49 protein-coding genes and 1 tRNA gene (2 of these 50 running past the window's edge) are annotated in these 56,107 nt (G+C 63.4%); 21 read left to right on the top strand and 29 right to left on the bottom strand.

Translation table 11 applies throughout. The features are described 5' to 3' along the window. Window positions 1-405 carry the 3' portion of a TetR/AcrR family transcriptional regulator gene (locus V6L75_RS13685; protein ID WP_334252051.1) on the top strand. 222 nt of this gene lie to the left of the window's left edge, so the window shows 405 of its 627 coding nt (coding positions 223-627); the start codon falls outside the window, past its left edge; it ends in the stop codon at window positions 403-405. Window positions 406-496: 91 nt separating this feature from the next. On the opposite strand, the gene V6L75_RS13680 is transcribed toward V6L75_RS13685, so the two are convergent. After that, window positions 497-2,053 carry an OpgD/OpgG family glucan biosynthesis protein gene (locus V6L75_RS13680; RefSeq protein ID WP_334252050.1) on the bottom strand — a complete coding sequence of 519 codons (1,557 nt, stop codon included), beginning with the start codon at window positions 2,051-2,053 and terminating at the stop codon, window positions 497-499. A gap of 285 nt (window positions 2,054-2,338) precedes the next feature. Here V6L75_RS13680 and V6L75_RS13675 point away from each other — a divergent pair, with 285 nt between their 5' ends. Continuing rightward, window positions 2,339-3,559, top strand: coding sequence for an argininosuccinate synthase (locus V6L75_RS13675; protein ID WP_334252049.1), 1,221 nt, complete (start codon window positions 2,339-2,341; stop codon window positions 3,557-3,559). Between the two features lie 114 nt (window positions 3,560-3,673). Here the strand turns inward: V6L75_RS13675 and V6L75_RS13670 are convergent, their stop codons facing one another. The 11 genes from V6L75_RS13670 to tsaD all read right to left on the bottom strand — a co-directional run bounded on the left by V6L75_RS13670 (window position 3,674) and on the right by tsaD (window position 12,591). Then, a complete protein-coding gene (locus V6L75_RS13670; RefSeq protein ID WP_334252048.1) occupies window positions 3,674-3,886 on the bottom strand; it encodes a hypothetical protein in 213 nt (70 codons plus the stop codon). A 323-nt stretch (window positions 3,887-4,209) separates the two neighbouring features. Beyond that, window positions 4,210-4,623 carry a hypothetical protein gene (locus V6L75_RS13665; protein ID WP_334252047.1) on the bottom strand — a complete coding sequence of 138 codons (414 nt, stop codon included), beginning with the start codon at window positions 4,621-4,623 and terminating at the stop codon, window positions 4,210-4,212. Window positions 4,624-4,725: 102 nt separating this feature from the next. Continuing rightward, the gene (gene leuB, locus V6L75_RS13660; protein WP_334252046.1) at window positions 4,726-5,838 is read right to left on the bottom strand and encodes a 3-isopropylmalate dehydrogenase; all 1,113 of its coding nucleotides are present in this window, start codon (window positions 5,836-5,838) and stop codon (window positions 4,726-4,728) included. 136 nt (window positions 5,839-5,974) lie between these two features. Continuing rightward, entirely contained in the window at window positions 5,975-6,910 is a 936-nt protein-coding gene (locus tag V6L75_RS13655) for a threonine/serine dehydratase (protein WP_334252045.1), read from the bottom strand. 162 nt (window positions 6,911-7,072) lie between these two features. After that, the gene (locus V6L75_RS13650; protein WP_334252044.1) at window positions 7,073-8,239 is read right to left on the bottom strand and encodes a M20 aminoacylase family protein; all 1,167 of its coding nucleotides are present in this window, start codon (window positions 8,237-8,239) and stop codon (window positions 7,073-7,075) included. Between the two features lie 166 nt (window positions 8,240-8,405). Continuing rightward, window positions 8,406-9,074, bottom strand: coding sequence for a class I SAM-dependent methyltransferase (locus V6L75_RS13645; RefSeq protein WP_334252043.1), 669 nt, complete (start codon window positions 9,072-9,074; stop codon window positions 8,406-8,408). Window positions 9,075-9,104: 30 nt separating this feature from the next. Next, window positions 9,105-9,530: an EVE domain-containing protein gene (locus V6L75_RS13640; protein WP_334252160.1), complete on the bottom strand. Its 426-nt coding sequence runs from the start codon at window positions 9,528-9,530 to the stop codon at window positions 9,105-9,107. A gap of 2 nt (window positions 9,531-9,532) precedes the next feature. After that, complete coding sequence (locus V6L75_RS13635; protein WP_019965987.1) at window positions 9,533-9,823, bottom strand: YciI family protein; 291 nt, start codon at window positions 9,821-9,823, stop codon at window positions 9,533-9,535. A gap of 95 nt (window positions 9,824-9,918) precedes the next feature. Then, the gene (locus tag V6L75_RS13630; protein ID WP_334252042.1) at window positions 9,919-10,923 is read right to left on the bottom strand and encodes an NAD(P)H-dependent glycerol-3-phosphate dehydrogenase; all 1,005 of its coding nucleotides are present in this window, start codon (window positions 10,921-10,923) and stop codon (window positions 9,919-9,921) included. Between the two features lie 3 nt (window positions 10,924-10,926). Then, window positions 10,927-11,376 (bottom strand): NUDIX hydrolase, encoded by a 450-nt coding sequence (locus V6L75_RS13625; protein WP_334252041.1) that lies wholly within the window; start codon window positions 11,374-11,376, stop codon window positions 10,927-10,929. Window positions 11,377-11,502: 126 nt separating this feature from the next. Then, window positions 11,503-12,591: a tRNA (adenosine(37)-N6)-threonylcarbamoyltransferase complex transferase subunit TsaD gene (tsaD, locus tag V6L75_RS13620; RefSeq protein ID WP_334252040.1), complete on the bottom strand. Its 1,089-nt coding sequence runs from the start codon at window positions 12,589-12,591 to the stop codon at window positions 11,503-11,505. A gap of 186 nt (window positions 12,592-12,777) precedes the next feature. On the opposite strand from tsaD, the gene hemC reads away from it, so the two are divergent. From hemC to V6L75_RS13595, 5 genes are all read left to right on the top strand, one after another. Beyond that, window positions 12,778-13,701 (top strand): hydroxymethylbilane synthase, encoded by a 924-nt coding sequence (hemC, locus tag V6L75_RS13615; RefSeq protein WP_050473949.1) that lies wholly within the window; start codon window positions 12,778-12,780, stop codon window positions 13,699-13,701. 8 nt (window positions 13,702-13,709) lie between these two features. Then, entirely contained in the window at window positions 13,710-14,408 is a 699-nt protein-coding gene (locus V6L75_RS13610) for a uroporphyrinogen-III synthase (protein WP_334252039.1), read from the top strand. Between the two features lie 124 nt (window positions 14,409-14,532). Continuing rightward, window positions 14,533-16,359, top strand: a complete 1,827-nt coding sequence (locus V6L75_RS13605; RefSeq protein WP_334252038.1) for a COG4223 family protein — start codon at window positions 14,533-14,535, stop codon at window positions 16,357-16,359. 26 nt (window positions 16,360-16,385) lie between these two features. Continuing rightward, on the top strand, window positions 16,386-18,185 hold the full coding sequence (locus V6L75_RS13600) for a heme biosynthesis HemY N-terminal domain-containing protein (RefSeq protein WP_334252037.1): 1,800 nt from the start codon (window positions 16,386-16,388) through the stop codon (window positions 18,183-18,185). A gap of 458 nt (window positions 18,186-18,643) precedes the next feature. Beyond that, window positions 18,644-18,719: transfer RNA gene (locus tag V6L75_RS13595), tRNA-Thr, on the top strand. Between the two features lie 19 nt (window positions 18,720-18,738). Here the strand turns inward: V6L75_RS13595 and V6L75_RS13590 are convergent. Then, window positions 18,739-20,097, bottom strand: coding sequence for an AlbA family DNA-binding domain-containing protein (locus V6L75_RS13590; protein WP_334252036.1), 1,359 nt, complete (start codon window positions 20,095-20,097; stop codon window positions 18,739-18,741). Window positions 20,098-20,830: 733 nt separating this feature from the next. Between V6L75_RS13590 and V6L75_RS13585 the strand changes: the two genes are divergently transcribed. Both V6L75_RS13585 and V6L75_RS13580 read left to right on the top strand, forming a co-directional pair. Continuing rightward, window positions 20,831-21,721 carry a hypothetical protein gene (locus V6L75_RS13585; protein WP_334252035.1) on the top strand — a complete coding sequence of 297 codons (891 nt, stop codon included), beginning with the start codon at window positions 20,831-20,833 and terminating at the stop codon, window positions 21,719-21,721. Between the two features lie 175 nt (window positions 21,722-21,896). Continuing rightward, entirely contained in the window at window positions 21,897-23,672 is a 1,776-nt protein-coding gene (locus V6L75_RS13580; protein WP_334252034.1) for an SLC13 family permease, read from the top strand. Window positions 23,673-23,694: 22 nt separating this feature from the next. Here V6L75_RS13580 and V6L75_RS13575 read toward each other — a convergent pair whose 3' ends face one another. From V6L75_RS13575 to V6L75_RS13550, 6 genes are read right to left on the bottom strand one after another with little or no spacing between them, the layout of a single operon-like run. After that, window positions 23,695-24,483, bottom strand: coding sequence for a crotonase/enoyl-CoA hydratase family protein (locus tag V6L75_RS13575; protein ID WP_334252033.1), 789 nt, complete (start codon window positions 24,481-24,483; stop codon window positions 23,695-23,697). A gap of 1 nt (window position 24,484) precedes the next feature. After that, window positions 24,485-25,342, bottom strand: a complete 858-nt coding sequence (locus tag V6L75_RS13570; RefSeq protein ID WP_334252032.1) for a hydroxymethylglutaryl-CoA lyase — start codon at window positions 25,340-25,342, stop codon at window positions 24,485-24,487. Next, window positions 25,339-26,982 carry an acyl-CoA synthetase gene (locus tag V6L75_RS13565; protein ID WP_334252031.1) on the bottom strand — a complete coding sequence of 548 codons (1,644 nt, stop codon included), beginning with the start codon at window positions 26,980-26,982 and terminating at the stop codon, window positions 25,339-25,341. Before V6L75_RS13565 ends, V6L75_RS13570 begins: the two co-directional genes overlap by 4 nt. Beyond that, window positions 26,972-28,966 (bottom strand): acetyl/propionyl/methylcrotonyl-CoA carboxylase subunit alpha, encoded by a 1,995-nt coding sequence (locus V6L75_RS13560; protein WP_334252030.1) that lies wholly within the window; start codon window positions 28,964-28,966, stop codon window positions 26,972-26,974. Before V6L75_RS13560 ends, V6L75_RS13565 begins: the two co-directional genes overlap by 11 nt. Window positions 28,967-28,977: 11 nt before the next feature. After that, window positions 28,978-30,585, bottom strand: a complete 1,608-nt coding sequence (locus V6L75_RS13555; RefSeq protein WP_334252029.1) for a carboxyl transferase domain-containing protein — start codon at window positions 30,583-30,585, stop codon at window positions 28,978-28,980. After that, window positions 30,573-31,202: a TetR/AcrR family transcriptional regulator gene (locus tag V6L75_RS13550; protein ID WP_334252028.1), complete on the bottom strand. Its 630-nt coding sequence runs from the start codon at window positions 31,200-31,202 to the stop codon at window positions 30,573-30,575. The genes V6L75_RS13555 and V6L75_RS13550 overlap by 13 nt, the downstream gene beginning before the upstream one ends. A 332-nt stretch (window positions 31,203-31,534) precedes the next feature. Between V6L75_RS13550 and V6L75_RS13545 the strand changes: the two genes are divergently transcribed. Next, entirely contained in the window at window positions 31,535-31,918 is a 384-nt protein-coding gene (locus tag V6L75_RS13545; protein ID WP_334252027.1) for a hypothetical protein, read from the top strand. 255 nt (window positions 31,919-32,173) lie between these two features. On the opposite strand, the gene V6L75_RS13540 is transcribed toward V6L75_RS13545, so the two are convergent. Continuing rightward, window positions 32,174-33,001 (bottom strand): lytic murein transglycosylase, encoded by an 828-nt coding sequence (locus V6L75_RS13540; protein ID WP_334252026.1) that lies wholly within the window; start codon window positions 32,999-33,001, stop codon window positions 32,174-32,176. Window positions 33,002-33,361: 360 nt separating this feature from the next. On the opposite strand from V6L75_RS13540, the gene V6L75_RS13535 reads away from it, so the two are divergent. The 4 genes from V6L75_RS13535 (at window position 33,362) to V6L75_RS13520 (ending at window position 35,768) form a co-directional block, all read left to right on the top strand. Beyond that, on the top strand, window positions 33,362-33,748 hold the full coding sequence (locus V6L75_RS13535; RefSeq protein ID WP_334252025.1) for a hypothetical protein: 387 nt from the start codon (window positions 33,362-33,364) through the stop codon (window positions 33,746-33,748). A gap of 216 nt (window positions 33,749-33,964) precedes the next feature. Continuing rightward, window positions 33,965-34,969: a signal peptide peptidase SppA gene (sppA, locus tag V6L75_RS13530; RefSeq protein ID WP_334252024.1), complete on the top strand. Its 1,005-nt coding sequence runs from the start codon at window positions 33,965-33,967 to the stop codon at window positions 34,967-34,969. Further along, entirely contained in the window at window positions 34,966-35,280 is a 315-nt protein-coding gene (locus V6L75_RS13525) for an integration host factor subunit beta (protein WP_334252023.1), read from the top strand. Before sppA ends, V6L75_RS13525 begins: the two co-directional genes overlap by 4 nt. Window positions 35,281-35,414: 134 nt before the next feature. Continuing rightward, complete coding sequence (locus tag V6L75_RS13520; RefSeq protein ID WP_334252022.1) at window positions 35,415-35,768, top strand: LapA family protein; 354 nt, start codon at window positions 35,415-35,417, stop codon at window positions 35,766-35,768. Window positions 35,769-35,781: 13 nt separating this feature from the next. Here the strand turns inward: V6L75_RS13520 and V6L75_RS13515 are convergent, their stop codons facing one another. The 3 genes from V6L75_RS13515 to V6L75_RS13505 all read right to left on the bottom strand — a co-directional run bounded on the left by V6L75_RS13515 (window position 35,782) and on the right by V6L75_RS13505 (window position 40,903). Continuing rightward, on the bottom strand, window positions 35,782-36,423 hold the full coding sequence (locus V6L75_RS13515) for a trimeric intracellular cation channel family protein (RefSeq protein WP_334252021.1): 642 nt from the start codon (window positions 36,421-36,423) through the stop codon (window positions 35,782-35,784). Window positions 36,424-36,513: 90 nt separating this feature from the next. Further along, window positions 36,514-37,449 carry a response regulator gene (locus V6L75_RS13510; RefSeq protein WP_425498795.1) on the bottom strand — a complete coding sequence of 312 codons (936 nt, stop codon included), beginning with the start codon at window positions 37,447-37,449 and terminating at the stop codon, window positions 36,514-36,516. 16 nt (window positions 37,450-37,465) lie between these two features. Next, entirely contained in the window at window positions 37,466-40,903 is a 3,438-nt protein-coding gene (locus tag V6L75_RS13505) for a hybrid sensor histidine kinase/response regulator (protein WP_334252020.1), read from the bottom strand. Window positions 40,904-41,278: 375 nt separating this feature from the next. Between V6L75_RS13505 and urtA the strand changes: the two genes are divergently transcribed. From urtA to V6L75_RS13475, 6 genes are all read left to right on the top strand, one after another. Next, window positions 41,279-42,562, top strand: a complete 1,284-nt coding sequence (gene urtA, locus V6L75_RS13500; protein ID WP_425498796.1) for an urea ABC transporter substrate-binding protein — start codon at window positions 41,279-41,281, stop codon at window positions 42,560-42,562. 401 nt (window positions 42,563-42,963) lie between these two features. Continuing rightward, on the top strand, window positions 42,964-44,592 hold the full coding sequence (gene urtB / locus V6L75_RS13495) for an urea ABC transporter permease subunit UrtB (protein ID WP_334252019.1): 1,629 nt from the start codon (window positions 42,964-42,966) through the stop codon (window positions 44,590-44,592). Beyond that, window positions 44,589-45,770 carry an urea ABC transporter permease subunit UrtC gene (gene urtC / locus V6L75_RS13490; protein ID WP_425498792.1) on the top strand — a complete coding sequence of 394 codons (1,182 nt, stop codon included), beginning with the start codon at window positions 44,589-44,591 and terminating at the stop codon, window positions 45,768-45,770. Before urtB ends, urtC begins: the two co-directional genes overlap by 4 nt. 4 nt (window positions 45,771-45,774) lie before the next feature. Next, entirely contained in the window at window positions 45,775-46,521 is a 747-nt protein-coding gene (urtD, locus tag V6L75_RS13485; protein ID WP_334252018.1) for an urea ABC transporter ATP-binding protein UrtD, read from the top strand. A 103-nt stretch (window positions 46,522-46,624) separates the two neighbouring features. Next, window positions 46,625-47,320 carry an urea ABC transporter ATP-binding subunit UrtE gene (gene urtE, locus V6L75_RS13480; RefSeq protein WP_334252017.1) on the top strand — a complete coding sequence of 232 codons (696 nt, stop codon included), beginning with the start codon at window positions 46,625-46,627 and terminating at the stop codon, window positions 47,318-47,320. A 108-nt stretch (window positions 47,321-47,428) separates the two neighbouring features. Beyond that, window positions 47,429-50,350 (top strand): AsmA family protein, encoded by a 2,922-nt coding sequence (locus V6L75_RS13475; protein WP_334252016.1) that lies wholly within the window; start codon window positions 47,429-47,431, stop codon window positions 50,348-50,350. A 12-nt stretch (window positions 50,351-50,362) separates the two neighbouring features. Here the strand turns inward: V6L75_RS13475 and phnN are convergent, their stop codons facing one another. From phnN to fosX, 4 genes are all read right to left on the bottom strand, one after another. Continuing rightward, window positions 50,363-50,971, bottom strand: coding sequence for a phosphonate metabolism protein/1,5-bisphosphokinase (PRPP-forming) PhnN (phnN, locus tag V6L75_RS13470; RefSeq protein WP_334252015.1), 609 nt, complete (start codon window positions 50,969-50,971; stop codon window positions 50,363-50,365). Between the two features lie 44 nt (window positions 50,972-51,015). Further along, entirely contained in the window at window positions 51,016-52,161 is a 1,146-nt protein-coding gene (locus V6L75_RS13465) for an alpha-D-ribose 1-methylphosphonate 5-triphosphate diphosphatase (protein WP_334252014.1), read from the bottom strand. Further along, complete coding sequence (locus V6L75_RS13460) at window positions 52,158-52,910, bottom strand: DUF1045 domain-containing protein (protein WP_334252013.1); 753 nt, start codon at window positions 52,908-52,910, stop codon at window positions 52,158-52,160. The genes V6L75_RS13465 and V6L75_RS13460 overlap by 4 nt, the downstream gene beginning before the upstream one ends. 80 nt (window positions 52,911-52,990) lie before the next feature. Next, window positions 52,991-53,431 carry a FosX/FosE/FosI family fosfomycin resistance hydrolase gene (gene fosX, locus V6L75_RS13455; protein ID WP_334252012.1) on the bottom strand — a complete coding sequence of 147 codons (441 nt, stop codon included), beginning with the start codon at window positions 53,429-53,431 and terminating at the stop codon, window positions 52,991-52,993. A 217-nt stretch (window positions 53,432-53,648) separates the two neighbouring features. Between fosX and phnF the strand changes: the two genes are divergently transcribed. Further along, the gene (gene phnF, locus V6L75_RS13450) at window positions 53,649-54,383 is read left to right on the top strand and encodes a phosphonate metabolism transcriptional regulator PhnF (RefSeq protein WP_334252011.1); all 735 of its coding nucleotides are present in this window, start codon (window positions 53,649-53,651) and stop codon (window positions 54,381-54,383) included. Here phnF and V6L75_RS13445 read toward each other — a convergent pair whose 3' ends face one another. Beyond that, window positions 54,384-55,964 carry a CYTH and CHAD domain-containing protein gene (locus V6L75_RS13445; RefSeq protein WP_334252010.1) on the bottom strand — a complete coding sequence of 527 codons (1,581 nt, stop codon included), beginning with the start codon at window positions 55,962-55,964 and terminating at the stop codon, window positions 54,384-54,386. 59 nt (window positions 55,965-56,023) lie between these two features. After that, window positions 56,024-56,107 carry the 3' portion of a cupin domain-containing protein gene (locus V6L75_RS13440; RefSeq protein WP_334252009.1) on the bottom strand. The gene runs 414 nt beyond the window's last position, so the window shows 84 of its 498 coding nt (coding positions 415-498); its start codon lies beyond the right edge, outside the window; the stop codon is at window positions 56,024-56,026.

Raw genomic sequence — 56,107 nt, 5'->3', positions numbered from 1 at the left:
CTCAACGTGACGTTCCGCCCGGATCTGCCGGTTGCCGGGCAGCTCGAAGCCCTTGGCTGGGCCGAGGGCGAGCTTCTGGTCAATCCCTGCTTCCTGCGGATGGCGCGCATGATCTTCGGTGAGGCGTTTCGTGACCCGGCTTTGTCTGCCGAAGTTGCCGCACGCATGGACAAGTTCCGTGTTTTCGAGAGCTTCATGCAGGATGCTTTCGCAGCAGGGGCCCTTCAAAGGGGGACGCCGGAAGTGGCAGCTGCCCAGTTCCTGGGGCTGCTGAAATCGCGCGGTTTCTATCCCTACTTCTTTTCGGGCAACGCGGTGGGCCGGGAGGAGATGGGAACGATCATTTCCGAAACCGTGGAGTTGCTGCTGCGGGCCTACGGCCCTGTTTCCGGACTTCGCGCCTGAAGGATATCTGAAAGGCGGGCTGGCCCGGGCAGAGTAAAAAAAGGCCCGGACGGTCTCCCGTCCGGGCCTTTTCTGTTGGAATCACCGTGCCTTACTGCGGGCGGGCGACCAGTTCGTGGCTGATCTGGCCGAGCCAGGTTTCGGTCAGCACATCGTCACCGCGCTTCAGGAAGGCGCGGGCTTCGATCGGGTCGTGATCTTCCACCTTGGCATCGAAGATCAGGCGCCAGCGGTCCGTGCCGACGACCGGCAGGACGTAAGGATTGATCGCCTGGCCGCGCGAAAGTTCCACCACCGCCGTCACGCCATCCTGCTGGCCGAGACCCTTGAGGGCAGGGCCTTCGAAGTCGATGGACAGCTTGATCTGGTCAGCCGGGCGCGGCTGGCCGGGGACGCCGCCCTGACCGGCGCGGGTTGCCACGGTGCGGGCGCCAACGCCGGGCAGCGGATGGGCGTCCTTCCAGTGCATCCGGTAGGAGAAGCTGCGCTCCTCACCGGCAGCCGGCAGGTTCCGGGGGATGAAATAGGCGACGATGTTGTCATAGATCTCGTCGTCGGTCGGGATCTCGATCAGCTGCACCGCGCCTTCGCCGAAGGGCGTCAGCGGCTCCAGCCAGACCGATGGGCGCTTTTCATAGAATACGCCGTCATCTTCGTAGTTCTCGAAGCTGCGGTCACGCTGGGCAAGGCCAAAGCCCTTCAGGTTGGAGGCCTGGAAGGTGGAGGTGCGCACGCTCTTCGGGTTGTTCAGCGGGCGCCAGACCTGCTCGCCGTTCTCCATGACGATGGCAAGGCCGTCGGTGTCATGCACTTCCGGGCGCCAGTCGAGGCCCATGGAGCGGTTGGTTTCCGAGTACCAGAACATGCTGGTCAATGGGGCGATGCCGAGGCGTTCCACCGGCTTGCGGAAGAACAGGCGGCTTTCCACGTCAATGGTCTGGCCTGCGCCATCCTTGTTGCGCATGGTCATCTTGTAGGCGCCCGCAACGCTGGGGCTGTCCATCAGCGCGTAAAGCACCATCGTCTCGCCTTCGGCTTCGCCCGGCGCCAGCCAGAAGGACGTGAAGCGCGGGAACTCTTCCGGTTCCGACATGCCGGAGTTGATCGCAAGGCCGCGGGCCGACTGGCCATACTGATGCGACTGGCCATCTGTGCGGAAATAGGAAGCACCGAGGAAGGAGATCCAGTCCGTCTTCAGGTCCGGACGCATGATGCGGAAGCCGGCAAACCCGATGTCCGCCGGCAGCTTGCGGGCCGGGCTGTCATTGGGGCTGTCGAAATAGCCCGCATCATAGAGGATCTCGCGGCTGACGCCGCTTTCCACCTGATAGATCTTCACCGGGTTCTTGAAATACCGGCCGAGATGGAAGAACTGCACCGGTGCATCCGGGCTGATCGAAACCGTCTCCTCCGGGTCGAACCGGATCTTCCAGTGGGCGTCGAAATCGATCTTTTCGAGCGTGTCGGCAGAGCGGGTCTTGGGCTCTGCATAGGGTTTGGCAGCCAGAGCCTTGGCCTGGCCAATGACGGTGTCGAAGCTGAAGGGCGATGCGGGACCGCGCCGGGCGGACAGGTCGCCGGCAAGCGCTGATCCGGCGGAGGCCGCAGTCAGTCCGAGAAGAAGCAGACAGGAAGCGAAGAAACGCATGAGTCATCCCTGATGGAAAAACCGCCAGCTGGGAACAGGCCCGGCAATTCTGCCCATTTCAGGGCGGCGGCGGAAAATACATCTGCAGCGATATACCTGCAAGCGGCGTATTTGCTTGGCTTGCGGCCTTTTGGGGCGTGAGGCGCCTGGCGCAGAAAAAGGCTTTGCAGTCCGCTTTGCCGCAACTAGAGTGCGCGCGGTTTTCCAAGGCATCCGGCGGCGCAGCCGGGATGCCTTACACGCCAAACGTGACGTCAAAAAAGAACAGCGAACGGACATATCTCCATGGCCCATGGCGACATCAAGAAGGTCGTGCTTGCCTATTCCGGCGGCCTCGACACCTCCATCATCCTGAAGTGGCTCCAGACCGAACTGGGCGCCGAAGTGGTGACCTTCACCGCTGACCTCGGCCAGGGCGAGGAGCTGGAGCCGGCCCGCAAGAAGGCCGAGATGCTGGGCATCAAGGAAATCTTCATCGAAGACGTGCGTGAGGAATTCGTCCGCGATTTCGTCTTCCCGATGTTCCGCGCCAATGCCGTCTACGAAGGCGTCTATCTGCTGGGCACTTCCATCGCCCGCCCGCTGATCTCCAAGCACCTCATCGAAATTGCGAAGAAGACCGGCGCCGACGCCATCGCCCACGGCGCCACCGGCAAGGGCAACGATCAGGTCCGTTTCGAGCTGTCCGCCTATGCGCTGAACCCGGACATCAAGATCATCGCTCCCTGGCGCGACTGGACCTTCAAGAGCCGTACCGACCTCCTGGACTTCGCCGAGAAGCACCAGATCCCGGTTGCCAAGGACAAGAAGGGCGAGGCTCCGTTCTCCGTCGACGCCAACCTGCTGCACTCCTCCTCCGAGGGCAAGGTGCTGGAAGATCCGGCGGTCGAGGCTCCCGAATATGTGCATATGCGCACCATTTCCCCGGAGACGGCCCCCGACACCCCGACGGTCATCAAGATCGGCTTCGAGCGTGGTGACGCGGTTTCCATCAACGGCGAGCGCCTGTCCCCGGCAACCCTGCTCGCGAAGCTGAACGACTACGGCCGCGACAACGGCATCGGGCGTCTGGACCTCGTCGAGAACCGCTTCGTTGGCATGAAGAGCCGCGGTGTCTACGAGACGCCGGGTGGCACCATCCTGCTCACCGCGCACCGTGCGATGGAATCCATCACGCTGGACCGCGGCGCTGCGCACCTGAAGGACGAGATCATGCCGCGCTATGCGGAGCTGATCTACTACGGCTTCTGGTTCTCGCCCGAGCGTGAAATGCTGCAGGCCCTGATCGACAAGAGCCAGGAGCATGTGGAAGGCGAAGTGACGCTGAAGCTCTACAAGGGTAACGTCATGGTCATTGGCCGCGAGAGCCCGAAGTCGCTCTATTCCGACAAGCTGGTCACCTTCGAGGACGACCAGGGCGCCTACGACCAGAAGGACGCTGCCGGCTTCATCAAGCTCAACGCCCTGCGCCTGCGCACCCTCGCCAAGCGCAACCAGAGCCGCTGAGTCATTTCAGGGCTGGTAAGTTCAGACCGGGGCGCCGCGCAATCGGCGCCCCGATTGTCTTGGGTGCTGGCTTTAGGGCGAGGCCCCTGCAGCCAGCACCAGCAGGCGCCGTTATCACTGGACCATGCCGCTGGTGAAACGCTTGCACAGGCTGACCGCCGCCTGCCCACGGCACATGCGTTCATAGCGAATTTCTGAAATGCCCGGCCGCCCGCCTTTCCGGCCCGAGGCGCTGGGCGGAAAGGCGGAGCAGAAGGCGAGCGGCATGGCACCCGGGGCGAGGGTGCGGGCGCTGTTGCCTGCTGCGTCTGCGGGCAGGTGCTGCATGGCTCGCGGCACTCGTGCAGGCGGGGATCCTGCCAGAATGCCTGACTGTGTCCGGCTATGTGCCGGGCGTAGACCATGTGCGGATAGGGAGCCTCCCTCCAGACTGGCGTTGATTGTGCCGGTTGGCGTTCCGGCTTGTTGCCTGGATTTTGTTCTTCCTATGTTCCTATTGATTCCAGAAGACTCTGGCCCCGTCAAGCGAAGCTTGGGGCATGTACTCACTTTTTGTTCTAATTCTGCTCGAGCCCGCAGCGTTCCCGGCGAGATTGGCTCACCGGGTGGACGAACACCTGTCAATGAGCAAGGCTCATCGAGAGGCGGCCTTACTGCGAACGGCGGTAGACGGAGATGTTGCGGCTGGTGACGGCGCCAGGCAGCAGCACGGTCTGGGTGACCGTCAGGGTGCGGCCATCTTCCGAGAGTTCGCGCTCGGCTTTCATCAGAGTGACGCCGTCGCGTTTGGCTTCGGAAACGAGATTGCGCTCGGTCGCAAAGCCGAGGCGCATGGAATCGACCAGCCCGCTCTTGCCAAGGCGGATCGGCGGGCCGTCCGGCATGGCGGTGAAGCTGTCGTTGGTGACTTCGCCATTGGCCGACACGGTGTTCATCGTGAAGGTCAATACGCCGAAATCGTCTTCGATGCGCAAGGTGGCCGAGCGCGGCGGCTCGCCCTGCTCGAAGTCGCTTTCCTCCACATCGAGGATCCAGGTGCCGAGAAACGGTTTTTCCTTGGCCATGTTGCTGTGCCTTTCGACTGGAGTGTGCGTCCGGATGGGCGGCAATGCATAAGGCCGCCGCCTGCGCATGGCAAGCGGCGGCCTTATGATGGGGTATTCGGATCAGGCGCTGAGCGCGTTCAGCTCGGCCACGATGGCATCGCCCATGGCGGAGGTGCCGATGACGGTGGTGCCTTCCGAGGCGATGTCGCGGGTGCGCAGGCCCTTGTCCAGTGCGTTGGCGATGGCCTTGTCCAGCATGTCTGCTTCCGCAACCTTCTCGAAGGAGTAGCGCAGGGCCATGGCGAAGGAGGCGATCATCGCGATCGGATTGGCAGCGCCTGTGCCGGCGATGTCCGGGGCCGAACCGTGCACCGGCTCATACAGCGCCTTGCGCTTGCCGGTTGTTGCATCAGGTGCGCCCAGCGAGGCGGACGGGAGCATGCCGAGCGAGCCGGTCAGCATGGCGGCCACGTCGGACAGCATGTCGCCGAACAGGTTGTCGGTGACGATCACGTCGAACTGCTTCGGCCAGCGGACGAGCTGCATGCCGCCTGCGTCTGCCAGCATGTGCTCCAGCTGCACGTCTTCATAGCCGTTCTTGTGGGTCGCGGTGACCACTTCGTTCCAGAGCACGCCCGATTTCATGACGTTGCGCTTTTCCATCGAGGTGACCTTGCCCTTGCGGGTGCGGGCCAGCTCGAAGGCCGCCTTGGCGATGCGTTCGATCTCGTAGGTGTCATAGACCTGCGTGTCGATGGCGCGCTTCTGGCCGTTGCCAAGGTCGGTGATGGTCTTTGGCTCGCCGAAGTAGACGCCGCCCGTCAGCTCGCGCAGGATCAGGATGTCGAGGCCCTCGATCACTTCACGCTTCAGAGAGGAGGCGCCGGCCAGCGCCGGATAGCAGATGGCCGGACGCAGGTTGGCGAAAAGCTGCATGTCCTTGCGCAGGCGCAGAAGGCCGGCTTCCGGACGCACCTCGTAAGGCACCTTGTCCCACTTCGGGCCGCCGACGGCGCCGAAGATCACGGCATCGGCGGCCATGGCCTTGGCCATGTCGCCTTCGGAAATGGACTGGCCATGCGCGTCATAGGCGCAGCCGCCGACGAGGCCTTCCTCGGTCTCGAACGTATCTGTGCCGCGTGCGTTGAACCACGCGATGATCTTCTTCACCTCGGGCATGATTTCCGGGCCGATGCCGTCGCCGGGCAGAAGAAGAAGCTTGTGAGTTGCCATGGGTGTCCATCCCGTTTTTAAAAATTGCTCTAGTCCTTGGGTTAGCGGCTCGGAGCCGCCTTTTCAAGGCAGAGGCTTGCGCGAAGAGTTCAAGCAAGGCTGGGCATTTGATCAAGTGAGAGACGGGGTTTGTGCATCAGTGTGCGGTCAATACGGACGGGTCCATGTTGCCGCCGCACAGAAGGATTCCGATGCGCTCGCCCCGCTGGGGCACATAGGCACCACACAGCAGCGCTGCGAAAGCTGCCGCGCCGCCGGGTTCTGCCACCAGCTGCAGCCCTTGCCAGAGCCGCTGCTGTGCGGCCATCACCTCTGCATCGCTGACGGTGATGATCCGCTCGACGCAGCGCGCACAAATGGCATAGGTGAGATCCCCCACGCGCCGCGCGCCGAGGCTGTCCGCTGCACTGCCGGAGACCGGCACTTCAACCGGCTCCCCAGCCTCAAGTGCGGCCTTCATGCTCTGACAGCCCTCTGTCTCCACCCCGATGATGCGCGTCTTGCCGGCAAACCATGTGGCCACGCCCGCGATCAGGCCGCCTCCGCCGACTGCAATCAGCAGTGTGTCGAGACCTTTGGTCTGCCCTTCCCATTCCAGTGCTGCCGTGCCCTGTCCGATGATGGTCTCAGGATTGGCGTAGGAGTGAATGTCCAGCGCCCCTGTTCTGGTTTCATAGACGCCACAGGCTTCCCGCGCTTCGGCATAGGTGGGGCCCGCAATTTCCAGGCTTGCGCCGTAGCTGCGGATCTTGGCCTTTTTGAACGGGGTGGCCAGCTCGGGGACGAAAATCCGGGCGTGAATGCCGAGACTGCGGGCGGCATAGGCCACCGCTGCGCCATGGTTCCCCCCTGATGCGGCCGTCACTCCGGCGGCTGGAATTTCCCTGCTCAAGAGTGTGTTGAAGGCGCCGCGGGCTTTGAAGGAGCCGCTGTACTGCAGGGATTCTAGCTTCAGGGAAACGCCCGACGGAAGGTCGAGATCTCCGGATCTGAGCTGAAGGGTGGGCGTGACGCGAATATGGGGCGTAATTCGATCATAGGCAGCCTCAATGGCTGCAGCAGTCACGAGCATGATGGGCCCCAGTGTTCCATTATCTTCCGCCACCATAAAAAACTCTTTGGCCGCCTGCCAGAGGAGAATGAAAGCATGATCCTTAAGGATGATGCCCGACGCTTTTTCGAGGCATTCTGAAGGCGCAGCTTGAGCTGTGAGTGCTCAAAACCTGCTGGAAACTCAGGCAGCGAGCGCCTTTTCCACCAGCCGCACGAAATAGGAGCTTCCGGACGGGATCAGGCCGTCATCGAAGTTGTAGCGCGGGTGATGCAGGCTGGCGCTGTCGCCATTGCCTGCGAAAATATAGGCTCCCGGCCGCTCCAGCAGCATGTAGGAGAAGTCCTCGCCGCCCATCATCGGCTCTGTCTCGCGCTGCACCCGCTCAGGTCCGGCGATTTCCTCCGCCACGCTGACGGCAAAATCCGTCTGCTCGTCGTGGTTGGAGGTGACCGGATAGCCGCGGCGGAACTCGATCTCTGCCGTTGCGCCATAGGCCGTGCACAGGGCGTTGACGATCTCGTTCAGGCGCTTTTCCGCCAGATCGCGGGTGGCATCGGTCAGGCTGCGGATGGTGCCGCGCAGGGTTGCCGTCTCGGGAATGACGTTGAAGGCAGTGCCCGCCTCAAAGATCGTGACGGAGACGACCACCGAATCGAGCGGATTGACGGCACGGCTGGCGATGGTTTGCAGGGCGCTGACGATCTGCGTGCCCACGATGATCGGATCGACCGTCTCGTGGGGCTTGGCCGCATGGCCGCCGCGCCCGGTGATGGTAATGCGGAACTCATCCGTCGCGGCCATGATCGGCCCCTTGCGGATGGCGAACTCGCCCACCGGCAGGCCGGGCAGATTGTGCAGGCTGTAAACCTCATCGATGGCCCAGCGGGTCATCAGACCGTCGTCGATCATCGCCTTGGCGCCTGCGCCGCCCTCTTCGGCGGGCTGGAAGATGACAACCGCCGTTCCGTTGAAGTTGCGGGTTTCGGCGAGGTATTTCGCAGCACCCAGCAGCATGGACGTGTGCCCGTCATGGCCGCAGGCATGCATCTTGCCGGGCGTCTTCGAGGCATAGGGCAGGCCGGTCATTTCCTCGATCGGCAGGGCGTCCATGTCGGCGCGCAGGCCAATGACCCTGCCAGCTCCGCCGTTCTTGCCCCGGATCACGCCGACGACGCCGGTCTGGCCAATGCCGGTCACCACTTCGTCCAGCCCGAAGCTGCGCAGCAGCTCTGCCACCTTGGCGGCGGTGCGGACCGTCTCGTACATGATCTCCGGGTTCTCATGGAAATCACGGCGCCAGCTGGCGATTTCATCGGCAAGATCGGCAATACGGTTGACGACCGGCATGGAAGGCTCCTCGGGGGACTTGTTACTGCCGGATCTGGCCGGCTCAGCATATTGTCTTGCCAGAGTGGTCTGGCGGAAAGGGATCTCTATAGGAAGGCTTGCCTGCAAAAAGCGCAAGCTGCTTTATGCGGCGTTGCAGCAGAAGCCTGTCGAAGGCGCCGCTGAATCAGGTTCCTGATGCGGGCCGGAAGCGGTAGACGCTGGTCTTCTTCACTTCCGAATCCTCAAGACTGCGGATCACCGGCACAGTGTAGGTGGCCAGATGCTCCAGCCTGTCCTTCGGCAGGTAGGAGCGGCCCGGATCGCCGACGAGAATCAGGGTGCGCGCATCATCGAGCTGATCGAGCCAGGCAATCAGCTTGCGCGACATGGGCAGCTCGTAGAACACATCGCCGCAGATCATCAGGTCCGTCTGTGGCGGCGGGGTGCCGGTGATGTCGCCCAGTTCCGTGGACAGGGGAACACCGTTGAGCGCCGCATTGAGGCGGATGGCCTCGATGGCGAAACGGTCGATTTCCACGGCCGTCACCGATGCGGCCCCTGCCATCATCGCGGCAATGCCGACAATGCCGGAGCCTGCGGCAAAATCCGTCACCGTCTTGCCCCGTACCAGATCCGGATTGTCGAGCAGATAGCGCGCCAGCGCCTGCCCGCCTGCCCAGGCAAAGGCCCAGAAGGGCGGTGGCAGGCCGATTTCACCCAGTTCATCCTCGGTCTTCTGCCACAGGTCCATGGCTTCGCTGGCGAGGTGGAGCCGGATTTCGCTGGCATGCGGGACGGCGAGCACTTCCGTGTTCGTCTCGATGAAGTGCTTCGGGTCTGCAATGCCGGTCAATCCGGTCTCCTGAACTATTGGGAAAGGGTATCAGACGTTTGGATCGAGCCCGCCCATCTCGCACACCACTTTCCACTCTTCCTCCGTTACCGGCTGCACCGAAAGGCGCATGGAGGTGACAAGGGCCATCTGGGCAAGGCGCGGCTCGGCCTTGACGGCGGCCAGGGTGACGGGCTTCGGCACATCGCAGACGGCGCGGAAATGCACGCAGTCCCAGCGCGGATCATCCGTCGTGCTGTCCTGCGCGATGCCGCTGCACACTTCCGCCACGCCGACAATCTCCTTGCCGATGTTGGAGTGGTAGAAGAAGGCCCGGTCGCCCAGCGACATGGCGCGCATGTTGTTGCGGGCCAGATAATTGCGTACGCCCGTCCATTCCTCGCCCGCAGCGCCCTTGGCTTTCTGCTGCTCCCAGGACCAGACGTCCGGCTCGGACTTGATCAGCCAGTATTTCACGGTCACTGCGCCTCCGGGTTCTTGATCACCCAGTTCCACGGACGGATCTCGACGGAGGCAAAAAGTCCGGCGCGGGCATAGGGATCCTCCTGAGAAACCGCAAGGGCTTCGTCCCGGTTCTCTGCTTCGATGATGACGAGGCTGCCGGTCATGTTGCCGGCATCATCGAGAAAGGGACCTGCCGCTTTCAGGCGGCTGCCCATGGCCTTGAGAAATTCCACATGTGCCGGGCGGTTGTCGAGGCGCGTTTGCAGGGCGCCGGGCTTGTCGGTGCAGATCAGGGCATAAAGCATGGAAGAACCTCCTGTTTGGGCCGCAGGTTAGAACATTTGACGGTAGAGTGAAGCGGCAAAATTGCTGCCACTCACGCAATTCATGCGCCGTCCTTTCAGGCTCCCGCCTCCCGGCGCAGCGGGCGGCTCATCAGCCGGTTCAGTGCTTCGTCAATGGTCAGCCGTGCGGCGATCACATCGGACACCACCTTGCAGACAGGCAGGTCGACCCCGTGACGCTCGCCCAGTTCCACGGCGATTTCAGCGGAAAATACGCCTTCTGCCAGCTTCTCGCCCGAGTTCAGCAGGTCTTCTGCCGTGCGGCCTTCGCCCAGCTTGTGGCCGAAGCTGAAGTTGCGGGACTGGGTGGAGGAGCAGCTGAGCACCAGATCGCCAAGGCCGGAGAGGCCGGTCAGCGTCTCCGGCCTTGCGCCCATGGCAAGGCCCAGACGCGTCAGCTCGGCAAAGCCACGGGCGGTGAGGGCGGCCTGCGCCGAAGCACCGAGCTTGCGCCCTGCCACTGCACCGCAGGCGATGGCCAGAACGTTCTTCAGCGCCCCGCCTACCTGCGTGCCGATGAGGTCACTCGAGGCGTAGGGCCGGAAGCTGGCAGAGGCGAGGGCCTGCGCCAGCGCATCGGCCATTGCGCCGTCACGGGCGGCAACCGTAACGGCTGTCGGCAGGCCGCGTGCCACATCGGCGGCAAAGCTCGGGCCGGACAGCACAGAGGGATGGGCCTGCGGCAGCACCTCGGCCAGCGTGTCGGTGAGAAGGTTGCCGGTGCCCTTCTCGATGCCCTTGGAGCAGAGCACCACGGGCGTGCCGGGGCGCAGGAGCCCTGCCAGAGGCGTCAGCACGGCGCGGGTGGTCTGGGCAGGCGTTACCAGCAGGATGGCGTCTGCGTTCGCTGCATCCGCGATGTCGCAGGTTGCAGTCAGCGGCTCATCGAAGGTGACGCCCGGCAGATAGGCGCGGTTGGTCTGGCGGCTGCGGATTTCGGCCACAAGTGCGGGATCGCGCGCCCACAGCGTCACGGAGCGGCCTGCGCGTGCGGCGGACAGCGCCAGCGCCGTGCCCCATGCGCCGCCGCCCAGAACGGCAATGGTCTCGATCCCGGCCATGGTCTATCTCCCTTGCAGGCGCTGCCGCAGCAGGCCGATCTGTGCGCCGAAACCCTCATAGAACACGGCAGGGTCCACCTCGGTGAACAGGTCCTGCCAGAACAGGCGGAAGCGGATCGGATCGCCGCCGCCGCTCGGCGTCATTTCGTAGTGTTCCCACTCGTCCTTGAGAATCACCGGCAGCGTGGCGTGAAAATGGCGGCGCTTGTGCAGGTCGCGCCCCCGGCCATTGTCGAACACGTGGTCCTGGTCAGCGAGGTGATCAAGGGCGCCATCCAGCGTCAGCCCCGTTTCCTCGAAGAATTCGCGCCTTGCGCCGATGAGGTGGCTCTCGCCCGGATCCAGCGTGCCGCCGGGCACCTGAAGGCCGATTTCCGGCTGATCCGGCTGGGCAAAAACCAGCAGCTTGTGCCCGCAGGTGAGGTAGACATAGGCCTTGTGGCGCACTTGCATGGCAGCATCCATCCTTCGAAACCGCCCCTGCCTAGCAAGTCCGGCTAGCGAAGGGAACCGGGTTTTGAAGGCGCACTTCATCTTCCATGGGTGCTGGTGACCTGCGTTGGTGAGGACAGGGCGCCCTTAAACCTTCGCACCCTTTTTCCCTGCGCCCAGCAGTCCGGCGGAGGTCTCGTCCAGGGGCCAGCGGGGGCGCGGGGAAAAGGACATGCCGTCGAGGGCAGCGCCCGTGCGGCGGGCCTCCATCATGTGCTCGATCCCGGCCCAGGCGATCATGGCGGCATTGTCCGTGCACAGCCGGGCAGGGGGAGCGATGAAGCGGGCTCCGGCTTCATCGGCGGCTGATGTCAGGGCACGGCGGATTTCGCCATTGGCGGCAACGCCGCCTGCCACGACGATCACCGGCTCAACACCGGCAAAACGCTCGCGGAACAGGGCAAGGGCCGCGCGGGTGCGGATGGCCAGCACATCGGCAACCGCCCTCTGGAACCCGGCACACAGGTCACAGACAGTCTGCTCGTCCACCGGCTGCAGCTTCTGCGCCGTGGTGCGCAGCGCCGTCTTCAGTCCGGCAAAGGACATGTCGAGGCCGGGCCGGTCCATCAGCGGGCGGGGCAGGGCAAAGCGGCCGGCATCGCCGCGCTGGGCCATGCGCTCCACCGCCGGGCCGCCCGGATAAGGCAGTCCGAGCAGCTTGGCGGTTTTGTCGAAGGCCTCGCCGATGGCATCATCGATGGTGCTGCCCAGCCGCTCATAGGCACCGATGCCGGTGACCAGCAGGAACTGGGTGTGCCCGCCGGAAACCAGCAGCAGCAGATAGGGGAAGTCCAGATTGTCGGTAAGGCGCGCCGTCAGCGCGTGGCCTTCCAGATGATTGACGGCAATGAGCGGTTTTCCCGCCGCCATTGCGATGGACTTGGCCGTCATCAGCCCGACGATGACCCCGCCGATGAGGCCGGGGCCTGCGGTGGCGGCCACCGCGTCAATGTCATCGAAGCTGACGCTTGCTTCCGCCATGGCTTCGGCCACGATCCGGTCCAGCACGGCGATATGGGCACGGGCAGCGATTTCCGGCACCACGCCGCCGAATTCCGTATGCTCGTCGATCTGCGAGCGGATGACGTTGGAGAGGATTTCCGGCGTCTGCGGCCCGCGCACCACGGAGGCGGCGGTTTCGTCGCAGCTGGTTTCGATGCCAAGAACTGTCAGCATGGGGTCCTGCCCGCCGTCGCGGCTGCCGTGGTTTCACGGGTCTGCCGGTGTCTCAAAAGGTGCTCCGGTGCCCCAATCCGGCCCGCCCCGTATAATCCGGGATTGTGCCGCCTTGGACAATGGCGCTAGAGAACCTATTGTCATCATGAATTCAATGGTCAGCCCCTAGCACCCGGATCCTTCGTCTTGCAATCGAAACCTTTGCGCATCGGAACGCGTGGCAGTGCCCTCGCACTCGCCCAGGCCCATGAAACCCGTGACCGGCTCGCCGCCGCCCATGGCCTCAAGGAGGACGACTTCGAGATTGTCGTGATCAAGACCTCGGGCGACCAGATCCAGGACCGGCCGCTCTCGGAAGCGGGCGGCAAGGGCCTGTTCACCAAGGAAATCGAGGAGGCCTTGATCGAGCGGCGCATCGATCTGGCCGTGCATTCCTCCAAGGACATGCCGACTGTTCTGCCGCAGGGGCTGGCTTTGACGGCCTTTCTGCCGCGCGAGGATGTGCGCGATGCCTTCATCTCGCCCAAGGCAAAGCATCTCATGGATCTGCCGCAGGGCGCGGTGGTGGGCTCGTCCTCCCTGCGCCGTCAGGCGATGATCAAGCGCCTGCGCCCGGATATCGAGGTGGTGATGTACCGGGGCAACGTGCAGACGCGGCTGAAGCGCCTGGAAGAGGGGCAGGTGGATGCCACGCTTCTGGCCCATGCCGGCCTGCGCCGCCTTGGCCTTGCGCATATCATTACCAGCCTGCTCGACACGGAAGACTTCCTCCCTGCCGTTGGGCAGGGCGCCATCGGTATCGAAAGCCGTATCGATGACGAAGCGACGCTGAAGCTGCTTGCACCCATTCATGACCGTGACACGGAAATCCGGCTCACTGCCGAGCGCGCTTTCCTGGCGGTGCTGGATGGCTCCTGCCGCACGCCGATTGGCGGGCTGGCGGAAGTTGACGGGAACCGTCTGCGCTTCCGGGGCATTATCCTGCGCCCGGATGGAAGCGAGCACCATGCCGTCACCCGCGAGGGCGGACTTGATGATGCCTTCGAGCTTGGCTGCGAGGCGGGTCAGATCCTGCAGTCTCTCGGTGGTCCTGCCTTCTTCCGGTACTGAGGTCCTTCATGCGCATTCTCGTCACCCGGCCCTATCCCCATTGTGCCCGAACCGCTGCGCGTCTGCGCGAGATGGGGCATGAGGTGATCGAGGCGCCTGCGCTGGATATCGTGCGCCGTGCGCCGGACGAGATTGATCTCGCCGGGGTGGATGCGCTGGCCATCACCAGTTCGCAGGCCATCGGCGCGCTGGTGGGTCACCGCCAGCTGCCGGAACTGGCGCGCCTTGCGGTTTACACGGTGGGCGCCCGTACGGCGGCGGCGGCACGGGAGCTTGGCTTCACCTCGGTGCTGAGTGCCGATGGCGATGCCAGGGACCTGTCCCGCCTGATCGAGGCCTGCCATGGCAGCGGCGACATTCTCTATTTCGGCGCGCGGGACCGCTCGGGCGATCTTGAGAAGCATCTCGATGCAGCTGGCATCGGCTGCCGTCTGATCGAGGTCTATCAGGCCGATCCGGTCACCAGCTGGCCGCACGAGGTCAACGAGGCACTGGTGAGGGGCGAGATCGACATTCTGCTCGCCTATTCCACCCGCTCTGCCGAGGTCTGTGCCAATCTGCTGCGCGGCCTTGCTCCCGCCATGCTGCCGCGCATGGTGGCGCTGTCGGCCAAGGCCGGGGCGCCTCTGACGGCGCTTGGGCCTGTGGAATGGGCGGAGACGCCGGACGAGGAGGCTCTGTTCCTGCGCGCCTTAAACCGCTGTTAACCAGCGGGGTGGCCTGCTCGCGCCGGTTAGACATCATGTCACGCCGGGTCAGCGGTTCCTGCCCTGCCGGTATTGTGTATAGTTGATGGCCCTGAAGCCGGTCATGCCACAGGAGGAAGAGGTCATGGTTTCCGAAAAGGACAAGCCCGGTCAGGGCGCCAAAGGCTCCGAATCTGCTACCGGCGCATCTTCATCCGGCGCTGCAGGCGGCTCCCGCCGTCCGGTTACCATCGATCTGGTGCCGGAGAAGGTCGAGGCAAAGGGTGAGGCTTCCAAGGCCGAGGCTTCTCAGGCCGATCTTTCCAAGACAGATACGTCCAAGGCCGCTGCGCCCAAGGAGGAGGCAAAGGCTTCTCCTGCCGAACAGTCAGCCGCAGGAAAGCCGTCAGCACCCAAGGCCGGAGCGTCTGGTGCAGCCCCGCAGGCCGCCGCCGCTGCAGGCCCCAAGGCGGCTCAGGAAACAACGGCACCCAAGGCCGCGTCCGCAGCTTCTGCCGCACAGGCTGGCCCGTCTGCTGCCAGCCAGAGCGCGGCGGGTGCCGCCAAGCCATCAGCCTCTTCCGCAGCTTCGCAAAGCTCTGCAGGCCAGAATTCTGCTGCCCCCAGCCCTTCCGGGCAGAGCGCTGCGTCAGACTCTTCAGCCGCTTCCTCTTCTTCCGCCGCAGCTCAGGCTGAGCGGACGCCGTCCTCTTCTCAGCCGCGCCGTCCTGCGGCCGCCTCCATCGGTTTTGGCGGTGCGCTGGCAGCCTCGCTGCTGGTCAGTGCGGCTGTGTTTGGTGCTGGCTATGGTCTCAATCTGGCGGGATACCTTCCGCTGCGCGCCGGGCTGAGTGCCGCCGTTGCCGAGCAGGCCGCGCTGGATGCAACCCGTCTCGATACGCTGGAGCGCCGCCTGGCCGAATTGCAAGAGGCGGCTCCCGCGCAGGGCCAGCCGCAGGGTGAAGCCCAGCCTCCCGCCCCGGAGGAACTGGCGAGCCTCGATACACGTCTGACCCAGACAATTGACGCCTTGCGCGGTGACACATCTTCCCGCCTCGCCGATCTGACCAGCCAGCTGGATGCCCTGCGCGGCAAGGTGGATGGCATGGGTGCGGCGCCAGCTCCTGCTCCAGATGGCAGCGCAGTTCCTGCTGCCAATCCAGCGCCTGACGCAGAGCTCTCGGCCCGTCTCGACAGCATGCAGAAGGCGATCGACAGCCTGTCTGCTTCTCTGGCGGCGCTGCAATCGGCGGCCACCAGCACGGAAGCGGCCATCCGCATGGTTTCGGATGCGCAGGGGCGCAATGCCGGCACGCTGACCAGCCTGTCTGCCGGTCTGACGGCGGCAACGGAAGAAAGCCGCAGGTCTCTGGATGCGCTGAAAGCCGAAGCAGGGGAGCTGACCCAGCGCCTTGCCGCTGTTGAAACCACCATGGGTGATGCCACCGCCCGTGAAATGGCGGCGCGCGCCGTTGCCGTTTCCGCGCTCAAAACTGCGGTGGATGCGGGCAAGCCCTTCGAGACGGAACTGGCCGCCCTGCGCGCCAGCCTGCCGGAGGGCACGGACATAGCCCTGCTGGAGAGCCATGCGGCAAGCGGTATTGCCCCGCAGCAGAAGCTGATGGCGGAATTTGCCCCCGTGGCCCGCGCCATCCACGCCACCTTTGCCAAGCCTGCCGAAGACGGCTCGATCCTTGACAGCCTGACATCCAGCGCCGCCTCCATTTTCGCCGTGCGCGGCCCCGGCGATGCCAGCGGCCAGGGGCCGGAAGCGGCCCTGCGGCGGATGGAAAATGCTGTCGCTGCTGGCGATCTTCCCGCCGCGCTGACTGCTTATGACGAACTGCCGGAGGCGGGCAAGGCTGCCGGCGCGGACTGGGCAGCTTCTGCCCGCGCCCGTGTGGCCGTTGATGCGCTTACGGAAAAGACCTCGAAGGACGTTCTCTCCAGCCTCGCCCGCAAGGGCAGCTGATCCGACCCGCAGCCCGGAGGACTGGCATGATCCGCGTTTTCGTCTTCTTCGCCGCTCTGTTTGCCGCCGCGCTCGGGTTCGCCTGGCTCGCCGATCTTCCGGGCATGGTCTCCGTTACCTGGAATGGCTACATCTGGGAGCAGCCGCCCGCCACCGTGGCGCTGGTCGTCATTGTGGGCCTTGCGCTGTTTCTCGGGGCAGTCTGGCTCGTGCTCACCGTGCTGCGCTCGCCGAAGATCGCCAGCCGCTTCTTCCGCCGCCGCCGCCGCGACCGGGGTTATCAGGCCCTGTCCTCCGGTCTGCTGGCGCTGGGTACGGGCAATGCGAAGCTTGCCCGCAAGCATGGGCTGGAGGCGGGCAAGCTGCTGCCCGGCGAACCGGCCGCCCAATTGCTGATCGCGCAGGCCGCGCAGATGTCCGGTGACCGGGACGAGGCGCGCCGCCGCTTTGAAACCATGCTGGAAGATCCGCGCACCCGCGTTCTCGGCCTGCATGGCCTGTTCATCGAGGCCGAGCGTGAGGGCGCACCTGCCGCGGCCCGCCATTATGCTGAAGAGGCGCTGAAGGCGCAGCCCAGCCTCGACTGGGCCGGCAAGGCCGTGCTGGGCTATCAGGCGGTTGCTTCCGATTGGGAAGCTGCCATCGCCACGCTGGAAAAGAACTACACCGCCCGCCTCATCGACAAGCCGGCCTACCGGCGCCAGCGCGCCGTGCTGCTGACCGCAAGGGCACTGGAGCTGGAGGACAGCGATCCCGATCAGGCCATGCAGCTCGCCCGTGAGGCGCATGGGCTGGCCGGAGATCTGGTGCCTGCCGCAGCCGTCACCGCCCGTCTTGCCACCCGCAAGGGCGATGTGCGCAAGGCGGCCAAGGTGCTGGAAGCAACCTGGCGCCTGTCGCCGCATCCCGACTTGGCCGAGGCCTATGCCCATGCCCGCATTGGTGATGCCGCTGCCGACCGGCTGAAGCGGGTGAAGACGCTGGCCGCGCTGCGCCCCAACACGGCGGAGGGCGCGCTTGCCATCGCCCGTGTGGCGCTGGATGCCCGCGAATTCGCCGAAGCCCGCGCCCAGCTGAAAAAGGTGCTGCGCTCCGAGCCCACCCGCAATGCCTTCCTGCTGATGGCGGATCTGGAAGAAGCCGAAAGCGGCGACAAGGGCCGCATGCGCGAGTGGCTTGCCCGCGCCGTGCGCGCGCCCCTCGACAAGGCATGGATTGCCGATGGCGTGGTTTCCTCCGTCTGGTCGCCGGTTTCGCCGGTCACGGGGCGGCTCGATGCCTTCGTCTGGGACACGCCGCCCGCGCCCTCCGGTGCGCTGGCGCTGGATCTGCCCGATGAGGCCCTGTTCGACCGCCCCGGCCTTGCCGCGCCACAGGATGGGGCGTCACAGGTGCCGCGCCCCAGCGGCCCCTTCGACATGCCCGTGCGTGCGCCCAAGCCGGATGCCGGAGGCGAGCCGGTGATGGACCTGACGCCGGAGCCGGCTGACAAGCAGGCCGGAAAGCCGGGAGAAAAGCCTGACGAAAAATCTGCCGCTGCACCCGCCGTCAAGCCCGCAGGGACAGCCGCAGTATCCGTCAACGGCGTTGCCTCTGCGCAGGCCGGAAAGCCTGCAGCCCCCCCGGCTGCTGCGGCGGCCGCGTCTCCCGTCCCCGCTGATGTGATCAGCCCTGCGGCAAGCCAGCCCGTGGATGCACCTGCGCCGGACAAGGCGGACAGCCCCGTCCGCCACGCTGCGGCCTATCCGTTCCCGCGCCTGCCGGATGATCCGGGCCCGGATGCCGCCGACGAGGTGCCTCTGCCCAAGCCGAAGTTCGTGAACTGAGGCAGGGAACGGTCCTGGGGCAGAAGACCGCCCCAAGACCGCCGGAAGACCGCCGGAAGACGCGCAACGCCTCTCCACGCACCGGCCCGGCCCCCTGCTGACCTCTGGGCCGGGACCTGTAAGGCGTGCACCGCTCTGCGTCTTCTGGATGTTGCCCGGCCCGCACTGCGCTCTCCGGGCAGTGTCAGTGGGGCCGCCGTGCTCCCGGCCTTTGCGGCAGCAATCCGCCGGATCTTCTTTGGTGCGTGTCCCGTCGCAGGCCCTCAAACGCCGCCCGGAGCCGCGCGGATGCTGAAGCATCCACAGGCGGGAAGGGCAGTGACAATCTTGCAAGAAACCCTCTTGCATCCCCGCCCCGCCTCCGCTATCAAGCGCGCACCACCGCACCAAGCGGTGCCGGTCTCCGCGCCTCGCGCCGGACACCATCCGCAAGAGCTTCCATCGCTCCAGCCGGATAAGCCGCTTTAGCTCAGTTGGTAGAGCACATCATTCGTAATGATGGGGTCGCAGGTTCGAGTCCTGCAAGCGGCACCAGTGTTTCCCTTGGTAATTCCTAACCTGTTCTCATGCGAGCGAGTTCATCCACGACTAGCTTACTTGGCAACTCGAAGAAGTTGAAGAGCGCGTACAGTGGTGACAGCAGGGGATGAATAATCTCTGGCAAGTTTGGATCGATGGCTTGCGTATCGATATTCGTCTCCAAGGTGATATTGTCTTGGTGGGATCTCCTGCCCTCCCATACGTCACGACGATTATCGATGCTCGCCAATGAGCGTCCCGCCAACCCTTCATACGTTGCAACGAATCTGATCGTTGTCGGTCCTTCAAAAAGATTGTCTGCGAGATTCCTCGCATGCAGCAATGCCTCACCTGTCCTCCAGACCGGAAGCGTAATATCGAATGCACTGGCAGGCGGAACAGGAGCGCGTCCATTACGCTGCACTTCCATGCCGTCTTCCTGATACCCTCGGAGAAGAAAGGCCAAGCCATCAGGGTGAACTCGCCAAAAATCAGAATGTGCGGCATCTCGCTGTTCTGGAGGTGTTTGTTGGTCGCCTCCTAGCCAACATTCCACAGCGCCATCAATTGGGTATGGTTCGATACCTGCACGGGTTGGAAACCAAAATGGAGGCCAACCAGTGTGCCTAACTACGGACCTCCTGAGCGCTTCGGGAAATTGTGCAGGAGCGATTTGTCGTCGCTCACCTGATATTTCATATGCAAAGCAGTAACGTCCGTGAGGCATGCGTGGCCCAACGTTCTCAGGGAGAGGCCGTGTAAGCTCGGTCCACCGTTGACGGCATGTTTTTATCCATTCGTCTATCCGGGCTGGTTCGGGCGGTAGTTCTGCTTGCGGGACGGCGCCCGTGATCAAGTCTCTTATCTGATCGAACATCTCATCGCGTCGATTGCGGAGGCATCGAGCCAGCAGGTCATCCCAGTCTTGCGCGCTTTGCGGCATCTCGCTGCGGGGGCCCGGCTTGCGGACATAGATCGCATTGTTCTGGATTGTATTTCCGTTCGGCCCCGCTCGACGGGCCCGAACTGGCACCCTATGCCCACCCGGAACGACTACGATTGGAAACATCGCTCCGGCGGGGTTTGGAATGATATGAACGGCACAGTGAAATGGCGGATCGCAGTAGTACTGCACAATACCATTGATCAGATCTTGATTATAGCCGTCGAGCGTAGCAGGTCGCCCTTCCGCCTCTCGGACACCATCATCTGCTTCAGTTAATCCGAGTACAATAAACCCACCGCCATGATTTGCAAGCGCAAGAATGGCCTTCGCTAAAGTCGCTTTGTCATCATTTGAGCCTTGCAGATTAAGCCAATTCTTCACTTCGAAATCGAGGTCTTCTCGTGGGGCGACCAGCAAATCTCGAAGGCGCTCGCGGGAAATTTCCATGTATCAATAGCACCTAGTCTTTAAGTCCGGCGGACCATCTACGTTCAGTCAATCGTATTGACAATACTACTGCAATAAAAAATTTCGAGCGTGATGCGCGAAGATTTTCAATCCTGCTCGGATTGCATTATAGGTTTCGGAATTTTAGTATTCTTAAATAAAAATGGTCTGATCCTTTAATTGGCGAAATGCACTTTCAATTATTAACTTCTTTCGCTAATTGATATCGGAAAGGTCAATATATTCACAGGTGTGTTGTTTGAAGTTTGACCGGTTCAGTTGATGAAAATTATTCAAAAGGGCCAAGCGAAAGCCGGATTGTAATTCCATTTATGTCTCATAAGCCTCTTCCCGTCATGCCATGACTTGATCATGGCATCCATTCCGTGACCGTGCTGCACGCTCAGTCTCTGTGAAGACACGTCCCCCGTTACCGCTCCGGCACAGGGATCTGCAAGGGCATGGATGCCATGGTCGAGCCATGGCAAGACGGAAGCAAGGGGGTGCCCGTCAAGGAAGGGAGCGCCGATGCGGGAGAAGGCGGAGCTGAGGCTTCCTCCTGCTCCGGGCCAGGATATCTGATTGGCCTTTGGGGGGGCATCCCCCATCCCTCCAAACACCACCGCCCATTTGCGCTGCAATCTTGACCTTACTGCCTTGACAAGGCCATGGTTAACGCCTGTGTGCGGGGTGTGATTCGGCGGGGCTTTCGGGCTGCCGGGCGGAGGGGTGTTTGGGCGAGACGGGGACCATTGAGCTTGCGCGGCGTGCGGGGGCGATGGGGCTGGCGGTACTGGGGCTCGCCGGGGGGCTGACCGTGTTCAGCGCCTTCACCGCACTCGTTTGCCTTGGCGGCGCAGTCGGGCTCTACACATCGCTGCCGCGCCGCAAGCCGCCCACTGGCGCTGTGCAGCCGCGCTGGCGCCCTTCGATCGCCACCTCTGATCTCGTTGGTTTTTCCCTCGGAGTTCCCCTGTTCACCGCGGCTTTCGCCGGGGCGGGACTGATGCCTGGCAGTGCGGGGCTGTGGTTCCTTCTGCTGCTTCTGCCCGCGGGCCTGTCGATCCCGGTCTTCATGATTTCCGTACGGCAGGAAACCTCCTGGATCCGGTTTTTCGGCAATGGCTTCGAGGTGACGGAACTCGGCCGTGTCATCCGGGTGCGCTATACGGATCTTGCCCGTGTCGAGCTGAAACTGCGCAATATGCGCGGAACGCTGGACTGGGCGGCAGCCATGCTGGGGGCCGAAAAGGCTGTGGTGCTGCTGGGCGGCTCCGGCTCCTCTACTGCGCTTTCGTTCCGCCGCAAGGACGGCTCCACCTTCATCATCTCCACCGAGGCAATCCCGGATCTTGAGCGTATCTTCATCGACATGGACCGTGCCGGCATTGACCTGCCCACAGGCCTGTCCGAGCGCGGCAAGCGGCGCATCCGGCGGGTGCGCGAAAAGCGCTATGGCAAGGTTGCGCCCAAGGAAAGCTTCATGCCGCTGCCGCCGGAAATGCCGCGTACCGTGCGCGAGGGGCTGGAACTGCTGGCCCGTCAAAGGTCCGGGCAGCGCGCCCTGCAGCAGGCCGGTTCGTCCGGGCCTCAGGGGCAGACCCGTTCGCGGGTGGGCCTTTGAGGCCGTCTGTGTTCGCCCTGCGCCATCGAGGAATCCTTTTCTCCGGGGGGCGTCCGCTGTGGCATGGCATTGACGTTCCTGTGAAACAGTTGTCTGGCGGTTGCTTCATCGCAAGCGCTGCCGGTGTTAGGCTCCGCCGTCGAACCTGCGGCTCTGAAAGGCGTGTTGTCCGGACATGACACTTGACCAGTTTATCGTCTTCGCCCTTCTTGGCCTCGTTTTCTTCAGCTTTTTCAAGGAAATCTATCCGCCGGAAGTGACCGCGCTCGCAGGCACGGCCGTGCTTCTGGCCACCGGCATCATCGACACCAGGGAATATCTGTCGGTCTTCAGCTCCGGGGCGCCGATCACCATTGCCATGATGTTCATTCTGAGCGCCGCTCTGGAGCGAACCGGCGTTCTTCAGGTGATGGGCGACTGGCTCGGCGCGTCGGCCAAGGGCTCCTATCTCAGGGCAGTCTTCATCATGATGGTCTTTGCCATCATCGCGTCTGCTTTCATGAACAACACGCCTGTGGTCATTTTGCTGACGCCGGTGATGATCGCGGTTTCGGCACAGCTCGGCTCTACCCCATCTAAGTTTCTCATTCCTCTCTCCTATGCGGCCATTGTGGGCGGCACGCTGACGCTGGTGGGCACGTCCACCAATATTCTGATGGGCGGCATCACGGCAAAGGCGGGGCTGCCGCCTATCGGCATGTTCGAGATGACTGGCGTCGGTCTTGTCTTTGCCGCCGTTGGTCTGCTCTACATGCTCTTTGCCGTGCGCTATCTTCTGCCCGAGCGCCAGTCCATGGCCGGGGTGCTGGGGAAGGGCGGCTCGCGCCGTTTCATGGCGCGGCTGCTGGTGCCGGCGGGCTCACGCTATGTGGGCAAGACGCTGAGTGAACTGCCTTTCACCAACAGCCAGAGCCGGGTGGTGGACGTGCTGCGCGGCGAACAGTCCCTGCGCAACAGGCTGGATGGCATCACCCTGCAGGCCGGTGACCGCATTGTCGTGAAGACCGGAACAGGCGAGATTCTGGCCTTGAAGGAGGACGGGCAGATCGAATTCCGCGATGTGTCCGACCAGGGCTTCGAGCCGGTTGCCGCCGATCAGAGCATCACGCTGGAGGCCAGTGTCGGCCCCAACTCACGGCTGATCGGGCGGCTGCTCAATTCGCTGGACTTGCGCCGCACCTATGGCGTCTATGTGATGGCCGTGCACCGGCAGGACCGGAATATCTCCAAGGAAATCAACACGCTCCGCCTGCATTTCGCAGATACGCTGCTGCTGGAAGGCCCTGCCGAGGGCCTGCAGCGGCTGGCCCAGAGCGAAGGGCTTATCAACCTCTCGGAGCCCCAGGAAAGCCCGATCCGCCGCCAGAAAGCCCCCATCGCCATTGCCGCCATCCTGGGCGTTATGGTTCTTGCGGCGCTCAATATCATGCCCATCGAGGGTCTGGCGCTGATCGGGGCCGTCACCGTGATGATGACGCGCTGCATCGAGCCGCAGGATGCCTTTGATTCGATTGACTGGAACATCCTCTTCCTCATCTACGGCATGCTCGGCTTCAGCATCGGCATGGAAAAGACCGGGGCGGTGCAGCTCGTGGTGGACGGAGTGATGCATCTGCTGGGCCATGCCAGTCCGATCGTCATTCTGGCCATGGTCTATATTCTCACCTCGGCCCTGACGGAGATGGTCAGCAACAATGCGGTCGCGGTGCTGGTCGGTCCGCTGGCCATTTCGCTGGCCCAGCAGCTTGGGCTTGATCCCCGGCCCTTCATCATGGCCGTGATGTTTGCCGCCAGCGCCAGCTTTGCAACGCCCATCGGCTATCAGACCAACACCTTCGTCTACAGTGCCGGCGGCTACAAGTTCCGCGACTTCCTCGTCGTGGGGCTGCCGCTGAACATATTGTTTGCCGTCGTGGCGGTCATCGCCATTCCGCTGTTCTTCCCGTTCTGACAAGCAGGAGCTGCGGGGAAAATTACGCCCAGGCTGGCTTGCGCTTGCCGAAGAAGGCGGAGATGCCTTCATGGGCTTCAGGGTCTTCCCAGCAATCGGCAAGCTGGCGGATGGTATCCTCGATCACCGCATCCGTGATGGGTGTGCCGAGCGAGCGGGCAAGGCGCTTGGCGCGGGCAACGGCGCCGGGCGCGGCGGAGAGATAGGGCTTTACCTCGCGTTCGATGGCGGCGTCCAGATCTTCCGGAGCAACGGCCCGGGCGGCGAGGTCCAGTGCCACGGCCTCCTGTGCATCGAACAGCCGGGCGGACATGAACACCCGGCGCGCCTTGCCCTCACCCATGCGGGCCAGCACATAGGGGCTGATCGTGGCCGGGATCAGGCCAAGGCGGGTCTCGGTCAGTCCGAATTTCGCGCCTTCCGCAGCAATCGCCACATCGCAGACGCTCATCATGCCGATGCCGCCGCCAAAGGCCTGGCCCTGCACGCGGCCAATGAGGGGCTTGGGCAACTCGTTCAGCGCCTTCAGCATCAGTGCCAGCTTGCGTGCCTCGGCCATGCGGGTGGCACGGTCAGCGGTAAACTGCTCGCGCATCCAATCGAGATCACCGCCTGCGCAGAAACTGGCGCCCTCGCCTGTGAGGATCACCACGCGCACGGCGCTGTCTGCAGCAAGCTGGGCGGCGGCAGCGGTCAGTTCGGCAATCATCTGCGCCGACAGGGCGTTGTGCTTGTCCGGGCGGGCGAGCGTCAGCGTGGCAACGCCGCGGGCGTCCGTTTCAAGGCGGATGGTCTCGAATGTCCCGCTCATTTTATGCGTCCTTCCTGAGCGTGCGGGCAAAGGCGGCGGCTTCCGCCAACCTGCCCTTGTCCAGTCCGGTCTCGAAGCCCTTGTCTGCCAGCAGGGCGGCAACGGCTTCCGTCGCCACATTGCCCTTCGCGCCGGGGGCATAGGGGCAGCCGCCGAGCCCGCCGACAGCGGCGTCAAAGACGCGCAAGCCCTTTTCAAGGCTCACCTCGATATTGGCGAGGGCCAGCCCCTTGGTGTCGTGGTAGTGCCCGGCGAGTTTTTGCGCGGGCACCTGTGCCAGCACCGCATCCAGCATCCGGGCGATTGTTTCCGGCGTGCCTGCGCCAATGGTGTCGCCGAGGGAAATCTCGTAGCAGCCCATGGCCAGCAGCTTGGCGGCAACATCGGCCACACTTTCCGGCGGGGTCGGGCCGTCGTAGGGGCAATCGGTGACGCAGGAGATATAGCCGCGCACCAGGATCCCATCTTCCAGCGCCTTGTCCACCAGCGGGCGGAATCGTTCCAGGCTCTCTGCAATGGAGCAATTGATGTTCTTGCGCGAAAAGCCTTCCGAGGCCGAGCCGAACACGGCCACCTCATCCGCCCCGGCCGCACGGGCGGCCTCGTAGCCCTTCACGTTGGGGGTGAGGGCCGTATAGGCGGTCTGCGGCCGCCGGTGGATGCCCGCCAGCACATCGGCGGCATCGGCCATCTGCGGCACCCATTTGGGACTGACGAAGCTGGTGACCTCGATCTTGGCAAAGCCGCAGGCGCTCAGCATGTCGACAAGGCGGATCTTGTCTGCGGTGGCGATCAGCGTCTTCTCGTTCTGCAGCCCATCGCGGGGACCCATTTCGAACAGGGTGACGAAGCCGGTCATGAGTTTTCTCCGGAAAGTTCCCCGCTTGCCCGCTGGCGCAGCTCCCGGCGGATCACCTTGCCGGTGGTTGTCATCGGCAGGGCGTCAACAAATTCGACTTCGCGGGGGTATTCGTGGGCGGCAAGGCGGGTCTTGACGAATTGGGCAATGTCATCGGCGAGGCTGTCGCGGGGTTCCACCCCGGCCTTCAGCACGATGTAAGCCTTGACGATTTCCGTGCGCTGGGCGTCCGGTTTGCCGACAACGCCGGCCATGGCAACGGCGGGATGGCGCAGCAGGCAATCCTCGATCTCGCCCGGTCCGATGCGGTAGCCGGAGGAGGTGATCACGTCATCATCGCGGCCCACAAACCGCAGCCAGCCGTCCGCATCACGCACGCCCGTGTCGCCGGTCAGCATCCAGCCGTTGAGGAACTTGGCGCGGGTGGCGGCCTCGTTGTTCCAGTAGCCAAGGAACATCACCGGATCGGGCCCGCGCACGGCGATCAGCCCCTGTTCGCCATCGGCGGCAAGTTCGCCCTTCTCCGTCACCACGTCCACCTCATGGCCGGGCACGGCGCGGCCCATGATGCCGGGGCGCGCCTCCATGACGGCGGCGCAGCTCGACACGATCATGTTGCACTCGGTCTGGCCGTAGAACTCGTTGATGGTCAGGCCAAAGACCTTGCGGCCCCAGGCGATCAGCTCGGCACCCAGGGTCTCCCCGCCCGAGGCGACGGAGCGCAGGGCAAGCCTGTAGCGCGTCTCCGGCGCCTCCACCTGCCGCATCATCTTCAGTGCGGTGGGCGGCAGGAAGGCGTTGCGGATGTTTTGTTTTTCCATCAGCTCGAAGGCCGCTTCCCCGGTGAACTTGCGGAAGCGGCAGGCAACCACGGGGATGCCGTGATAGAGCGCGGGCATCAGCACATCGAGAAGGCCGCCGATCCAGGCCCAGTCCGCCGGTGTCCAGAACCGGTCGCCGGGGCGGGGCAGGAAGTCGTGGCTCATTTCCACGCCGGGCAGATGGCCCAGCAGCACCCGGTGCCCATGCAGCGCGCCCTTGGGCTGGCCGGTGGTGCCGGAGGTGTAGATGATGATGGCCGGATCTTCGGCTGCGGTGTCCACCGGAGTGAAGCTTGTCTCGTGGCCGGTCATGGACCGTGCCAGATCTTCCGCGCTGTGATGGGCGCCGCCGGTGCAGAACACGGTGGTGAGGGCCGGAAGCTTGTCCCGCAGGCGCTCCAGTTTGGCCGCGCCGCCTGCATCGGTGACGAGGATCTTCACCCCCGCATTGCCCAGCCGGTATTCCAGTGCCTCTTCGCCGAACAAGGTGAAGAGCGGAATGGTGACCGCCCCGCATTTCAGCGCGGCGATATGGGCAGCGGCGGTTTCAACGCTCTGCGGCAGCAGCACGCCCACCCGGTCGCCGCGCTCAAGGCCACGGGCGCGGAACAGGTTGGCCATGCGGTTCGACAGGGCCTTCAGCTCGCCATAGCTGACGCGGGTGGCGGTGCCGTCTTCGGCCACATAGGTGATGGCCTCGCGGTCCGGTTCTGCGTCCGCCCAGCGGTCGCAGATGGCGGTGCCAATGTTGAAGCGATCGGGGATTTGCCAGCGGAAGGCCGCCCGCATCGCCTCATAGCTGTCAGCTTCAGGCAGCATCGGCGCTCTCCTGAGCAAGGGCAAGCAACAGCGTGCCGTCGGTCACCTGTTCGCCTTCGCTGACGAAGACATCGCCAATCACTCCGTCACGCGGGGCGGTGAGCGTGTGCTCCATCTTCATGGCTTCCAGGATCAGCAGCGGCTCGCCCCGTGTCACGGCCTGCCCTTTGGTGGCAGTCAGCACCTTCACCAGCCCCGGCATCGGGGCAATCAGCCGGTCACCGGCAGCATCGCCCTCATCCTCGCCGGACAGCATGTCGGCGCGGGTGAATTCGAAGGCCTCGCCGCCGTGGAAGACGGAGATGGCCGCGCCCATATCGGCAATACGCGCCTTGTCCCGGTGGCCGCCCATGCCGAAACGGATGGTGCCGTCTTCCACATGGGTGACTTCGACCTCCAGAACGCTTCCCGCCACATGGGCGGCAAAGCGGCTGCGGCCAAGGCTGTGCACCTCGATTTCAAGCCGCGTGCCCTTGTGGTCGAGCACGGCAAACTGGCGCGCTGCGCTCCAGGCCCGCCAGCCGCTCAGCCGCTCCCACGGGTCCTGCCCGGTGGCAGGGCGCGTCAGGCCAAGGCTGGTGAGGGCGGCAAGCGCCAGAACCACGGGCGGCGTGCCGGGCCTTGCGGTCAGCGCCTCCTGATCGCGGCCGATGAGGCCGGTGTCCACGTCTCCGGCGGCAAAGCCTTCGTGGCGGCACAGGGCGGCGAGGAAGGCGGCGTTGGTGACCGAGCCCGCCACTTCCGTTGCCTCAAGCGCTGCCAGCAGCCGGGCCAGCGCCGTCTTGCGGTCCGGGCCGTGGACGATGATCTTGGCGATCATCGGATCATACCATGGGGTGATCGTGTCGCCCTGCCGCACGCCGGAATCAACGCGGGCCATGTCTTCCGGCAGGCGCAGATGGGTCAGCGTGCCGGTGGCCGGCAGGAAGCCGCGTTCCGCATCCTCGGCATAAAGCCGCGCCTCGAAGGCCCAGCCGTTGATGGCCAGCTGGTCCTGCGTCAGGGGCAGGGGCTCGCCGTTTGCCACTTTCAGCTGCCACTCCACCAGATCCTGCCCGGTGATGTATTCCGTCACCGGATGCTCCACCTGCAGGCGGGTGTTCATCTCCATGAAGTAGAACCGGTCCTGCGACAGGCCTTCCGACACATCGGCGATGAACTCGATCGTGCCCGCCCCGCAATAGCCGATGGCCTGCGCGGCCTTGACGGCGGCAGCGCCCATGGCGGCGCGCATGGCCTCCGGCATGCCGGGGGCAGGGGCTTCCTCGATCACCTTCTGGTGGCGGCGCTGCAGCGAGCAGTCCCGCTCGAACAGATGCACCACATTGCCCTGACTGTCGCCGAAGACCTGAATTTCGATGTGGCGGGGCTTTGTCAGATATTTCTCGATCAGCACGCGCGGATCGCCGAAGCTCGCCGCGCCCTCGCGCTGCGCGCCTTCCAGAGCGGCGCGGAAATCCTCGCGCCGGTCCACCCGGCGCATCCCCTTGCCGCCGCCGCCCGCACGGGCCTTGATCAGCACCGGATAGCCGATTTCATCGGCGCGCTCCTGAAGGAAACCGGCATCCTGATTGTCGCCGTGATAGCCCGGCACCACTGGCACCCCAGCCTTTTCCATCAGCGCCTTGGCGGCATCCTTCAGCCCCATGGCGCGGATGGCGCTGGCGCTGGGGCCGATGAAGGCAATGCCGGCCGCTTCCAGCGCCTCGACGAAATCCGGATTCTCCGACAGGAAGCCATAGCCCGGATGCACCGCTTCTGCGCCCGACTGGCGGCAGATCTCGATGATGCGTTCGGCCTTGAGATAGCTTTCAGCCACCGGTGCCGGACCCAGCCGCCAGGCCTCGTCCGCCATGGCCACATGCTGCGCGCCCGCATCCGCATCCGAATAGACCGCGACAGTGCGGACACCAAGCCTGCGCGCCGTCTTGATCACCCGGCAGGCAATTTCACCACGGTTGGCGATGAGGATCTTTCTGAACATGATTTCCTCCCTCACATCCGGAACAGGCCGAAGCGGGTGTCGTCGATCGGGGCGTTTAGGGCGGCGGAGAGGGAGAGGGCGAGGATCTCGCGCGTCTTGCGCGGATCGATGATGCCGTCGTCCCACAGCCGTGCCGAGGCATAGAGCGGGTGGCCCTGCGCCTCGAACTGGTCGATGACCGGCTGCTTGAAGGCCTTTTCCTCGTCTGCGGACCAGCTGCCGCCCTTGCGCTCGATGCCTTCGCGCCGGACGGTGGCCAGGACGCCTGCGGCCTGCTCGCCGCCCATCACCGAAATGCGGGAGTTGGGCCAGGTCCACAGGAAGCGGGGCGAATAGGCGCGTCCGCACATGCCGTAATTGCCCGCCCCGAAGGAGCCGCCGACCAGCATGGTGATCTTCGGCACGGAGGTGGTGGCCACAGCCGTCACCAGCTTGGCGCCATCCTTGGCGATGCCGCCGCTTTCATACTTCCGGCCAACCATGAAGCCGGTGATGTTCTGCAGGAAGACGAGCGGGATCTTGCGCTGGGAGCAAAGCTCGACGAAATGCGCACCCTTGACCGCGCTCTCGGAGAAGAGCACGCCATTGTTGGCGATGATGCCCACCGGCATGCCGTAGATATGGGCAAAGCCGCAGACCAGCGTGGTGCCGTAGCGGGCCTTGAACTCGTCAAAGCGCGAGCCGTCGGTGATGCGGGCGATCACCTCGCGGATGTCATAGGGCGTCTTCAGATCCGCCGGAACCACGCCGAAGATTTCCTCCGGATCATAGAGCGGGTCTTCCGGGCTTTGCAGGTCGAGATGCACCTGCTTGGTGCGGTTGAGATTGGCCACCGCCCGGCGGGCAAGGGCCAGCGCATGGGCGTCGTCACGGGCGAGGTGATCGGCCACACCGGACAGGCGCGTGTGCACATCGCCGCCGCCAAGGTCTTCCGCGCTCACTTCCTCACCCGTCGCCGCCTTCACCAGCGGGGGGCCTGCGAGGAAGATGGTGCCTTGATTGCGCACGATGATGGTTTCATCGCTCATGGCCGGAACATAAGCCCCGCCTGCGGTGCAGGAGCCCATGACCACGGCGATTTGGGCAATGCCGCGTGCCGACATGTTGGCCTGATTGAAGAAGATGCGGCCAAAATGGTCTCGGTCGGGGAACACTTCGTCCTGGTTCGGCAGGTTGGCGCCGCCCGAATCCACCAGATAGACGCAAGGCAGATTGTTTTCGGCGGCAATCTCCTGCGCCCTCAGGTGCTTCTTCACCGTCATGGGGTAGTAGGTGCCGCCCTTCACCGTCGCGTCATTGGCGACGATCATCACCTCCCGGCCCTCGACGCGGCCAATGCCTGCAATCAGGCCAGCGGAAGGGGAGGCGTTGTCATAGAGCCCATGGGCGGCGAAAAGGCCGACCTCCAGAAAGGGCGAGCCGGGGTCGAGCAGGCGCGAGACGCGTTCACGCGGCAGGATCTTGCCGCGTGAGGCATGGCGGGCGCGGGCTTCCGCGCCACCGCCTTCAAAGGCCGCTTCCGCTGCCCGGCGCACCTCTTCAAGGGCCGCTTCATGCGCCTTGCGGTTCTTCTCGAAAACCTCGCCGCGTGTGGCAGCGTTCGATTTCAGGATGCCCATTGTCTCCCGGCTCCTCTCCCTCCGGTGACGCTTGCGGTCACCATGTCCAGATAAATGGTTTCGATATCGGCCTTGGAGAGCCTGCCGCCCTCCCGGTACCAGGTGCCAAGGCCGGTCAGCATGGCGATGATGGCGCGGGTGGCCACCTGCGGCTCGCTGACGGCAAAGCTGCCCGCCTGCGCGCCGCGCTTCAGAATGTCCGTCAGGATTGCCTCATAGCGCTGGCGCAGATGCTCGACGGCCTGAAAGTTATCCGGCTCAAGATTGCGCAGCTCCATGTAGGAGACAAACACCGCATCGGTGCGCGCCAGATGGTAGCGGATGTGAAAGCGGGTGAAGCGCTCCAGCGCCGCATCCGGGCCTTCGCCGAGCTCTGCTGCGGCGCAATTTTCGTCCCAGGCTTCAAGCAGGGCCTGCATGTGGCTGACCATCAGGTCGCGCAGGATGTCCTGCTTGGTGGGGAAGTGGTTGTAAAGCGCCCCGGGCTGGACGCCGACAGCGGTGGCAATCTGGCGCATGGAAACGGCGGCGTAGCCCTCGCGCGCAAACAGCCGCAGCGCTGCCTCGCGCACGCGCTCTGCCGTTTCCTCTCCCCTGGCTCCCACCGTGCGTGCCATGCCTGTCTCCTCCAGGTGAGGAAAATAAATGAACGATCATTCATTTGCAAGCCGCCTTTGAATGCCCAGGCATGCGCTTGTCACCGTGGCCGGTGCACCGCGGTGCCCGCTTTCCGGAAGTTTTCCGCAGGTATTCTGTTCTGTCTCCCTTGGCGTAGTGCGTTGATGCTTAAAAGGAAAAGCTACCATCTCAACCGCTGCAATAATCAAGGGTTGTGGCTTGTAGTTGTATTTTGGGCGGGTTGCTCTTGTCCGTTTTGCCGATTGCCGTTAGGCCGTGGCGGTTTTTACGAGCCCTATGTGCCCAGTTGACGCGATAACGGAGACGACCCTTGAAGAAGATACTGACTGCGCTTGTTGTTGGCCTGACCCTTGCCGGCTGCGCATCTTCCGGCAATCAGAGCCTGAGAGACGAAACGGAGGCGAGCGTCTCCGCCAAGCTGACCGAAGGCAAGACGACGCGGAGCGAGGTGCAGCAGATGTTCGGCTCACCCTATCAGACGAGCTTCACTTCCGAGGGCGAAGAGATCTGGACCTACCAGCTCGACAACCTGCAGGCCGATGCCGTGAACTTCATTCCTGTGGTTGGTGCGCTGGGCACGTCCCACTCGGGCAAGCGCAAGCAGCTGGTCGTGCTGTTCAACAACAAGAACATCGTCCGCCGCTATTCGATGACCGATTCCGATGTCTCGGTGAAGACGGGCGTCTTCCGCTAAGACTTTGCCGATTTAAGGACTGGGTCCTGTACTGCAAAGGGCTCAGTCCTTCGACTTTCGTCTTGCCATGGCTCGACCATGGCATCCATTCCGTGACCGTGCAGCCCGCGCAGCCGCTCTGAATGCTCGCGTCCTTTCATTGCTCCGGTATCTGGAGATGCAAGGGTATGGATGACATGATCAAGTCATGGCATGACGGAAGCGGGCATGTGAAAAACAAAGGGCGCGCTCATCCGGCGCGCCCTTTGTGCCTTTTCATTCGACGAGCTTTTCTGCCATCACGCCGATGGTCTGGACATAGACTTCGGCCTTGTTCCACTCCCGCAGAACCTCGTGGTTCGGTGTGCCGGGCGCCCAGCTTTCTCCGGCGCGCCAGCCCTTCTGCTTCAGGTAGTTGGCGGTGGAGGCCATCACATCCGGGATGGAGCGGATCAGGTCGCGCTTGCCGTCCCGGTCATAGTCGACGGCGTAGTTGAGATAGGAGCTGGCCAGAAACTGGGTCTGGCCCAGCTCGCCCGCCCAGGCGCCGCGCATGTCCTCGCGCACCTTGTCGCCGTTTTCGATGATCGTCAGGGCCGACACCAGTTCGCGGGTGAAGAACTCGGAGCGGCGGCAGTCATAGGACAGTGTCGCCAGCGAGCGCACCACATCCATCTTGCCGGAGTTCGCGCCATAACCGGTCTCCAGGCCCCAGATGGCGATGATGATCTGCGGCGGCACGCCAAAATCCTGCTGGATGCGTTCGAACATACCGGCATACTGGGCGTGCATCATGCGGCCCCGGTCGATCAGCGCCTTGTTGACGCGGCGCTTGTAGAACTCCTCGAAGCTCAGCTTGAACGACTTCTGGCCCCGGTCGAGTTTGATGACCTGCGGATCATAGGTGACCCCCTCCAGGGCATTGGCAACCGTATAGGACTTGAGCCCGTACTTGCCGGGCGCCTCTTCCTTGAACGCGGCGAGCCAGGCATTGAAGCCGGAGGCATCATTACCGCAGGAGGCTGCCTGAGCGGGCTGGATTGCGAGGAATGGAACGAGGGATGCAGTCAGGGAAAGGGCAAGAGCGCAAAGCAGCTTGCGCATGGCGGGCACTCCCGGATGACCCGGCGGCACAGGTGCCGGGCATGTGTGATGGGTGAAACCGAAAGGCGGATGATTCGTGATGCTTCCTGCCTTTCGAATGAGCTGGCTTGCCTTTGTTTCCCCCGGTTCGTCAAGGGAAAGAGGGCATCAAATGCCGTCTCTCCGGGCAGTCCCACGCGGTTGTGACCGGATGTGACCCTCCGTAGGCCTCAGGCGGCAGAGTTTCATAGCGCAAGCCAATCGGCCGGAATGTGATGCAGACCACGGTTTTGGTCCCGCAACAGGCGCATGCCATAGCCATGGGGGCGGGCTGCAGAGCCATCATGGCGCTGGAGCGGCTTTGGATCAAGGAACAGACCCATGCGAGGCATTTCCTTCTGGTTCTTCATTTCCGCCATGTTCTATGGCGTCGGCAGCATCATTTTCGGCATTCAGATGTCCGCAGGCCAGGGGGCAGGCTTTGCCACCGCCAACGTGCAGCTGACCCTTCTGGGCTTTCTGACGATGACGCTCTTCGGGCTCTACTACAACGCCGTGCCGCAAGCGGCCCATTCCCGGCTGGCGCGGCTGCATTTTGCCGCAGCAACCGTTGGCATGTGGCTGATGATCCCCGGCGTTGCGATTGCCATCGAGGATGGCAATCTCTTGCTGGCGATGACAGGCTCGGCCGTCATGGCCATCTCCATGGTGCCGTTTGTCATGATCCTGCGCCGCCTGCGCCGGATTGCCGCTCATGCGGCAGGTTGATGCGCCGTGCCGTCAGCCTCAAGCAAGGCGAGAATCTTAACTCAAGGCCGGGGTTTTGATGTCTCCGGCCTTGCGCATGGGCGCTCCGGGCCAGGGAGCAAGACTGGCGGCTCTGTCTGTCCCTCAGCCAATGATTTGACCTTGCAGCCTATTTAGGCTTTTCATCGCGGCCTAGGCTGTGTAGCCATGAAGGCCGTTGACTGTGGAGCGTGACAGATGTCCCTGGATGCCGAAGCCATAACCGACCGCCGGAGGCTCCGCCGCAAGCTCGTGTTCTGGCGCGTTGCAGCCTTTCTCATCCTGGCTGCCGCCCTTGTCTCAGGCCTCGTTGCCCTTGGTGGCGGTTTCAATGCCGAGCGCAACAGCCCGCATATTGCCCGTCTGCCCGTTGAAGGCGTGATCCTGGAAGACCGGGACCAGCTGAAGCTGATCCGCGAAATGGGCGAGGACAAGAATGTCGCCGGGGTGATCATCTCCATCAATTCGCCGGGCGGCAGCACCACGGGCGGAGAGGCGCTGTATCAGGCCCTGCGCGAGCTTTCGGCGAAGAAGCCCGTCGTCTCCGAGATCCGCACTGTTGGTGCGTCCGCCGGCTACATGGTGGCTCTGGCCGGCGATCATATCGTGGCGCGCTACAACTCGATCACCGGATCGATCGGCGTCCTGTTCCAGTTCGGCAATGCCGAGAAACTGATGGATATGGTCGGTGTGAAGATGGACGCGGTGAAGAGCGCGCCCATGAAGGCTGAACCTGATTTCTATTCTTCTCCATCTGAGGAAACCCGTGACATGCTGGCGCTTCTGGTGGGCGACAGCTACGACTGGTTCGTCAAGCTGGTTACCGAGAGGCGCAAGCTGACCCCGGAAGAGGCAAGGGCCGTGGCTGACGGGAGCATCGTCACCGGCTTCCGGGCACAGGAGCGCAAGCTGGTGGATGCCATCGGCGGTGAAGACGCCGCCATCGCCTGGCTGGAGAAGGAAAAGGGCGTTGCGAAGGATCTTCCGGTCGTCACCTGGAAGGTTCCCGAGGAGCAAAGTGGCCTGCCATTTTCTGCAAGGATTTCGCAAGGGATCGGTGAAGGGGCCGCCAAGGCGCTGATTGAGGGCGTTTCAGAGGCTAAGGGATTGATTTCTCCGAGCCTTACGCTTGACGGGCTCGTCTCTGTTTGGCACGCTCCCGGAGGTGTGCCGGGTGGTCAGGAACAAGGGAGCGGGGAATGATCAAATCCGAGCTAGTGCAGCGCATCGCGGAGCAGAACCCGCATCTCTATCAGCGTGATGTCGAGAACATCGTCAATGCGATCCTGGACGAGATCACCGAGGCGCTGATGCGCGGTGACCGTGTGGAATTGCGCGGCTTCGGCGCCTTTTCCGTCAAGAACCGCCCGGCCCGCGTCGGCCGCAATCCGCGCACGGGGCAGAAGGTCGAGGTGGACGAGAAATACGTTCCCTTCTTCAAGACCGGCAAGGAAATGCGTGAGCGCCTGAATGATGGCGTCGACCATGGCGAAGACGGCGACGACGAAGACTGACCGCCGTATGGCCCAGAGCAGCTCCAGCAAAAGCGGAAGCCGGTTTGCCTCCGCGGCTGCGTGAAGACAAAGAAATGAGAGCATTGCAGGCCAAGCCGTTGCCGCCGGACATGCTCTAGAAAAAGGCAGAGCCCGTGACCCGGTTTCTCAAGAACCTGATCCTTGTTGCCATCGCTCTTGTGGTGGTGCCGCTTTCGGTTGCCAACCGGCATGGGGTCAATCTCTCGCTCAACCCTTTTGATCCGCAGGACCCGCGCCTGACGCTCACCGGCGTGCCGCTGTTCTGGGTGATTTTTGCCGCCATGCTGGTGGGGATCGTCATTGGCGGGCTTGGAGCCTGGGCCAAACAGGGCCGCTGGCGCCGCGAGGCGCGCGTCAAGCGCTCCGAGGCTGACAAGTGGCACAAGGAAGCCGACAAGCTGCGGGCCGAGGTTGAACAGTCCTCACCATCCCGCGCCCTTCCTGGCCCGGACAGCCGCGCTGCCTGAGGCTAGTTGAAATTCAAGGTTTCGGTGCCGAATAGCCCGGCAGCGTCCAGCCTCTTAGAATGGCGCCGCCCCGGATGATAAAGGCTGCAAGCGCACCAATGAGGGCCGCGGGCCAGAGCGAGAAGCCGACGAGCGTCAGCACCACAAAGACGGCCGCGCCCGTAAAGGCGGCCGTGACATAAATCTCCGGCTTGGCAATGGCGGTCGGATCCCCCGCCACCACATCGCGGAGGATGCCGCCGAACGTGGCAGTGGATGCCCCCAGCAGGATGGCGACGAGCGGCATGTGATCGACAGCCATGGATTTGGCTGCACCCATCACGCAATAGGCAGAAAGGCCGATGGCATCGGCCCAGCGTAGCGGCTTGCCCCAGCCTTCGACGATATGTGCGCCGAACCACATCAGCACGCTCACGCCGAAACAGACCAGCAGGTAGCCCTCGGATTTGGTCCAGAACACGGGCACGCCGAGGATGAGATCGCGCAGCGTGCCGCCACCGACACCGGTCATGGTGGCGAAGAACAGGAAGGCGATGAAGTCCATGCTCTTGCGGGAAGCAACAATGGCGCCGGTCACCGCAAAGACGGCAACGCCCACATAGTCGAGCACCATCAGCACGTTCAGCAGTGTTTCGGGGGCCTTGTCGAACATCATGAGCCGGTTACCTTCTTCCTGCCGGGACGAAAAGCCGCCTGCAATCGAAGCCTCTCTAGTCCAGATCGGTCCCTGGGTGCAATCGCGCCGCTACAGCTCGCTCATCGCTTCGGCGGCCTTCACGGCGGCGGAGGCACGGTTTTCGACGCCGAGCTTCACATAGATCTGTTCCAGATGCTTGTTCACCGTGCGCGGTGACAGTCCAAGGATTTCGCCGATATCCTTGTTGGCCTTGCCACGGGCTATCCATAGCAGCACCTCTGCTTCGCGGGCAGTGAGACCGAAGCGGGTGCGCAGGCCCTCGGTCTGGCCGGCCTCGTCTCCGCCCGTGAGGCGGAAGAGATATTCATCCGGGCCGACGGCGCCCAGATAGGTGAAATCAAGCTTCTGCCCCGGCGCTCCCACGAAGGAAGTGGTCCGGTTTCCGCCCGCCTGACTTGCCATCGGACTGGGGCTTCCAAGCCAGGTGCCCAGATGCTGGCTGATGAGGGATGGCACATCGCCTTCCATGCGCCCGGCAAACTGATTGAGCGCCGTGCGCGCCTGCGGCGTTGCCCATTTCAGGCTGCCAGTGGAGGCGACGGCCATCAGGTGGCGCCCGGCGGCATCGAGCGCGATGCGGGCGCTCTGCACCTGACGGGCATTGGCCAGATGCACGCGGATGCGCGCCTGCAGCTCGTCGAGATTGATCGGTTTGGTCAGAAAATCGACGCCGCCGCTTTCCAGCGCATGCACCACATGTTCCGTCTCGCTGAGGCCAGTCATGAAGATCACCGGCACATGCGCCAGTTCCGGCATGGCTTTCAGCTGGCGGCAGGTTTCAAAGCCGTCCGGCTGCGGCATCACCGCGTCCATCAGCACCATGTCGGGTGTGATGCGCCCGGCAATGGTGAGCGCCGCCGTGCCGGATGTCGCGACCAGAACCGTCACGCCCGATGCCTCCAGCGCCTTCGTCAGGAAGCCGAGAGTTTCGGGGGAATCATCCACCACAAGGACGATGTCGCGCTGGGCAGGAGCTTCAGTCATGGCTTCAGACATACCTTCAGTCATGGGGCTGGACCTCTTCCAGGATGGTTCTGTAGCCAGCAAAATCAAACTGCTCCAGCCGTTCGCGCAAGGCCGCAACTAGAGGGCCGTTGCCCGCTTCCCGGTCCAGTTCGCTCAGCTTTGCCTCGATGCCATGCACATAGCCGATGTCGCCAAGATCCATCAGGTCACGCAAGTGACCGGGGCCGGGATTGGCATAAAGTCCCGGCGCCGTTTCCCGCTGCGGCTCTGCCTGAGGCAGGATGATGGGGAGGGAAGGGGCGGCCAGCTGTTCTGGCGCAGCTGAGGCAGGGGAGCCATAGCGCCAGACGAGGCCGGGCAGGCGGCCAAGCCGGTCGAGAAGCTGGGCCATGTCCACGGGCTTTGCCAGCGTATCGTCATGGGCTGGCTCGCCGGTGGGGCGCAGGGCCGTATCACCGATATTGGCCGAGAGCATGACGATGCGGCCCTTGTAGCCGCGATGGCGCAGGGCCGCTGCCACTTCCCAGCCGTTGAGGCCGGGCATGGAAATGTCGGCCAGCACCAGATCCGGGGCCAGTTCAAGCGTGAGGTCTATGCCTTCCTGCCCGTTTTCCGCCGTCAGCACGATGAAGCCGAGTGGTGCCAGCATTTCGCGCATGAGGGCGCGGTGGTCGCCATTGTCGTCGATGACGAGGATGGAGCGGCGCGGCCCCTCATAGCCGCGCACCAGCCGGTCGGCGGCAAGGGCAGGCGCGGGGCCGTTGAGGGCTGCCAGCATCAGCCGCACGGTGAAGGTGCTGCCCTTGCCCGGTTCGCTTGTCACATCAATGGAGCCGCCCAGCGTTTGCGCCAGAAGCTTGGTGATGGTCAGCCCAAGGCCAAGGCCGGGCGTGCGGTGCACGGCTTCGCTGCTGCCACGGCCGAAGGGCTCGAAAATGCGCTCCAGATCCTGCGGGGCAATGCCCCGGCCCGTGTCGGTGATGCGGAAGGTGGCGACTTGCGAGCGGTAGGCCACGTCCAGGGTAATTTTGCCCTTGTCCGTGAACTTGATGGCGTTGGACAGGAGGTTGACGAGGATCTGGCGCAGGCGCTTTTCGTCGGTGCGAATAACCGCGGGCAGGTTCGGCGCGCGGGAGAAGTCGAAGCTGAGCCCGGCGGCTTGCGCCTGCAGCCGCACCATGGCGACGATCTGGTCGAGGAACTCGTGGATGTTGACCGTGTCCGTGCTGACTTGAAGCCGGCCAGCCTCAATGCGGGAAATGTCGAGAAGGCCGTCGATCAGGCCGGAAAGATGCTCCGCGCTGCGGCGGATGACCTGAATGCTGGCCTTGCGCTCACGCGGGATGGCTTCGTCCCGCTCCAGCACCTGCGCATAGCCGAGAACCGCATTGAGCGGGGTGCGCAATTCGTGGCTGAGGCCGATGACATAGCGGCTCTTGGCGTGGTTGGCCGCTTCCGCCGCTTCCTTCGCCCGTTGCAGGGCGGCGTCCGTCTTGCGGTGCGCCTCGATTTCCTGCAGCAGCAGCGTGTTCTGGCGGGCGGATTCTTCTTCCGCCACCCGGCGCGTGTCATGTGCCAGCACCAGAAACCAGACGCCGATTCCCGCGGCGATGGCGAAAACCACAAAGATCAGCGCGATGATCTGCCCCGGTGCGAGACTCTCCTCCACGCCGTGTACCATCGACTGATTGTAGATGATGGTGAGGATGAGCCCGATGCCTGCGATCACCAGCGCCGAGGTGGTGAGGTAGCGGCCAAGGCGGGTGCCGAGCTTTTCCATGGCCCAGACGGGCAGGGCGGCAGCTGCGGCAGCTCTGGTCTGATAGGCCAGCCGCGCCTTAGGCTTGCAGCTGTCGCCGCAACGGGCATCCAGCGTGCAGCAGAGCGAGCAGATCGGCACCTGATAGGCCGGGCAATAGGCCATGTCCTCCGGCTCGAACGGATTTTCGCAGACCGAGCAGGTGATGGCGGTGCGGGACTGCCAGTGGCGGCGTGGCTTGCGGGCCAGATAGTACTTGCCCTTCGTGCCCCAGGCGATGAGCAGGGCAAAGACGTAAGGCAGCACGAAGGCGATGAAGGTGGCGAGTGCGGCCGCCGTGACGCCGAAAATGCCGTAATGCGCCAGCAGCGCAATCAGTGCCGCCCCGCCCATGGCGCCGGTGCCTACGGGGTTGATGTCATAGAGGTGGGCCCGTTTGAACTCGATGCCGGGCGGTGACAAGCCCAGCGGCTTGTTGATGAAGAGATCGGCGGAAATCGAAGACAGCCAGGCCATGGCGATGATGGAGAAGACCCCGAGGGTTTCCTCCAGCAGTTCGTAAATGCCAAGTTCCATCAGCAGCAAGGCTATGCCGACATTGAACACAACCCACACCACCCGGCCAGGATGGCTGTGGGTGAGGCGGGAGAAGAAGTTGGACCATGCCAGCGACCCGGCATAGGCATTCATTACGTTGATCTTGAGCTGCGCCACCACCACGAAGGCGGCCATCAGCAGGATGGCGGCCTGTTCTGAAGGCAGCATGTAGCCGAAGGCCACCGCATACATGCGTGATGGCTGATCGGCTTCGCCCGCCGGAATGCCGGAGGACAGCACCAGCACGGCAAGGAAGGAGCCCGCCAGCAGCTTCGGCAGTCCGATGACAACCCAGCCGGGACCAGCCAGAAACAGGGCAAAGCGGCGCAGCGGGGACAGGCTTTCCTTCGCGGGCAGAAAGCGCAGGAAGTCCACCTGCTCGCCGATCTGCGCCATCAGCGCCAGCACCACGGCAGCGGCAGCGCCGAATTGCAAAAGGTCTACGGGATTGGAGTAAGCCTCGCGTGGAACGCCTGTGACCGGATCAATACCCGCAAAGCCGAGCCACACACCCACCGCCGGCCAGTCGGTGAAGGCGATGAAAATGAAAGGCAGGATGTTGAGAATGATCCAGAAGGGCTGGGTCAGAAGCTGGAAGCGGCTGATCAGCGTAATGCCATGGGTCACCAGCGGGATGACGGCCAGGGCGCTGATGATGTAGCCGATCCATAGCGGGATGCCGAAGGCATAGTCGAGGGCGCTCGACATGATCGAGGCTTCGATGGCGAAGAGAATGAAGGTGAAACTGGCATAGACAAGGGAGGTGAGCGTCGAGCCAATGTAGCCGAAGCCGGCCCCGCGCGTCAGAAGGTCGATGTCCACCCCGTGGCGCATGGCGTAGCGGGCAATGGGCCAGCCGACGAACAGCAGCACGGCGCAACCCGCTAGAATGGCGGCAAAGGCATTGGCCGTGCCGTAGGACAGGGTGATGGCGCCGCCGATTGCCTCCAGCGCCAGAAACGAAATCGCCCCGCTGGCCGTATGGGCAATGGCGCGGCTGGAAAAGCGCCGGGCACTCTTGGCCGTAAACCGCAGGGCATAGTCTTCCAGGGTCTGGTTGTTGACCCATTGGTTGTAATGCCTGCGCACCGGCAGGATGCGCTGACGCGCTGTCATTCAGGCGCCCCCTATTTAGGCGTCTGCCCATTCATTGGGCAGTTTGCCGTTCCCGCATTCCCGAAAAAGCTCCGGATGCCGCTCCGTTTCTTGCAAGTTCACCTGTACCTAGCAGGGATCATGCCGGTTTTCCCCGTGGCGCTGCCCAACGGGAAGGCAGGCGGCAAGGCTGACGCAGGGGGCTACGTCAATCGACGTATGTTGCGCTGCCGCATGAGGCCGCACGATCCCCTTCAGACGGCAGCCAGCGGCGGCCGCGGGCGGCAAGCCGGATGAGCGGAAATGCTCCGGACGGCGCACCGCTTCCAGATGGGGTGATCCCGGCGGATGGCCGGGACGGGCAAAAATCAAGGGGAACAGCAGATGATGACCAGGATGACTTCCCGCATGGCAGGGTTCGTGGTGGCGGGCCTGATGACTTCGACCATGATCGGCGGCGCGCTGGCCGAGGAGACGATCAAGATCGGCATCCTGCATTCGTTGTCGGGCACGATGGCGATTTCCGAAACGACGCTGAAGGACACCATGCTGTTCCTCATCGAGGAGCAGAACAAGAAGGGCGGCGTGCTGGGCAAGAAGCTGGAGGCGGTTGTCGTTGACCCTGCATCCGACTGGCCGCTCTTTGCCGAGAAGGCCCGCGAACTGATCTCCGTCAACAAGGTTTCGGCTGTCTTTGGCTGCTGGACCTCCGTGTCGCGCAAGTCCGTTCTGCCGGTGTTCGAGGAGCTGAACTCGATCCTGTTCTACCCCGTCCAGTACGAGGGTGAGGAAAGCCAGCGCAACGTGTTCTACACCGGCGCTGCTCCCAACCAGCAGGCTATCCCGGCGGTTGACTACCTCATGAACGAGGAAGGCGTGGAGCGCTGGGTGCTGGCGGGCACCGACTATGTCTATCCGCGCACGACGAACAAGATTCTTGAAGCCTATCTGAAGTCCAAGGGCGTCAAGGAAGAGGACATCATGATCAACTACACGCCGTTCGGTCATTCCGACTGGCAGACGATCGTGTCCGACATCAAGGCCTTCGGCTCGGCCGGCAAGAAGACCGCCGTGGTCTCCACCATCAACGGCGATGCCAATGTGCCTTTCTACAAGGAACTCGGCAACGCCGGTATCAAGGCTGAAGACATTCCGGTCGTTGCCTTCTCCGTGGGTGAGGAAGAGCTGGCCGGTCTCGATACCGCACCGCTCGTTGGCCATCTGGCCGCCTGGAACTACTTCCAGTCCGTCGATACGCCGGTCAACGCCGAGTTCATCGAAAGCTGGCGCGCCTATACCGGCAACGAAAAGCGCGTGACCAACGATCCGATGGAAGCTCATTACATCGGCTTCAACATGTGGGTGAAGGCGGTCGAGAAGGCTGGCACGACTGACCCGGATGCGGTCATTGATGCGCTCGTCGGCGTGTCCGTCCCGAACCTCTCCGGCGGCTACTCGGCCATGATGCCGAACCACCACATCACCAAGCCGGTGCTCATCGGCGAGATCCAGGCAGACGGCCAGTTCGAGACCGTATGGGAGACCCCGGGCCTCGTGGTCGGTGACGAGTGGTCCGACTACCTGGAAGGCTCCAAGGACCTCATCGCCGACTGGCGCGCCCCGCTCTCCTGCGGAAACTTCAACGTGAAGACCGGCAAGTGCGGCGGCTCCGGCAGCTGATGTGGGGAGCAGGGCGGGAATCTCCCGCCCTGCTCTGTGCCGTGTGGCTCGCAACCGGTTCCTCTTCCCAAGGAATAACGCTGTCGCATCTGATGAATGCAGCTATGCACCAGCGCCTCCGCTCCCCTCCCCCTTGAGGGGAGGGGGAAGGGGTGGGGGTAACGGACTGAGAACGCGCGGTATTTTCTGAAAGTTCACGGACCAGTGTTGTGCCAGTTACGCAGCGTTTCTCCGTGAAAACCCCCACCCCTAGCCCCTCCCCTCAAGGGGGAGGGGGACTGAGAGGCCGCTGTGCGCAAAGAATCATAAGCGCAGCAGCTGGTCTCCAAGGGCAAGGGTCAGCCTGCCGGGCGCTCGAATCCGCCCGGATCATCAAGAGAATTTCCAGCCAGGTGACGCCCATGTCTCTGAAACGCCTCATGATCTGTCTGCTGACACTGGTGATCTTCGCCACAGTCCAGCAGCCAGCCTTTTCGCAAGCCACGGACGTTCTGCGGCCGCTGGTGAACAAGCTGGGCGAAGGCGGGTTCAAGGAAACCGAGGCGCAAGTGGGTGCGCTGGCGGCCACCGGAGATCCCGCCGTTGCCCCGGCGCTGGAGGCCCTGTCGTCCGGTGATCTTTACTTGCGCAAGAGCGACGGCATGGCCGTCATCGGCGTGAAGGCGGGCTCCGGTCTTGCCCTGACCGATCCGCTGACCGGAGAGGCGCTGGGCACGGTCGCGGCGGGTGAAGTCTCCAAGATCAAGGTCAACAACGGCTTGCGCCGCACCATCCGCTCGGCGCTGGGCGGTCTGACATTGCGCGCACCCGATCCGGCAGTGCGGCTTGCAGCGGCTGGTGCCGTATTCAAGGCTCGTGATGCTGAGTCACTGCCCTTGCTGGAAGCGGCGCTGGCCGCTGAAACCGATCCAGCGGTCAAGGCAGCCATGGAGCAGGCCCGCGCTGCGGCCATTCTCGTCAGCGATGCGCCGGAGGCAGCGAAGCTGGCGGCGGTGGACATGATCGCCTCTGCGGGCGGGCGCGATGCCCTCTCCGTGCTGACGGCGGTGACCGGGGATGCAAAGACATCGCCAGCCCTGCGTGATGCAGCGCAGGCCGGCATCACGCGCATCGAAAAGACCATGGCGCTTTGGGATGGCGCGCAGAACATCTGGTATGGGCTGTCGCTGGGTTCGGTTCTGCTGCTGGCCGCTATCGGCCTTGCCATCACCTTTGGCGTGATGGGCGTGATCAACATGGCCCATGGCGAGATGGTGATGATCGGCGCCTATGTCACCTTCATGGTGCAGGAGGTGATCCGCACCAGCTTTCCGGCGCTGTTCGACATGTCCTTGTTCATCGCCCTGCCGCTCGCCTTTCTGGTGACGGGGCTGATCGGCATGGCCATTGAGCGCGGTATCATCCGTTTCCTCTACGGGCGGCCACTGGAAACGCTGTTGGCCACCTGGGGCCTGTCGCTGATGCTGCAGCAGGCGGTGCGCTCCATCTTCGGGCCAACCAACCGCGAAGTGGGCAATCCGGACTGGATGTCCGGCGCCTTCCAGCTGGGTGAGATGACCATCACCTATAACCGGCTCTGGATCGTCGTCTTTGCGCTGCTGGTCTTTGCCGGGCTGATGCTGGTGCTGAAGAAAACGCCTTTCGGCCTCTACACCCGCGCCGTCACGCAGAACCGCCGCATGGCCGCCTCCATGGGCATCCGCACACCCTGGATTGACGCGCTCACCTTCGGCCTTGGCTCCGGCATTGCCGGGATTGCCGGTGTCGCCCTGTCGCAGATCGACAACGTATCACCCAACCTTGGACAGGGCTACATCATCGACAGTTTCATGGTCGTGGTCTTCGGCGGCGTGGGCAACCTGTGGGGCACGCTGGTGGGCGCGCTGACCTTGGGCGTCGTCAACAAGTTCCTGGAGCCCTATGCCGGGGCCGTGCTCGGCAAGATCCTCGTGCTCGTCTTCATCATTCTCTTCATCCAGAAGCGTCCACGGGGGCTGTTTGCTCTCAAGGGCCGGGCAGTTGACGCATGATCACCCATTTCCTTCTCCGCGCCTTCGACCGGCAGGCCACGCTGTTCCTCATCATTGCTGGTGCCATCATTCTGGCGGTGCCTGCGCTCAACCTGCTGCTGCCGCCGGATCATCCCCTGCATGTGCCCACCTATGCGGTGAGCCTGATGGGCAAGTATCTCACCTATGCGCTGCTGGCGCTGTCGGTGGATCTCGTCTGGGGCTATTGCGGCATTCTCTCGCTGGGGCACGGGGCCTTCTTTGCCCTCGGCGGCTATGCCATGGGCATGTATCTGATGCGCCAGATCGGCCCGCGCGGCGTTTATGGCGATCCGGTGCTGCCGGATTTCATGGTGTTCCTCAACTGGAAGGAACTGCCCTGGTACTGGTACGGCTTCGACAGCTTCCCCTTTGCCATGCTCATGGTGCTTCTGGTGCCGGGCGTGCTGGCCTTTGTCTTCGGCTGGTTTGCCTTCCGCTCGCGGGTGTCGGGTGTCTATCTCTCGATCATCACGCAGGCGCTGACCTATGCGCTGCTGCTCGCCTTCTTCCGCAATGACATGGGCTTTGGCGGCAACAATGGCCTGACCGATTTCAAGGACATCCTCGGCTTTTCCGTGCAGGCCGATGCCACCCGCGCCGGGCTGTTTCTTGCCTCGGGTCTGGCGTTGATCGTGTCCTTCCTGCTCGCCCGTTCCATCACCCGCTCCAAGCTCGGCAAGGTGCTGGTGGCAGTGCGCGATGCGGAAAGCCGCACCCGTTTCCTCGGCTACAAGGTGGAGCGCTACAAGCTCTTCGTATGGACCGTTTCGGCCATGATGGCGGGCCTTGCCGGAGCGCTTTATGTGCCGCAGGTGGGCATCATCAATCCGGGTGAATTTGCCCCGGCCAATTCCATCGAGGTGGTGATCTGGGTGGCTGTCGGCGGGCGCGGCACGCTCTATGGGCCGATCATTGGCGCGGTGCTGGTCAACTACGGCAAGACCTGGTTCACCGCCGTGCTGCCGGAAGTCTGGCTCTTTGCTCTCGGTGCGCTGTTCGTGGTGGTGACGCTGTTCCTGCCCAAGGGCATCACCGGCCTTGCGGCCCAGATGCGGGCAAAGATCGCAGGCCGCCGCAAGCCGCAGGACACCTCCTCATCCGGCCCTCAATCCGGTCACCAATCCACGGGCGCGAGTGCGCCGCAACCGGCGGAGTGAAGCCATGACCCGTCAAACGAGCCTTCTCTATCTGGATGGCGTCAGCGTCTCCTTCGATGGCTTCCGCGCGCTCAACTCACTGTCCTTCGTCATCGCGCCGGGCGAAATGCGCGCCATCATCGGCCCCAATGGTGCGGGCAAGACGACGATGATGGACGTGATCACCGGCAAGACCCGGCCGGATACGGGCGAGGTGTTCTTCGGCGGTCAGACCGACCTCACCCAGCTGGACGAAGCCGATATTGCCGAGCTTGGCATTGGCCGGAAATTCCAGAAGCCGACGGTTTTTGAGAGCCACACGGTTCAGGACAATCTGGAACTGGCGCTGAAGGCTCCGCGCGGACCGTTCTCGACGCTGTTCCACGTGCTGTCGCGCAAGGAAAAGGCACGGGTCGAGGAGCTGCTGGAACTGATCCGGCTGGGCAGCCGCCGCAACGAGCTGGCGGCCAATCTCAGCCATGGCCAGAAGCAGTGGCTGGAAATCGGCATGCTGCTGGCGCAGGAGCCGCAGCTTCTCCTGGTCGATGAGCCCGCAGCCGGCATGACCGACGCTGAAACGGCGGAAACGGCGGAGCTGCTCAAGGACATCAACAAGACCCGCTCTGTGGTGGTGGTGGAGCACGACATGAGCTTCATCCGTGCACTGGGCGTCAAGGTGACGGTGCTGCACGAAGGCTCCGTTCTGGCCGAAGGCTCGATCGACCACGTGTCGTCGAACGAACGGGTGGTGGAAGTTTATCTGGGACGGTGAGGGGAAATTGCCGCAGAGCCAGATCGCTAACAAAACTTCCGCCTCTCTTCTTGAGGGGGCAGATGAAGGCCCCGCCTCTTGGCCGGATGAAATGGAGCAGACCATGCTGAGCGTTGAAAAGATTGATCTTCACTATGGCGCGGCTCAGGCGCTCAAGGGCGTCTCCATTGAGGCGGAAGCGGGCAAGGTGACCTGCCTGATGGGCCGCAACGGTGTGGGCAAGACCTCGACATTGCGTGCCATCGCGGGCCAGCAGCCGGTCAGCGGTGGGCGCATCCTGTGGCAGGGACAGGATATCTCGCGCCTTGCGCCCCATGCCCGGGCACGGCTTGGCATTGCCGTCGTGCCCCAGGGCCGCGAGATCTTTCCGCTTCTGAGCGTGAAAGAGAATCTTGAAACCGGCTATGCCCCCCTTGCCCGCCGCGACCGGACCATCCCGGAGACCATCTTCGAGCTGTTCCCGGTGCTGAAGGACATGCTGGCGCGCCGGGGCGGTGATCTGTCCGGCGGCCAGCAGCAGCAGCTTGCCATCGCCCGTGCCCTCGTCATGCGGCCGAAGCTTCTCGTGCTGGACGAGCCGACAGAAGGCATTCAGCCGTCCATCATCAAGGACATTGGCCGTGCCATCGAATGGCTGCGCGATCAGGGCACCATGGCGATCATTCTGGTGGAGCAGTATTTCGAATTTGCCCGCGACCTTGCCGACCGCTTCGCGGTGATGGACCGGGGCGAGGTGGTGATGGCGGGCCTGCGCAGCGAGCTCGATGAAACGGAAGTGCGCCGGCATCTGACGGTCTGAGCTTCGTGACGCCCCGGCATTAAGAATACGCAGTTCTGCGATTCAAGGTCACGCTGTTGACACGCTTTGTCCTAAACTTGGTCCGATTCGGTATTCGGGGAGACTGGGATGAAGCGGCTTGTGATCGGGGCAGGCATTGTGGCTGTGCTCGTGGCATCTGCTGTGGTCATCGTGCCCATGGTGCTGCCGAAGGACGCCATCAAGGCGCGGGTGATCCAGGAGGTGGAAGCGGCCTCGGGCCTGCGTCTGCGCATTGACGGCCCGGTGTCCATTTCCCTTCTGCCGGCGTTTCATCTCAGCGCGGAAGATGTCGGGCTGTCGGGTGAAGCTGGCGCCCGGGGTGTCGAATTTGCCCGTGCCGGTTCCATTTCTTTCGAACTTGGTTGGGGAGCTTTGTTTGGCGGCGCCATTCAGGTGACCGGCATTGCCCTTGAAACTCCGGAGTTCAACCTTCTGGTCGATGGCGAAGGCCGCACATCCTGGGCGCCGCGCCAGCCGATGAAGCGCATCGAGGGCGTCTTTACCCAGTTTGAAAGCAAGGGCAACGAACAAGCCGCGCCTGCGCCTGCTCCAGCACTTCCGGACGGCGCGCCGCAGGAGGCGCGGGACCTGGGGGCGCTGGCCCGTGTCGGGTTTGACGATGTTCAGATTCGCGGCGGGCGTCTTGTCTATGCGGATGAGCGTAGCGGCACGCGGCAGGAACTGGCCGATATCAATGGCCGTTTCACGATGCCCGGCCTTGATAAGCAGGCTGATCTGGATGCCAGTGCAATCTGGAACGGCCAATCCGTCCTGCTCGATGCACAGGTGACGAGCCTTCTGAAGCTTGTGGCTGGAGAAACGGCAGCGATCGATCTCATGGCCAAGGCAGGCGAGGCGACAGTCAACGTGGAGGGAGAGCTTGGCCTGTCGCCGCTGGCTGTGGATCTGGCTGTGGACGGCAAGGCCACCTCTTTGGCTGCCATCATGGCGCTGGCGGGGGCTGAGGGCGCGCAGGACAGCGGAGAAGTCTCCCTCGCGGGCCGGATTGCCGGCGATGCGCGCCAGATTGCCCTGCAGGATGGAACGGCTGCCCTTGGCGCGCTCAAACTGGCGCTCTCCCTCAATGCGGACCTCACTGGCAAGGCGCCGAAGCTTGAGGGCCGTGTCCAGTCGTCGGGCGGCAGCTTGCAGGATGCGCTGAGGCTGGCAAACCTGTCCTTCCCGGCCACGGGTGAGTTTGGCACAGATCTGCGCTTTGCGGCCGCAGGAGCAGACGCGCCCTCGCTGCTGGGCTCCCTGCAGCTCTCGGGCCTTGTCTCGGTTTCGGGCGGCACGGTGACTGGCCTTGATCTGGCCGCTGCCGCCGGCGGCGATGAAAGCGCCAACCAGATCAGCGGCATCAATGCCAAGGTGAGTTTCGACGGGCTGGACAAGCCGGTTACCGTTTCCGGCGGGCTGAGCTGGCGGGGGGAAGCCTTCGCCCTGAAGGGCTCTGCCACGCCGGCCATTCTTCTGGCCGGTCTTCCGGCGCCTGTTGATGTCCGCCTTGAAGGCGCCCGGGGAGCTGCCGGCTTCGAAGGATCTGCCACATTGCCGGGCGGTGTGGATGGCTCGGTCTTTGTGGAAACGAAGAGCCTGCGCAATCTGCTGTCCTGGCTGGGCCGTCCGCTCGCGCCCGGTGCCGGTCTTGGCCCATTCCGGGTGGCGGGTGTGTTTGCCGCGGGAGAGAATGCGGTCTCCTTCCGCAATACGGCCTTCACGCTGGATGGCATCAGCGGCAGCGGCGAAGGCAAGCTGGTTTTTGGACAGGTGCCGAAACTGACGGCTTCGCTCGTGCTCGAAAGCCTGCCGCTTGATCCCTATCTCGGCACCGGCCCAGCTCAGGCGCCTTCCGGCGCGAAACCTGCGGCAGGTGCTGCGGCCCCGTCTGGGGGCGCCAAGGCGGCGAAGGGCTGGAGCAATGCCCCGGTCGATTTCGGCGGACTTGCCGCCTTTGATGCGGATCTGACACTGACGGCCAAGTCGATCAGCTGGGACAGGATCACGCTTGGCAACAGCACGCTCAAAGTGGCGATTGCCGATGGCGTTCTGACCGCAGATCTGCAGCAGGTTTCCCTCTATGGCGGCGAGGGCAAGGGCACGCTGACGGTGGAAGGCGGCAACCGCCAGCCTCAGATCCGCTCGGCCTTCACCCTGTCCAAGGTCGGTGCCCGGGATTTGCTGCGCGATGCCACGGGTATTTCCTGGCTCGATGGTGCGGGCTTTTTCTCCTATGACATCAACACGCGCGGCAGCAGCGAAGCGGAGCTGATCGGCAACCTCGGCGGTGAAGCGAAGCTTGAAGTGCTCAATGGCGCCATTCTCGGGGTCAACCTGCAGGACATGGTGCGTAATGTCGCCGCCCGAACGCTGCTGGGCTGGCAGCAGTCCAGCGAGGCGCGGACCGATTTCACGACGCTGAGTGCCTCGTTCCAGATCAGCAACGGCGTTGCCGTCAATCAGGATCTGGTGCTCGCCGGTCCGCTGATCCGCATGACGGGCAGTGGTACCACGGACATGCCGGGCCGTGCGCTGGACTGGCGGGTGGAGCCGCAGATCGTTCCCAGTCTGCAAGGCATTGCCCCGATGCCGCGGGCCAAGGGTGAATCCAAGACGATGGCCGCCCTCGGTGTGCCCGTTGTCATCCGTGGCGCCTGGGACCGGCCGCAGATCTATCCGGACATCCAGGGCATACTGGAAAATCCGCAGGCAGCTTACGAACAGCTGCAGCAGGTGGGCGGAGAACTGGTGCAGCTTCTGAAAGTCAAGCCGGAAGAAGCGCTTGGAACTGTTGCCAATGACCTCGTCAGCCAGACCACTGGCGGCAAGGTGCAGATCGACGTGCAGAAGGTTCTGGATGGCGAGGTCAGTGACCAGAGCGTGCTGAAGGCTCTGGAGCAGGGCTTCGGCCTGCCGTCCGGCTTCCTGGGCTCGTCCGGGCCGGGGGTGCCGGAGGGGCGTGAGGTGCTGCCGGAAGAGCCAGGGTCTGAATCACAGCCCCAGCCTTGAAGTGGACCGGCGTCAGCCTGCAGTGGCAGGCAGGCCAATGGCCTTGCGCATGCAGGCAAGGCTGTCATCCAGCTTGCCAGAATTGTCGATGCGGATGACGCCGGGCACATCGGGCATATCGATGTCGGCCCGGCTGAGCCGGCGGCTGATCTCTTCCCGGCTTTCGCGGCCGCGCGCGGCCAGCCTTCCGGCCAGCACATCAATGGGCGCGGTCACCAGCAGGATAGTCAGTGAGGCATATTTCTGCCGTGCCTGATTGAGGATCTGACGTGAGCCATTGGCGATCACCGTGTGCCCGGCACGGATACCGTCATCGATGCTCTCCGGCAGGATGTAGCCAAGGCCATGCGCCTCCCAGGCAAGGGCCACCCGGCCCTCGCGGTAAAGCCCGTCAAATTCGGCCCGGCCTATGGCATCATGGTCTTCCGTCGCGCCGTCTGTCGTCCGGGTGATGAGGCGGCGGGCGAAGATATAGGCCGGATCGCCGTCAAGACTGTCACGCAGGGCATTCATCAGCGTGTCCTTGCCCGCACCGCTGGGGCCAACCACCAGCACCAGCCTGCCGGGCCCGAGCAGGGCCGTGCTGCCGCTTGTCTGGCGTTCCTCTATCCCGCCGTTCATTGCATTCTCCGTGACAGATGCCGCCTGCATATGGTCCGTCAGCTTCACGCGACGCGCCGTCCCTCGCGCCAGACGCCGCGCACGACCGGCACATTGCCCACCAGCCGCACCTGCACCAGATCGGCCCTGAGGCCCGTCTCCAGACGGCCGCGGTCGGCAAGGCCTGCCATTTTCGCCGGGGTAGCCGTCACCATTGCCATCGCCTGCGGCAGTGAAATGCCCTCGACTTCGCCCGCCAGATGGAACGCTGCCTGCAGCATGGACACCGGCACATAGTCTGAGGAAATGATGTCAAGGCAGCCGTCTTCTGCCAGTGCCTTTGCGGAAATGTTGCCGGAGTGGGAGCCGCCGCGCACCACATTCGGGCCGCCCATCAGCACGCCCATACCGGCCGCATGGGAGGCGCGGGCGGCTTCCAGCGTGGTCGGGAATTCGGCAATACCGGTGCCGAGACTGACCGCCTCGTCCACATGGGCCACGGTTGCATCGTCATGGCTGGCCAGAAGGATGCCGCGTTCACGGGCCGAATCTGCCAGCAGCTTGCGGTGCTGCGGGGCATTCTTGTCCGCAACAGCCTGCCGCATGGCGATATAGGTTTCCATCTGCTCGTCGGTGAAGTTCTTCTTGGTCTGGTAATAGACGCGGTACATCTCGATGGAGACGAACTGCCGCTGGCCGGGGGTGTGGTCCATCAGCGACATCAGGCGCACGTGGGCATCGTTCTTGAAATGCTCGTAAGCGCTCATCACGTCCGGGGCAGACACCTCGCAGCGCAGATGGATGAAATGCTCGGCGCGCAGCCTCTTTTCGGCCTGTGCGCTTTCGATGGCGCCCGCGAGTGCACGCATGTCGTCCACATTCAATTCCGCTTCCGCATCCATTCCGACGCGCAGGGCATCAAACACGGTGGTGATGCCGGCACAAGCGATCTGTGCGTCATGGGCCTGCACGGCAGAGACCGGGTTCCAGCGCACTTTCGGGCGCGGCGAGTAATGGATCTCCAGATGGTCGGTATGCAGTTCGACCAGTCCCGGGATCAGGAAGTCTCCTTCGCAATCATGGCCATGGGCTGGAATGCCGCCCTCATCGATGGCGCCGATCGTGCCGCCCTTCACCTCCAGGCTGCCGGTGATGACACTCTCCGGCAGGACGAGGCGGGCGTTGGTGAAGCTGTGCGTCATGTGGGTCATTGGCTCTGGCTTTCGGCAGAAACGGGGATCAGGCGCAGGGCAGGGTCCTGCGGGCCAATGGATCCCGTGAGGGGCAGGATGTCGATGGCGCGGAAAGGTGCGCCGCGTTCTGCCTCGGCAAAAAGACCGAGGCTGGCAATCTGGTGGGGACGGTCCGTCACCCCGGCAAAGTGGTCCATGGCGGCTGTCTCGAGGGCAGACATGGTGCTGTCCGCCTCCAGCTTCACCGTAAGGGTCATGTGGAAACGGAATTCTTCGAACACATACGGATAGCCCCAGGCCCGCAAGAGGTCCTGCTGGCGGGGCGACAGGTTTGCGGCCAGCCGGCGGGCCATGTCGGCTTCGCTCAGGGGCGCGCGGAAGGGCTCGAAAGCCTCGACACAGGCTGCCGCAAAACCATTCAGGTCTTCGCTCACCGGCTGCGGGGTCAGTGCCAGAAAACGGCCAAGCCGGGTGACCGACAGACCGGGGATGCCGAAGGGCGCGGCATGGCTGCAAAAGCTGCGGAATGCATTGCGCAGCGCTGGTTCATCAAGTCCGTCCGTGAGGGAAAACGGCGCCTTCAATGTGCCGTGAAAGCCGTAGCGGCGCGGGTCCGCCGTCAGGGTGGCCAGATCCTCACCGGAGAGGCCTGCAATGTGCGGCTGGGGCAAGGCCTTGCCGTCTACCGCGTCGCGTCCCAGCCACGCGGCGCCGAGCCGGGTCAGGGGACTGTCTGCAGGAGCGGTATAGTAGATAGCGTAACGCATCGGAGAGGGCCGTCTTGTCTCAAGAATCGTAAGGCTGGATAAAAGAAGCAATGGCCAGAACTAAGGCTGGCGGATGTAGGCTATGTGACAGAGATGTTGCCGTCCTCAGCTCCGGTGTGGCGCGCATAGGCGGCGAGCCGCTCTTCCAGTGTGCCGGAGTGAAGCTCGAACAGATGGTTGTCTTCATCGTAGAAGTACACCGACCGCCCCTCACCGGCAATGCGGGGGCGTGGCGGCTTGACCTCGAGGCCAAGGCTGCGGATGCGCTCTATCGCAGGCTCTATCTCCTCATCATCCACCTTGAAGGCGATGTGATTGTAGCTGCGCTCAGGCAGGCTTTCGCCCTCCATCACGGCGATCCAGATATCCCCGGATACAAAGAATTTCTCCGGAGATAACGAAAAGCCAGCTCCCTGACTGCAGTAAACCTCACGAAGGCCAAGAACCTCCGTGAGAATTTTGGCCATTCGCGTTATGTCACGGCAGATGAAAGTAATGTGAGAAAGACCGCGAATCGGCATGAAACATATCCCTAATTGCAATTGCAGCTAATACGCGTAGATTTTCCCATTATTGTTCTGCTGGTTGTTCTTGATCAACTTGCTTTTCATCACGGTATAGGTAATTACTGCAATGTCCTTCCGTGAAGCGAAGGCCGAGGGAGTGTCTGTCAAATTTGTCTACTTGTATATCTAAAAGTGAGTGGCAAAGCAACGCTGTGACAAGGGGGCGCGTTGAATGACCGGGCTTGGACCGCTGAACCGGGGAACAGGAATTGCCGTCTGGCGCCAGATAGCTGAGTGGATCCGCACCGAAGCAGCCGCCGGCCGGTTTGTGCCCGGAATGCAGTTGCCGCCGGAAATGGAGCTTGCAGCCCGTTTCGGCGTGAACCGCCATACGGTCCGGCGCGCGATTTCCGTGCTGACGAACGAGGGCCTGTTGCGTGCGGATCAGGGCCGGGGAACCTTCTTTGCAGGGCGTGCCGTCAGCTATCCGATCTCGCGGCAAACGCGGTTCTCCGAAATTCTGGCCGGACAAGGGTATTCGCCGGGCGGACGCCTGACGGGAGCCGGCGTTGAGGGTGCAAATGAGATCCTTGCTGCCAAGCTGGAGGTGCCGGCCGGAACGCCGTTGCAGCGGATAGAGACCTTGCGGGTGTCTGGTGATACGCCTGTCCTGTCAGGCACAAGCTGGTGCGAGCTGACCCGCTTTCCGGGCCTTGCCGCTGATTTTGCCGAAACAGGCTCCTTTACCCAGTGTTTCACCAGGGCAGGGCTTGGCGGGTATGCCCGCCGCGAAACAAGGATCTATGCCGAGCGTGCCACAGTTGAGGATGCCCGGTTGCTGGGAATCGACTTGGGCTCGCCTGTGATGGTGATGGAAGTGATCAACGAGGATCTTGAGGGCCGTCCGGTGCAATATGCCCGCAGCCGCGTCGCAGCAGACCGGATGGAACTCGTCGTGCGGAGCTGATCAGCGCTTCTTGCGGGTCCAGCATGGCTTGGCCTTGCTGGCCTCCTTCCAGCCGCTGCGGGCTTCCGGCCAGGCCGTCCGGGCCTGCGCTTCGTGCCACCCAAGGACAAAGCCGGACGCGGCGGCAAGAGAGGCTGCCCGGGCCGCCTTGCCTGCGGCCTTTCCCGCGCCAGGAGACAGAGCTGTCAGCCGTTCGGCCATGGCGACATCATTGAGGTAACCGAAGACGTCCTGCAGGGTCTTGAGCTGCTTGAGGAAGGCCTTGCGCGCCTCGCCCGGGAACAGACTGGCGAAAAATTCCAGTCCGTAACGGAACTTCTTCAGAGCCTTGCGCATGTCATGGCGCTCGGTTCGCGACAGGGTGTCGAGCCGCTGGCCATAGCTCTGAACCTTGCGCCAGCGCTTGCCAATTGCTTCGCTGGCAAAGGAAGTGACGGCCCCGGCGAGCCGGTCCGCCTGCCTTGCATCTTCCTCCTTGCGCCAGCCTGCCGTCTCGCAGTAGCTGGCAATGTCCAGCAGGAAGCTGTTGAAGGCAGTGCTTGCCAGTTCGGCTTTCAGGGCTTGCCGCGCCGCCTGACGGTCCTTTTCAAGCTGCTCCAGCAGCAGCGGAATGCTGATGCCGTCCGGTGCATGGGATGCAAGGGGGGCGGTAATTTCATCGCTCAGCACATCAAGATCCCGTAGCGCACCGGCTGCAGTGGCATAGCGGCTTGCCTGCTGATCCAGCGCGCCGGTGCGGCGCGGGTCAAGAACCGGCCTGAAAAGCTTGAACGCGGTGCGCAGCCGCCTGAAACCAATGCGCAGCTGGTGCGGCCCTTCGTTGTTTGCGCTGGTCAGGCATACCATGCGGGCGGCTGAAATCTGGTCGATGCAGGAGCGCAGGATGTGCTGATAGGCATCTTCCACGCTCATCGTGCCGGCAAGGTTGACGGTGCCAGCGCTGCACGGGGCCTCGTCCTGACCGAGAAACAGCCGGTAGCCGCGCTCGGCCTTGCTCTCCGGCGAAAAGCGAAAGGCGTTGCTGCCCATTAGTGCCAGTGCGGCTTCATACAGCGGCGCGATGCCGCCAGACTTCAGCTCAAGCTCCAGCTCGCACAGGGGCAGGCGCTTGTCTCCTGCAATAATCTCGCCTGTGTCCAGCGCGGCCTCGATGATGGTGCCGTCTTCGCGGGTAAGGTCGCGCTGGGTGCGCTGCATCACCGTCTCGAAACAGGGAGCAAGCTCTGCTCCGCCGGTGCACTCCGTGATCTGGCGGCGGATGCCTTCATCGGCAACCAGATCCAGCTGGAATTGCGGGCCGCTGACATCTATCTCGATTTCGATGGGAGAGGACAGTCCGCCGGAAAGGGGTTTGCCAAGCTTGACGGTCTGGATCCAGCGCCGTCCGGACCTGCGCACCCGTGCGGCGATCTTGGCCTTGTGCAGCCGCAGGTCGGCCGTGTCGAAATAGATCGACCTGAGTTGCTTTGTAGAGGTTCTTCCGGAGGAAAATCCGGCCACAGCTCCGGAGAACTTAACGCTCTCCGCCGCATCAGGTTCAAGCTCCAGCTTGAGTTCGACTTCTCTATCCGGCGTACTCATGTCAAAACTACTAGCCTACCGCCGGTGTGGTGTCGAATGATTTCAGGAGACCTTCGCTTTCAACTGCGCCCGAACAGGCGGCCAAGGCGGGCGGTCACCTTCATCAGGAAGGAGACGATCCAGGGCATGGGGCGGCGGTTGAA

Origin of the sequence: Pannonibacter anstelovis (assembly GCF_036881715.1) — a bacterium.
Classification (GTDB): domain Bacteria; phylum Pseudomonadota; class Alphaproteobacteria; order Rhizobiales; family Stappiaceae; genus Pannonibacter; species Pannonibacter anstelovis.
Note: the sequence above shows the minus strand (reverse complement) of the source record. Positions and strands in the feature narration are given on the sequence as shown.

What these genes read in the sequence shown, in the direction of transcription:
- V6L75_RS13680 (WP_334252050.1), bottom strand. Translation starts at nt 2,053, where the DNA reads ATGCGTTTCTTCGCTTCCTGTCTGCTTCTTCTCGGACTGACTGCGGCC.
- V6L75_RS13675 (WP_334252049.1), top strand. Translation starts at nt 2,339, where the DNA reads ATGGCCCATGGCGACATCAAGAAGGTCGTGCTTGCCTATTCCGGCGGC.
- V6L75_RS13670 (WP_334252048.1), bottom strand. Translation starts at nt 3,886, where the DNA reads ATGCAGCACCTGCCCGCAGACGCAGCAGGCAACAGCGCCCGCACCCTC.
- V6L75_RS13665 (WP_334252047.1), bottom strand. Translation starts at nt 4,623, where the DNA reads ATGGCCAAGGAAAAACCGTTTCTCGGCACCTGGATCCTCGATGTGGAG.
- leuB (WP_334252046.1), bottom strand. Translation starts at nt 5,838, where the DNA reads ATGGCAACTCACAAGCTTCTTCTTCTGCCCGGCGACGGCATCGGCCCG.
- V6L75_RS13655 (WP_334252045.1), bottom strand. Translation starts at nt 6,910, where the DNA reads ATGCTCGTGACTGCTGCAGCCATTGAGGCTGCCTATGATCGAATTACG.
- V6L75_RS13650 (WP_334252044.1), bottom strand. Translation starts at nt 8,239, where the DNA reads ATGCCGGTCGTCAACCGTATTGCCGATCTTGCCGATGAAATCGCCAGC.
- V6L75_RS13635 (WP_019965987.1), bottom strand. Translation starts at nt 9,823, where the DNA reads ATGCTTTATGCCCTGATCTGCACCGACAAGCCCGGCGCCCTGCAAACG.
- V6L75_RS13630 (WP_334252042.1), bottom strand. Translation starts at nt 10,923, where the DNA reads ATGGCCGGGATCGAGACCATTGCCGTTCTGGGCGGCGGCGCATGGGGC.
- V6L75_RS13625 (WP_334252041.1), bottom strand. Translation starts at nt 11,376, where the DNA reads ATGCAAGTGCGCCACAAGGCCTATGTCTACCTCACCTGCGGGCACAAG.
- tsaD (WP_334252040.1), bottom strand. Translation starts at nt 12,591, where the DNA reads ATGCTGACAGTTCTTGGCATCGAAACCAGCTGCGACGAAACCGCCGCC.
- V6L75_RS13610 (WP_334252039.1), top strand. Translation starts at nt 13,710, where the DNA reads ATGCGCATTCTCGTCACCCGGCCCTATCCCCATTGTGCCCGAACCGCT.
- V6L75_RS13605 (WP_334252038.1), top strand. Translation starts at nt 14,533, where the DNA reads ATGGTTTCCGAAAAGGACAAGCCCGGTCAGGGCGCCAAAGGCTCCGAA.
- V6L75_RS13600 (WP_334252037.1), top strand. Translation starts at nt 16,386, where the DNA reads ATGATCCGCGTTTTCGTCTTCTTCGCCGCTCTGTTTGCCGCCGCGCTC.
- V6L75_RS13590 (WP_334252036.1), bottom strand. Translation starts at nt 20,097, where the DNA reads ATGGAAATTTCCCGCGAGCGCCTTCGAGATTTGCTGGTCGCCCCACGA.
- V6L75_RS13580 (WP_334252034.1), top strand. Translation starts at nt 21,897, where the DNA reads ATGACACTTGACCAGTTTATCGTCTTCGCCCTTCTTGGCCTCGTTTTC.
- V6L75_RS13575 (WP_334252033.1), bottom strand. Translation starts at nt 24,483, where the DNA reads ATGAGCGGGACATTCGAGACCATCCGCCTTGAAACGGACGCCCGCGGC.
- V6L75_RS13570 (WP_334252032.1), bottom strand. Translation starts at nt 25,342, where the DNA reads ATGACCGGCTTCGTCACCCTGTTCGAAATGGGTCCCCGCGATGGGCTG.
- V6L75_RS13565 (WP_334252031.1), bottom strand. Translation starts at nt 26,982, where the DNA reads ATGCTGCCTGAAGCTGACAGCTATGAGGCGATGCGGGCGGCCTTCCGC.
- V6L75_RS13560 (WP_334252030.1), bottom strand. Translation starts at nt 28,966, where the DNA reads ATGTTCAGAAAGATCCTCATCGCCAACCGTGGTGAAATTGCCTGCCGG.
- V6L75_RS13555 (WP_334252029.1), bottom strand. Translation starts at nt 30,585, where the DNA reads ATGGGCATCCTGAAATCGAACGCTGCCACACGCGGCGAGGTTTTCGAG.
- V6L75_RS13550 (WP_334252028.1), bottom strand. Translation starts at nt 31,202, where the DNA reads ATGGCACGCACGGTGGGAGCCAGGGGAGAGGAAACGGCAGAGCGCGTG.
- V6L75_RS13540 (WP_334252026.1), bottom strand. Translation starts at nt 33,001, where the DNA reads ATGCGCAAGCTGCTTTGCGCTCTTGCCCTTTCCCTGACTGCATCCCTC.
- V6L75_RS13535 (WP_334252025.1), top strand. Translation starts at nt 33,362, where the DNA reads ATGCGAGGCATTTCCTTCTGGTTCTTCATTTCCGCCATGTTCTATGGC.
- sppA (WP_334252024.1), top strand. Translation starts at nt 33,965, where the DNA reads ATGTCCCTGGATGCCGAAGCCATAACCGACCGCCGGAGGCTCCGCCGC.
- V6L75_RS13525 (WP_334252023.1), top strand. Translation starts at nt 34,966, where the DNA reads ATGATCAAATCCGAGCTAGTGCAGCGCATCGCGGAGCAGAACCCGCAT.
- V6L75_RS13515 (WP_334252021.1), bottom strand. Translation starts at nt 36,423, where the DNA reads ATGATGTTCGACAAGGCCCCCGAAACACTGCTGAACGTGCTGATGGTG.
- V6L75_RS13510 (WP_425498795.1), bottom strand. Translation starts at nt 37,449, where the DNA reads ATGACTGAAGCTCCTGCCCAGCGCGACATCGTCCTTGTGGTGGATGAT.
- V6L75_RS13505 (WP_334252020.1), bottom strand. Translation starts at nt 40,903, where the DNA reads ATGACAGCGCGTCAGCGCATCCTGCCGGTGCGCAGGCATTACAACCAA.
- urtA (WP_425498796.1), top strand. Translation starts at nt 41,279, where the DNA reads ATGACTTCCCGCATGGCAGGGTTCGTGGTGGCGGGCCTGATGACTTCG.
- urtB (WP_334252019.1), top strand. Translation starts at nt 42,964, where the DNA reads ATGTCTCTGAAACGCCTCATGATCTGTCTGCTGACACTGGTGATCTTC.
- urtC (WP_425498792.1), top strand. Translation starts at nt 44,589, where the DNA reads ATGATCACCCATTTCCTTCTCCGCGCCTTCGACCGGCAGGCCACGCTG.
- urtD (WP_334252018.1), top strand. Translation starts at nt 45,775, where the DNA reads ATGACCCGTCAAACGAGCCTTCTCTATCTGGATGGCGTCAGCGTCTCC.
- urtE (WP_334252017.1), top strand. Translation starts at nt 46,625, where the DNA reads ATGCTGAGCGTTGAAAAGATTGATCTTCACTATGGCGCGGCTCAGGCG.
- V6L75_RS13475 (WP_334252016.1), top strand. Translation starts at nt 47,429, where the DNA reads ATGAAGCGGCTTGTGATCGGGGCAGGCATTGTGGCTGTGCTCGTGGCA.
- phnN (WP_334252015.1), bottom strand. Translation starts at nt 50,971, where the DNA reads ATGAACGGCGGGATAGAGGAACGCCAGACAAGCGGCAGCACGGCCCTG.
- V6L75_RS13465 (WP_334252014.1), bottom strand. Translation starts at nt 52,161, where the DNA reads ATGACCCACATGACGCACAGCTTCACCAACGCCCGCCTCGTCCTGCCG.
- V6L75_RS13460 (WP_334252013.1), bottom strand. Translation starts at nt 52,910, where the DNA reads ATGCGTTACGCTATCTACTATACCGCTCCTGCAGACAGTCCCCTGACC.
- fosX (WP_334252012.1), bottom strand. Translation starts at nt 53,431, where the DNA reads ATGCCGATTCGCGGTCTTTCTCACATTACTTTCATCTGCCGTGACATA.
- phnF (WP_334252011.1), top strand. Translation starts at nt 53,649, where the DNA reads ATGACCGGGCTTGGACCGCTGAACCGGGGAACAGGAATTGCCGTCTGG.
- V6L75_RS13445 (WP_334252010.1), bottom strand. Translation starts at nt 55,964, where the DNA reads ATGAGTACGCCGGATAGAGAAGTCGAACTCAAGCTGGAGCTTGAACCT.